This is a genomic window from Rathayibacter sp. AY1B6 (assembly GCF_002932755.1).
In the GTDB taxonomy this organism is placed as follows: Bacteria; Actinomycetota; Actinomycetes; order Actinomycetales; family Microbacteriaceae; genus Rathayibacter.
The window spans coordinates 12,436-68,618 of record NZ_PSWL01000016.1; the positions used below are offsets into that span (position 1 = coordinate 12,436).

The window sequence follows — 56,183 nt, forward strand, 5'->3', positions numbered from 1 at the left end:
GCGGCGGTGACCGGCGATCCGCGTGCGAGCGGATCGTCGTAGCGCGGACGGAGGACGCTCTGCGGAACGTGACCACCCGCTCGAGCCGACTGCGGGCGAGCGACGAGCGGAGCGAGGAGCGAGCCACAGCTGACACCGCTCGGCGGTGACCGGCGATCCGCGTGCGAGCGGATCGTCGTAGCGCGGACGCGGGATGCTCTGCGGAACGCGACCGCCCACTCGGGCCGACTGCGGGCGAGTGACGAGCGGAGCGAGGAGCGAGGAGCGAGCCACAGCTGACACCGCTCGGCGGTGACCGGCGATCCGCGTGCGAGCGGATCGTCGTAGCGCGGACGGAGGACGCTCTGCGGAACGTGACCACCCGCTCGAGCCGACTGCGGGCGAGCGGCGAGCGGAGCGAGGAGCGAGCCACAGTAAACTCGGCCTCATGGAGATCGAGATCGGGCGCGCCAAGCGCGCCCGCCGCGCGTACGCCTTCGACGACATCGCCGTCGTCCCGAGCCGCCGGACGCGCGACCCCGAGGTCGTGTCGGTGAAGTGGTCGATCGACGCGTACCAGTTCGCGACGCCGATCCTCGCCGCGCCGATGGACTCGGTGGTGTCGCCGGCGACGGCGATCCGGCTCGGGCATCTGGGGGCGCTGGGCGTGCTCGACCTCGAGGGCCTGTGGACGCGGTACGAGGACCCGGAGCCGCTGCTCGAGGAGATCCGCCGGCTTCCGGCCGAGACCGCGACGCAGCGGATGCAGGAGATCTACTCCGCTCCGATCCGCCCCGAGCTGGTGACCGCGCGCCTGGCCGAGATCCGCGCCGCGGGAGTGACCGTCGCCGGTGCACTGTCGCCCCAGCGGACCGCGGAGCTCTACCAGACCGTCGTCGACGCCGGGGTCGACGTGTTCGTCATCCGCGGCACGACCGTCTCGGCCGAGCACGTCTCGCGCGACACCGAGCCGCTGAACCTCAAGAAGTTCATCTACGAGCTCGACGTCCCCGTCATCGTCGGCGGCGCCTCCACGTACACCGCGGCGCTGCACCTCATGCGCACGGGCGCCGCGGGCGTCCTCGTCGGGTTCGGCGGCGGTGCCGCCTCCACCACCCGCACGACGCTCGGCATCCAGGCTCCGATGGCGACCGCGGTCGCCGATGTCGCCGGCGCTCGCCGCGACTACCTCGACGAGTCGGGCGGACGCTATGTGCACGTCATCGCGGACGGCGGCCTCGGCACCTCCGGCGACATCGTGAAGGCTGTCGCCGTGGGCGCGGACGCCGTGATGCTCGGCTCGGCGCTGGCCCGTGCGACCGACGCTCCGGGCGGCGGCTGGCACTGGGGCGCGGAGGCGCACCACCCGCAGCTGCCGCGCGGTCGGCGCGTCGAGGTCGGCACCGTCGGCACCCTCGAGCAGGTCCTCTACGGCCCGGCCACCGGCGCCGACGGCACGGCGAACCTCATCGGCGCCCTGCGCCGCTCGATGGCGACGACCGGCTACTCCGACCTCAAGGAGTTCCAGCGGGTCGAGGTCGTCGTCGCTCCGTACCAGCCGAGCTGACGCTCACCGACCGAGGGAACCCCGGACCGTCGAGGCCGCCGTGAACAGCCGGCTCCCTCGACGGTTGGGGGTTCCCTCGACGCGTCGGACGCCTGCGCGGGCCAGCCGGACGAGCAGGGGGCGGACCTCGTAGGCTTCGCGCCAGCCCCAGCGGACGACGCTGCGGACCCGGGCGCGGAGCCGGTCCTCGCGGCGCTTCTCGGCCAGCAGCATCTGCTCAGGCGAGCGCCCCCGGAGGAACGCCGGGTCGGTGTACTTGTGGTCGCCGTCCGCTTCGCCGATCACGCCCGCCTCCTCGAAGAAGAAGTCGACGATCCCGGCGAGCCCGTCCTGGTCGCGCACAGGATGCTGGAGTACCGGCGCGGGCAGCCCGCCGACGTGCACCGCTACTCGGCTGATCGACTCGAGCGGAGTCTCGGAGGCGGGATCGGCGAAGGCGATCACGGCGGCGCTCGTCGTGCGGCCCCGGGAGCCCGGGGGCAGCTCCGCGTGCCGGCGCAGGAGCTCCTCACGCGTGAGCAGGGGCGAGCCGCCCTCGTCGACGAGGCGGAGGGCGTGGTCGGCCGCGACGACGGCGCGCCGGAAGGAGGAGAACCGCGCCAGATCGAAGACGGTCTGCGCGAGGTCCGAGACGGCGAGACCGTCGATCAGCGCGAGCGAGGGCAGACGCGCGCCCCGGTGCTCGGCGACGCCGTTGCGCGTCCGGCTGCCCACGTCCGTCGCCCCCTCGACGTGGACGGTCTCCGCGAGCGGCTCGACCAGGGGGAGTCCCCAGACCGCAGCCGCCGACTCGCGGAGGAAGAAGGGCGCGGTCCAGGTCGCGGCCACTGCGTCGATCCGCGCCCGCTGCCTCTCGTCCACCGAGGCCTCCGCCCACTCGCCCGCCCGCACGTACACTCCGCGGCGCAGCCGCACGAACTCGTCCGACCGGCCGCACGCCTCGTCCCGGAAGATCCTCACCGCACTCATCCCCCCACTCTCGCCTCCTCGCCGCCCCTCCTCCCCTCCGCCTTCCCCGTCTGTGGAAACTCCCCTCCACCCCCTGTGGACAGCGAGGGAACCCCGGACCGTCGAGACCGCCAGGAACTGCGGGCTCCCTCGACGGGTCGGGGTTCCCTCGGCCGGAGGGTCCGCAGCGCGCCTAAGCTGGAAGTCCCGAGTGGGAGCGCCGCACGGCGCGGAGGGAGCACGCATGGTCGAGGTCCGCAGGGTCAAACTGCCCGGTGTCGGCGTTCTGCACACCTTCCTGACGGCCGACGGCGGCAAGGTCGGCGTCATCGCCCACCGCTCCGGCCACAGCGACCTGATCACGTTCGCCGAGGGCGACCAGGACGGCGCCAAGGTGTCCCTCCGCCTGAGCGACGACGAGGCGCACACGCTCGCCGAGCTGCTCGGCGGCACGCAGATCACGGAGTCGCTGACCGCGCTCGACCAGATCCCGGGCCTCTCGATCGACTGGTTCACCGTCGACTACGACGACCACATCGCCGGACAGCAGCTCGGCAAGCCGGCCGACCGCGGGATCGTCGGGCTGACCGTCGTCGCCGTGGTCCGGGGCGACGCCGCCAACCCGGCGCCGGCCCCCGACTTCCGCGTCTTCCCCGGCGACACCCTCGTGGTGGCCGGCAGCCCCGAGAAGGTCGCCAAGGCGTTCGCGTTCTTCCGCACCGGCAGCTTCGCCAAGACGGTCGACGCCCCGCCCGGAGCCTGAGGATGCACCACGGCGAAGACCTCATCGTCCTCGGCGTCCTGTTCGTCGTCGCCTACGTCCTCGGCCGGCTGGGGAGGACGATCGGGCTCCCGGCCATCCCGATCTACATGGTCGTCGGGCTCCTCGCGAGTCCGAACTTCCACCTCTTCCCGCTCGACTTCGAGTCGAGCTACATCGAGCTGACCGCGGTCTTCGGACTGATCCTGCTGCTGTTCAACCTCGGTCTGGAGTTCGACCAGGACGAGTTCTTCGGGAACGCCGGCCGCCTGATCCTCTCCGGAGGCTCCTACATCGCGGTCAACATGGCCGTCGGCCTGGGCTTCGGCTTCGCGCTGGGCTGGGGCAGCCGCGAGGCGCTGATCATCGCGGGCATCACGGCGACGAGCTCGAGCGCGATCGTCACCAAGCTGCTGATCGAGCTCAAGCGCCTGGCGAACCCCGAGACGCCGATGATCCTGGGCGTCACGGTCGTCGAGGACATCTTCATCGCGGTGTACCTGGCGATCGTGTCCGTCGTGCTCTCGGGGGAGACGGAGCCGTGGCCGGTGGTGCTCAAGCTCGTCATCGCGTTCGCGTTCCTCGTGGTGATGTTCGCGATCGCCCGCTGGGGCGGGAAGGTCGTCTCCCGCTTCTTCCGCACCCGCGACGACGAGCTGTTCACGATCCTGTTCTTCGGACTCGCCATCCTGTTCGGCGGCATCGGCGAGGTCCTCGGAGTGACGGACGCCATCGGCGCGTTCCTGATCGGACTGGTCATCGGTGCGACGCGGTTCCGGTCGAGGGTCGAGCACATCGCGATCCCGCTGCGCGACGTGTTCGGCGCCTTCTTCTTCGTCAACTTCGGTCTCGGGCTGGATCCCGGCGCGTTCCCGAGCGTCGTGGTGCCGGTGCTCATCGCCGCGGTGATGACCATCGTCCTCAACCTCGGCGCGGGGCAGTTCGTCGCCTGGCTCAACAAGCTCGGACCGCGCGCCGGCCTGAACGCGGCGTTCATCCTGCACAACCGGGGCGAGTTCGCGCTCATCCTGGCGACGCTCTCGCTCTCGGCGGGGCTCGACGAGCGGATCCAGCCCTTCGCCGGCCTCTACGTGCTGATCATGGCCATCGTCGGGCCGATCCTCGCCTCGCGCTCCGAGAGCATCGGCGCGTTCCTCTCGCGGCGGAGGCACCGCCCGGCGCCTGCAGCGGCCACGGCGATGGACGAGGAGGACTTCGCGCTCGTGGAGGCGGCGATGGCCGCGCCCGCCGTCGCCGCGGAGGAGGCCCCCGCTCCTCCAAGGCGCCCCGCGGAGCCGGACGAGCTCGACGACGAGTTCCCCGATCCGATGCGCCAGGCGCTCATCGACCAGGCGATGCAGCAGTCCGACGGCGCCGACGACGCCCGGCCCCGCCGCCCGAGGGAGCCCGACTACTGATCCCACGGAGCTCCCACACTCACGGGTTAGGCTCGATCCGGCTCGCGGGACACCGCGCGGATCGACGGCGGACGAGGGACGAATGACGCAGAGCACGGTCGGGCAGGTGGCCCGGCGCCCGCGCTGGATCGCCGCGCTGGCGCTCGCGCTCCTGATCGCCGGGCTCTTCGCCGCCCTCGGGCAGTGGCAGGTCGGCCGCGCGGTCGAGGCCGCGGCTCCCGACTCCGGAGTGTCGGAGACGACGCTCCCGCTCGGCGAGGTCGCGACCCCCTCCCGCTCGATCACGGCGACCGCCGACGGCCAGCGCGTGGACGGCTCGTCCGTCCTCGTGCCGGGCGGGGCCGAGATCCTCGGCGGCCGCCTGAACGGCGAGCAGCCGGGCTGGTGGGTCATCGCCCGCACGCGCACCGCCGACGCCGACCTCGTGCTCGCCTACGGCTGGACGCAGGACGAGGCGCAGGCGCAGTCCGTCGCGGACGCGCTGAACAGCGGGAGCGAGCAGGCGCCCTCCTCCTTCACCGGCCGCCTCGTGGCCAACGAGGCCGCGGAGGCGCCGGCGGAGGGCCTGGATCCCGCGACCCTCACCGCGCTCTCCGTCCCGGCGCTGATCAACCGCTGGCCGGACCCGCCGCAGGACGTCTACCAGGGCTACGTGGTCGTCGACGAGCCGGTCGCCGGCCTCGAGGCCATCGACTCCCCGGCGCGCGTGAGCGACGTCTCGCTGAACTGGCTCAACGTCTTCTACGCGATCGAGTGGGTCGTCTTCGCCGGCTTCGCCCTCTACCTCTGGTTCCGCCTCGTCAAGGACGCGTGGGAGCGCGAGGCGGAGGAGGCGCTCGACGCCGAGGAGCGCGCCCGGGCCGAGGCCCCCGCCCCCGCACCGTAAACTGGTCGCCATGCCCCTCGAGCCCAAGCCCGCGCAGTTCCCTGCGATCCGGAGCGCACTGCGCTTCTACCGGGTGACCTCGATCATCACCGGCGTGATGCTGCTCCTGCTCTGCGCGGAGATGCTGCTCAAGTACGTCTTCCACCTCGAGCTGTTCGCCTTCGGCCAGCAGGGCGTCCTGCACTTCGCTCCGATGTACGAGGTGCCCGGAGGCGAGTTCAAGTCCAGCGGCACCGGGGCGAACCTGTCCACCGGCATCCTGATCGCGCACGGCTGGTTCTACGTCGTCTACCTCTTCGCCGACTTCCGCCTGTGGAGCCTCATGCGCTGGCCGTTCACGCGCTTCGTGCTCATCGCGCTCGGCGGCGTGGTGCCCACCCTCTCCTTCTTCGTCGAGACCCGCATCGCCCGCGAGGTCGAGCAGTACCTCGAGCGCCGGACCGCCGGCACCGACCCGAAGACCCCGACCGACTCCGTGGAGGCCCCCCATTAGCGAGCAGCCCACCGCTCCCCAGCCGCACCTGGCCGCGCAGCCCGTCCTCGTCGTCGACTTCGGCGCGCAGTACGCGCAGCTGATCGCCCGCCGGGTCCGCGAGGCGAACGTCTACTCCGAGATCGTGCCCTCGAGCGCCACGGCCGCCGAGATCGCCGCGAAGTCGCCGGTCGGCATCATCCTCTCGGGCGGCCCCTCCAGCGTGTACGAGGAGGGCGCTCCGCAGCTCGATCCCGCGATCTTCGACCTCGGCGTCCCGGTCCTGGGCATCTGCTACGGCTTCCAGGTGATGGCGAAGACGCTCGGCGGCGAGGTCGCCAACACGGGGCTGCGCGAGTACGGAGCGACCGACGCCGCCCTCTCGACCGACGGCGGCGTGCTCCTCGGCGAGCAGCCCGCCGACCAGACGGTGTGGATGAGCCACGGCGACTCGGTCGCACAGGCGCCCGCGGGCTTCGAGGTCCTCGCCTCCACGAGCTCCACCCCGGTCGCCGCCTTCGGCAACGACGAGCGCCGCCTCTACGGCGTGCAGTGGCACCCCGAGGTCAAGCACTCCGCCTACGGCCAGGCCGTGATCGAGAACTTCCTCCACCGCGCCGCGGGCATCCCGGCCGACTGGAACTCCTCCAACGTGATCGACGACCAGGTCGCCGTGATCCGCGAGCAGGTCGGCACAGGCCGCGTCATCTGCGGCCTGTCCGGCGGAGTCGACTCCGCCGTCGCCGCCGCGATCGTGCACCGCGCCATCGGCGACCAGCTCACCTGCGTCTTCGTCGACCACGGACTCCTCCGCAAGGACGAGCGCCGCCAGGTCGAGGAGGACTACGTCGCCGCGACCGGCGTCCGCCTGGTCACCGTCGACGCGCGCGAGCAGTTCCTCGACGCGCTCGCCGGCGTCAGCGACCCGGAGCAGAAGCGCAAGATCATCGGCCGCGAGTTCATCCGCACCTTCGAGGCCGCCGCCGAAGCGCTCGTGCTCGAAGCGCAGGGCGAGGGCGAGACGATCGACTTCCTCGTCCAGGGCACGCTCTACCCCGACGTCGTCGAATCCGGCGGCGGCACCGGCACCGCCAACATCAAGTCCCACCACAACGTCGGCGGACTCCCCGAGGACCTGCAGTTCGCGCTCGTCGAGCCGCTCCGCACCCTCTTCAAGGACGAGGTCCGCGCGATCGGCCGCGAGCTCGGCCTCCCCGAGGCCATCGTCGGCCGCCAGCCCTTCCCCGGCCCCGGCCTGGGCATCCGCATCGTCGGCGAGGTCACCCAGGAGCGGCTCGATCTGCTGCAGGACGCCGACGCCATCGTCCGCGCCGAGCTCACCGCCGCCGGCCTCGACACCGAGATCTGGCAGTGCCCCGTCGTCCTCCTCGCCGACGTCCGCTCGGTCGGCGTCCAGGGCGACGGCCGCACCTACGGCCACCCGATCGTCCTGCGTCCCGTCTCCTCCGAGGACGCGATGACCGCCGACTGGACCCGCCTGCCCTACGACCTCCTCGCCCGCATCTCCAACCGCATCACCAATGAGGTGAGCGGCGTGAACCGGGTGGTGCTGGATGTGACCTCCAAGCCCCCCGGCACCATCGAGTGGGAGTGATTCCGCGGGTCTCCGCACGGTCATCTGCGGCGTTGTCGGCGGTTGCGATACCTCCGGTATCGCGCCCTTCTCCGCCTTGCAGCTGACCGCGCGGAGACCCGCGGAACGTCAGGAACGGCTCCCTTCGAGGGGGCCGTTCCTCGTTGTGGGGAGGGTGTGGGGGAGCGAGCCCCTGCGGGGCCGTTCCCGGGGTGCAGGCGGTGGGAACGAGCCCCTGCGGGGCCGTTCCCGGGGTGCGGGTGGTGGGGAACGAGCCCCTGCGGGGCCGTTCCCGGTGCAGGCGCAGGCGGCCGGCGCGCGAGCGCGAGTCAGGCGGGGGTGTCGAGGACGCCGATGAAGCGGGTGCCGATGCCGTCGTACTCGTCGCGGCGGTGGCCCTCGGGGTGGTGCGGCCAGGAGGCGGGGGAGTGATCCTCGCAGACGAGGAACGTGAACTCGGGCCACCACTTCTTCGGGCGGGCGGCCTCGGAGCGGCCGCAGACGGCGCAGTCGAGAGTCACCCACACGGGGCGCCTGCCCGTGCGGTTCGCCCGCGACTGAACGAGCCAGGCGGGCGGATCCTGCTCGAGGGCAGTGAGCTCCTCCTCCGACAAGCGGGTGGGGATGCCGTGCCGCGTCGCCATCTCGAGGGGGATGTCGAGGCGCTGAGCGGCCTCGCGACGCGTGATCATCCGGCCACCCTAACCCAGCGCCGCACGCGGACCCCGAGGCCGCAGCGACGCGCGCGCGAGCAGCCACTCCAGCGGGCCCTGCCCCACGAGCCGCCGCCAGAGGAGAGCGGCGACGATCGAGCCGACCACGAAGACGCCGAGCAGCGCCCAGCTGCGCCACGCCTCGAAGTCGAACGGCTCGAACGGGACGAGGTACACCGCCAGCGCCACGAGCTGCAGCGAGTAGATCGTCAACGGCATCGCACCGACGGCCGCGATCGGAGTCGCCGCACGCGCCAGGAGCGGCAGCCGCTGCAGCAGAGCCGTCAGCGCGCCGAGGACGACGCAGGCGACCCCGCCCGCCCCGAGCAGCTCGGCGGTGGTGCTGGCGTGCGCCTCCACCGCCTCCGGCCCCCCGAGCAGCAGCCCGCCGCCGTAGCCGAGCACGGCCGAGACGGCGCCGCCGACGACGACCCAGCGCTGGGTGGTCGCGGACCGGATGTCGCAGCGCGCGATCAGGAGGCCGAGGACCACGTACGCCAGCCACGACGGCACCGGGTAGTACTGGGTGAGCCAGGTGAGGGGCTGCGCGGCCAGGAGCGCCTCGTCGGGCGACAGGGTCGAGAGCCAGGAGCCGCCGGCGCTCGTCAGCGCGTCGACCGCGAGGGGCCCGGCGATCGCGGCGACCGCGACCAGCACGGCGAGGACCGCCCGCGGCAGGAAGAGCAGCAGCGCCGCGACGAGGAACATCACTCCGTAGTGCGGGAGGATCACCGCGATCGGCGTCCCGAGCAGCGTCAGGGCGACGCCGATGACGAGCAGGTACAGCCCGCGGAGCAGGATCGACCCCGTGTCGTGCCAGGGCCGCGAGGAGCGCTGCGCACCGCCCGTCATCAGCCCGATCGACACTCCCGCCAGCACGGCGAAGAGGACGGAGCTGCGGCCGTTCCAGAGCATCTCGCTCTCGACGGGGGCGAGGTGGGCGGCGAACATGCCCAGAACGGCCAGGCCGCGTGCGACGTCCAGGCCGACGATCCGGGAGTCTGCGGCGCTCATCGCTCCATCGTGCCAGGCGCTCCCGGCAGAGCACCGGGAACGGCGGGGGCCGTTAACGACGACGGGCGCCCGACCCGGAGGTCGAGCGCCCGTCGGACGTGGTGCGCCGTGCTACTCGCGGAAGATCGCGACGAGGCGCAGCAGCTCCAGGTACATCCAGACGACGGTGACCAGGATGCCGTAGGCGCCGGTCCAGCCGTAGATGCGGGGGAGGCGGTTGCGCACGCCCTGCTGGATGAACTCGAAGTCCATCACGAGCGAGTACGTGGCGAGCGCGACGGCGATGAGGCCGATCACGATGCCGATGAAGCCGGTGCGGAGACCGAAGCCGCCGCCGACGCCGAAGAGGCCGAGGCCCAGGTTCACCAGCGAGAACACCGCGTAGCTGATCATGCCGATGAAGAAGATCTTGTTGAGCTTCGGCGAGGTGCGGATCTTGCCGTTCATGAACAGCGCCAGGGTGACGCCGATCACGATGACGGTCGCCATGAGGGCCTGGACGACCGCTCCGGCGTACGCGCTCTCGAAGAATCTCGAGATCGCACCGACCGCGATGCCCTGGGTCGCGGCGTAGCCGAGGATCAGGGCGGGCGACGGCTGCTTCTTGAAGGCGTTGACGATGCCCAGCACCAGTGCGACGAGCACGGCGGGGAGCATCAGACCCGGGACGAACCAGCCGACGGCCGCACCCGCGAGGAGCACGACGAAGGCGAGGGCGGTCTTGGCGAGGGTGTCCTCGACGGTCATCCGGTCGGTCTCGACGGAGCCGGCGGCCGGACGGGAGTACATCTGGTCGAGCGTGCCGGGGGAGACGTCCGGGAGGTCCTGCACGCGGCCGGCGTAGCCGCGGTTGCTGAACTCCGGGCGTCCGAAGGCCGGATTGTTGCTTGCCATGGTTCCTCTTCTCTCAGGTGCGCTGGTCTCCGAGGGAACTCGCGGATCTGAGTCGCTGTGGGTGCGGGGTGCGCCGCGGATCCGAGAGGACTGCGACGATGGACACCACCATATCTGAGAGCACCTCTCAGAGTCTGGCTGTTCTCTTCGAGCGGACCTCGACTCCGCTGCGAGCCGCGCAGTGCCGCCCTTAGGATCGCGGCATGCCCGCGCGCCAGTCACCGCTCGTCATCGGCCACCGCGGAGCGAGCGGCTACCGGCCGGAGCACACCCGCTCCGCCTACGAGCTGGCGATCGCGCTGGGCGCCGATGCGCTGGAGCCCGATCTGGTGGCGACCCGCGACGGCGTGCTCGTCCTGCGCCACGAGAACGAGATCTCCGGCACGACGGACGTCGAGAAGCGCCCGGAGTTCGCCGCGCGCCGCACCACGAAGCGGATCGACGGCCGCGACATCACCGGCTGGTTCACCGAGGACTTCACCTGGGACGAGCTGTCGGAGCTGCGGGCCCGCGAGCGGCTGCCGGCCGTGCGCGGCTCCAGCGCCACCTTCGACGGGCAGTTCCCGCTGCTGCGCTTCAGCGAGCTGCTGGCGCTGCTGGACCGGGCGGCGGAGGACGATCCGCTCGCTCCGCCGGGGCTCGTCGCCGAGATCAAGCACGCGACGTACTTCGCCGGGATCGGGCTGCCGCTGGACGTGCTGCTGCGCGAGGAGCTCGCCGCCGCGGGCTGGGGTCCGCGTGATCCGCGGCTCACGATCGAGAGCTTCGAGAAGACCGTCCTGGAGCGGCTCGGGGTGAGCGGTGTCGGCACCCGCCGGATCTACCTGCTCGAGTCGCGCGGCGCCCCGCCCGACCTCGTGGCCGCCCACGGCTCCGACGCGGCCCCCTACTCCGCCTTCACCACGCCCGCGGGACTGCGGAACCTCGCCGGCGTCGTCGACGGCATCAGCGTCGACAAGAGCATGCTCTTCTCCCGGGACGCGGCCGGCCGGGCGACGGGGACCGGTCCGCTCGTCGAGCACGCCCACGCGGCCGGGCTCGAGGTCTACTGCTGGACGCTGCGCGCGGAGAACCGCTTCCTCGAGAAGGTGCACCGGCGCGGGAAGGACCCGGCGGAGTACGGCGGCTGGCAGGAGGAGTTCGCGATGATCCTCCGCTCGGGAGTCGACGGCGTCTTCGCCGACCAGCCCGATCTGGCGATCGAGGCGCGGGCTGCCGAGCAGGAGCGCCTGCTCCGCGGCTGACCGGTCCGGCGATCGGGCGCTCCTCCGGCGCGTGCCGAGCGGACGCGGAGGCTGCGCTGGCATCATCGGCTCACCACCGCCCGCCCGACCCTCGAGAGGAGGCCCCGTGTCCACCCGTGAGCGCATCACCCGCCGCTGGATCACCACCGCCGTCCTCGCCGTGATCGGCGTCGCCGCCGTGTACTGGCTCGCCGTGCTCACCCCACAGGGCCAGGGCGTCGAGAACTCGGGGCTCCGAGGCGCCGACCTCGTCTTCGGCCGGGCCACCGGCGCCGCCGCCGGGGCGCTCGCGGACGTCACCCCGCTCTCCATGGTCGTCGGCGCCCTGCTCGTCGCGGCGATCGCGCTGATCCGGCGGCGCCCGGCGCTGGCCGTCGCCTCCGTCGGCTCGATCGTCGTCACGGCCGGGCTCACCCAGCTGCTCAAGAACGTGGTCCTCGAGCGGCCCGAGCTGGTCGACACCGACTCCTGGTACACCGGCGGCAGCTTCCCGAGCGGGCACACCGCGGCGGCCGTCTCGGTCGTCTTCGCCCTGGCGATGGTCGTGCCCGGGCGGGCGCGGACCGTCGTGCTCGCGCTGGGCGGCGCGGTCGTGGTGCTGGTCGGCAACCTGACGATGGCCGCGTCCTGGCATCGGGCGAGCGACGTCCTGGGGGCCGACCTCGTCGCGCTGGCCTCCGCCTCCGTCGCCTGCGCGTGGCTGACCACCAGGGCCCAGGTGGGCCGAGCGCCGAAGAGGCCCGCGCGGCGCGGCGTGAACCGCCTGCTCCTCGTGTGCTCCGTGATCGTGGTGGTACTCCTCGCGGCGCTCGCCGTCCAGGGCATCCAGTACTACCCCGACGACACCAAGGACCTCACCGCGTTCGCCCTCCTGCAGCTCCTGGCGGTGTCGACGTCGGCGCTCGCCGTGCTCGGCTTCTCCCTCGCGTGGCGCGGACTGGACGTCGGCGGGGCGCTCACCTCGCCCGCGCCGCGTCAGCGGACCGCCTGACCGCTCCCGGTGTCGGAGGGGCGATCTACACTCGGAGGGACATGAGCTTCCTCTTCGATCCGAGCGACTCCCGCGCCACCCCGGTCATCGTCGGTCCCCCCGGCGGCCCCGGGGACGCGCCCCGCACCGACCCGGCGCACGAGCAGCTCGTCGCGGGTCTGAACCCCCAGCAGCGCGAGGCCGTCGAGTACCGCGGAGACGCGCTGCTCATCGTCGCGGGGGCCGGCTCGGGCAAGACCAGCGTCCTCACCCGGCGCATCGCGAGCCTCCTGGGCAACGGCGAGGCCTGGCCGAGCCAGATCCTCGCGATCACGTTCACCAACAAGGCCGCGGCCGAGATGCGCGAGCGCGTCGAGAAGCTGGTGGGGCAGAGCGCCGAGGGGATGTGGATCTCGACCTTCCACTCCGCGTGCGTGCGGATCCTGCGCCGAGAGGCCGAGAACTTCGGCATGACCAGGTCGTTCACGATCTACGACTCGGGCGATCAGCGCGCGCTGCTCAAGCGCATCGTGAAGGACCTCGAGGCCGACTCGCTCGGGATCACCGTCGCGAGCGCCTCCTCGAAGATCTCCAAGCTCAAGAACGAGCTCGCCGACGTCGACTCCTACGCCCGGACCGCGAACCTCAGCGATCCCAACGAGGAGATGTTCCTCCAGGTCTTCCGGGCCTACTCGCGGGCCCTCGAGGGGGCGAACGCGTTCGACTTCGACGACCTGATCGCGCAGACCGTCTACCTCTTCCGCGCCTTCCCGCACGTCGCCGCGAAGTACCAGCGGCGCTTCCGCCACGTGCTGGTCGACGAGTACCAGGACACGAACCACGCCCAGTACTCGCTGATCCACGAGCTGACCCGGCCCGTGCCGCCGGCGACGATGGCGGCGGCGCAGTTCGACCGTCCCTACCGCGGGCCGGTCACGGCCGACGGCTCGATCCCGGGTGCCTCGCTCACCGTCGTCGGCGACTCGGACCAGTCCATCTACGCGTTCCGCGGCGCCGACATCCGCAACATCGTCGAGTTCGAGCGCGACTTCCCGGGCTGCCGGGTGATCCTGCTCGAGCAGAACTACCGCTCGACGCAGAACATCCTCTCGGCGGCCAACGCCGTGATCTCGAACAACTTCGACCGCCGCGCGAAGAACCTCTGGTCCTCCAGCGGTGACGGGGAGAAGATCGTCGGCTACACCGGGTACTCGGGTCACGACGAGGCGCAGTTCGTGGTCGACGAGATCGCACGCCTGCACGCTGCGGGCACCGGCTACGACGAGATCGCGGTCTTCTACCGCACCAACGCCCAGACCCGGGCACTGGAGGAGATCTTCATCCGCTCCGCGCTGCCCTACCGGATCCTGGGCGGCACGAAGTTCTACGAGCGCGCCGAGATCAAGGACGCCCTGGCGTACCTGATCACGGTGGCGAACCCGGCCGACGTTCTCGCGCTGCGGCGCATCATGAACACCCCGAAGCGCGGCATCGGCCCCGCGACGGAGGCGCAGCTGCAGTCGTTCGCCGACACCAACGCGGTGACACTGCGCGAGGCGATGCGCAACGCCGGCTCGCTGGGGATGGGCCCGAAGGTGACGAAGGCGATCGTCGACCTCGCGACCCTCCTCGACGAGTGCGCCCTGATGCTCGACCCCGCGCGGGAGGGCGGCGAGGCGAAGGTGCACGAGGTGCTGACGGCGCTGCTCACCCGCAGCGGCTACCTCGACATGCTCCGTTCCAGTCGCGACCCGCAGGACGAGGCACGCGCCGAGAACGTCGACGAGCTCGTCGCCGTCACGAAGGAGTTCGCCCGCAACAACCCGGACGGCGGACTGGTCGACTTCCTCACCGAGGTCTCGCTGGTCGCCGCGGCCGACGACCTCGACGACGACTCCGGCACCGTCTCGCTGATGACCCTGCACACGGCGAAGGGCCTCGAGTACGACGCCGTGTTCCTCACCGGGATCGAGGAGGACCTGCTCCCGCACCGCATCTCGGCGAACGAGCCCGGCGGACCGGCCGAGGAGCGGCGGCTGTTCTACGTGGGGATCACCCGGGCCCGCAAGCGCCTCTACCTCTCGCTCGCGATGACCCGGGCGCAGTACGGCGAGACCTCGGTCGCGATGCCGAGCCGGTTCCTGCAGGAGATCCCGGGCGAGCTGATCCAGTGGCGCCAGTCGCCCGGTGCGGCGACCTCGCGCGGCGGCACGCAGCCCCGGGCCCTGAACGCGCAGCGGCCCGGCTTCGGCCGGTCGCGCTCGAACGCCGAGTTCCGGGAGGCGCTCGCCGCGGCGCCGAAGGCCAAGGGCGAGTTCCCGAACCGGATCACCGGCATGGTGCGCGACAACGGCGACCTGGAGCTGATCGCGGGCGACCGCATCCGGCACACCGACTTCGGCGAGGGGCGCGTGAACGCGGTGACGGGCGAGGGCTCGAAGCGCGTGGCGCACGTGCTCTTCGACCAGGTGGGTGCGAAGAAGCTGCTGATCAAGGTCGCGCCGATCGAGAAGATCTAGCCCGGTGGCGGGCGGCTCGGCGGCCGCACGGCTCGCGACGGAGGTGTTCTCCCCGGCGGTCCTCGCGGTGCTCGTGCCGGTCGTGGTCGGCGCGCGCGTCGCGGATCCGCCCCTGCTCGGCGTCGCCTGGGGAGCGCTCGCGGCGCTCTTCGTCGGCGTGGTGCCCTACCTGGTCATCCGCCTGCTGATGCGCACCGGCCGGATCCACGGCGACCACCACGTGCCGGACCGACGCGAGCGAGCTCTGCCGATCGCGCTGGCGCTGGTGTCGATCGCGGTCGGCCTGGTGCTGCTCGCCGTGCTCGGCGCTCCCGCCGCGGTGACCACGTTCGGCGTGGTGACGGTGGCCGTGGTGCTCGCCGTCGGCGTGGTCAACCTGGTCTGGAAGCTGTCCGGGCACGCGGCGGTGGTCGCCACGTGCGCGGTCGTCGTGCTGATCGCGTACGGACCGCTCTCGCTCCTCGTCAGCGTGCCGATCGTGCTGTGGGTGCTCTGGTCGAGGGTGCGCCTCGGCGCGCACACGCCCGCCCAGGTCGTCGCGGGGGCCGTGGTCGGCACGGTCCTCGCCTCCGCCGTATGGTCGCTGCTCGGCTGACGTCCGTCCCTTCCCGTGTGCCCCCCGGTCGCTCTCCGCGAGATGCCACTTCGGTACGCGACACGCCGTAGCGGGCGTACTCACGTGGCATCTCGCGGAAGGAGTCAGCCGGCGTACCGCGCGACGAGCTCCCGCTTCAGGACCTTGCCGCTGGGTCCCAGGGGCAGCGCGTCGACGAACTCGACGCGGCGGGGGAACTTGAACGCGGCCAGGTGCTCGTTCGCGTAGGCGATCAGCTCCTCGGCGGTGGCGGTCGCCGACGGGGCGAGGATCACCGCGGCCATCACCTCCTGGCCGTGGCGCTCGTCCGGGATCCCGAAGACCGCCGCGTTCTGCACGGCCGGGTGCCCGATCAGCACCTCCTCGACCTCGCGCGGGTACACGTTGTAGCCGTTGCGGATGATCATGTCCTTCGTGCGGTCGAGGATGCGGATGTAGTCCTCCTCGTCCTTCGTGCCCAGGTCTCCGGTGCGGAACCAGCCGTCGATCACCGCCTCCGCGGTCGCCGCCGGGTTGCCGAGGTAGCCCTTCATCAGGTTGTGCCCGCGCACCACGATCTCGCCGAGCTCGCCCCGGGGGACCAGCTCGACGCGGTCGGTCACGTCGGGGCGCGCGACCTCGACCTCGACGCCCCAGATCGGCGTGCCGACCGTGCCCGGCCGCGGCGGGACTCCGACGTGATTGAAGGTGGCGACAGGGGAGGTCTCGGTGAGTCCGTAGCCCTCGTAGATCTCGACCCCGAACACCTCCCGGAAGCGCTCGATCACGGCGACGGGCAGGGCGGCGCCTCCCGAGACCGCGTAGCGCAGCGGCGGCCGGTCCTCGCGCCGGGTCGCGGCGTCGAGCAGGGCGACGTACATCGTGGGCACGCCCTCGAACACCGTGCAGCCGTGGGCGATCATCGCCTCGAGGGCGGCGTCGCCGTCGAACTTCGGCACCAGGACGACCGTCGCGGCGGTGCGGAAGGCCGTGTTCATCGCGCAGACCTGCCCGAACGTGTGGAAGAGCGGCAGCGCCCCGAGCACCACGTCGCCGCGGTGCAGGTCGAACGTGTTCATCAGCAGCACGTCCGACTGCGAGACGATCGCGAAGTGCGTCCCCTCCGCCCCCTTCGGGCGGCCGGTGGTGCCGCTGGTGTAGAGGATCGTCGCCGTGTCGGAGGGGGAGCGGGGCACGTAGCCGTCGATCGGCGAGGCCTCCGCGGCGAGGTCCTCCAGGCGCGGAAGGGGCGAGGCCGTGCCGTCGGGCACCATCACGCTCAGCACGGGAACACCGGCGAGGTCCGCTCCTGCGGCCCCCTCGGCGAGCAGCGGGGCGGCGCACACGAGCGCGACGGCTCCGGAGTCGCGGAGGACGTAGGCGATCTCGTCGTGCTTGAGCAGGGCGTGCACCGGGACCACCACGGCGCCGAGCGCGAGGACAGCGAAGTAGCCGCGAGGGAAGTCGGGGACGTTCGGGACGAGAAGGGCCACGCGGTCGCCCGGGCCGATGCCCCGGGCGCGGAGGGCTCCTGCGTAGGCCCGGGTCTGCCGCCAGAGGGTCGCGTAGTCGACGGCCTGCTCGCCCACGCGGATCGCGATCGTGTCGGGAGTGCGCCGCGCCGCCTCCGCCAGGATGGCCGCGACGGAGAGGGTGCCGAAGCCGGCGGCGGACGGGGGAGCGGCGGGGGCCTCGGCCGTGCGGGGTTCGGTGATGCTCATCAAGGCTCCAGTCGTCGTTGACCGCCGCGGCGGATGCCGGGTGATCCACCGTAGATCCGGCGGGGGGCCGCGTCGAGCGATCCGCACCGGATGTTCAGCACGGGCGGGCGGGGAGTGCGCATCCCGGCGCCGAGCGGAAGGGGGTGCGGGAGGCGCGGGCGGCTGCCTACAGTCGGACTGCTGCGGCCCGGTTCCGCGGGTCGGACGACGGGAGGCGCGATGCGCGGTGAGGCGACGCTCTACACGGACGCGGTGGTGACGGCTCCGTTCGCCCTCGCGGTGATCGCGGAGGCGACCGGCTCGCGCGTGGTCGGTTCCCGGACCGCGGACGCGCACGTGCCGCTCTACAGCGGCCCGACGAGCGCGCGGGTCGAGATCGCGGGGTTCGGCGACAGCGTGCCGGTCACCGTCGACGTGCGCGACGAGCGCGGGATCGACGAGGCGCGGGCGGCCGCTCAGGCGCTCGGGCTGGAGCTCGCCGCCTACGCGGGCTGGGAGGTCGTCGCCGGCTTCTGAGCGTCGCGGCGGATCCGGGCGAGGGAGAAGCGGCTGGGCGCCGTCCTCACGCTCGCGGGAAGGAGGCGGTAGACGGCGAAGGTGCGCGAGAGCGCCCGCTCGAACCGCGCCTCCTGCCGCGGGGTCCAGCGGAAGCCGAACGGCTCGCGGAGCGCCGCCGGGAGCAGGCCGGCGGTCATCAGGCGGAGGTAGGGGCCGAGCGGGCGCAGGTACCAGGCGGCGATGCTCGGGCCCAGGAGGTCGTGGGCGACGCGGAAGGCGGCGGGCGTGACCTCGAGGCGCTCCAGCTCCCGCTCCCAGTAGGCGTCGAACGCGGTGCGGGAGTCGGGCCAGAGCTCCGCGGGCATCTGCAGAGCGGCGCCGACGACGACGGAGCGGCGCACGATGTCGTCCGCCTCCTCCTCGCTCAGCGCGCCGAAGGCGCCCTCGTAGAGCTGCAGCATCGACTGGGTGAGCGTCGCGGCGACCCAGCGCTGCAGCTCCGGGTCGAAGGCGGTGTACCCGGGGCCGCGGACGGGCACGTGCGCCCTGTTGACCCGGCGGCGGACGGCGCGGACGTCCTCCGGAGTGCCGTAGTGGAGGACGTAGAGGTAGGAGAGCGTCCCGTGCAGGCGGTTCACGGCCCGGTGCACGAAGTCGGAGTGGTCGGCGACGCCCTGCCCGACCGCCGGGTGCGCGATCTGGAGGAGGATCGCGCGCGCCCCCGCCAGCAGGAACACGCCCTCGCGGAAGACGTCCGGAGTGCGGGAGGCCGACGACATGGCTCCACGCTACGCGGGAGCGGAGGGCGGAGGAGGAGCCGGTGCCGCCCGGCGGGCGTCCGGCGGGCGCGGAGCGGGCGCACGGGAAGCCCCCGGCGGGTGCGGAGTAGACTCGGCGCGGCCCAGGGACAGTGCCGAGACTCCGGCGTCGTCCGGGCCACCTCGAACTCGAAACGCAAGCGCGCTCGGCGCGGAATGGGAATGCAGCGTGGATCTCTTCGAATACCAGGCCCGTGATCTGTTCGAGAAGTACGGCGTCCCCGTGCTCCCGGGCATCGTCGCCGACACGCCGGAGGAGGTGCGCGCCGCGGCGGAGAAGCTCGGCGGCGTCACCGTCGTCAAGGCGCAGGTCAAGATCGGCGGCCGCGGCAAGGCGGGCGGCGTGAAGGTCGCGAAGACCCCCGAGGACGCGTTCGCCGCGGCGCAGTCGATCCTCGGCCTCGACATCAAGGGCCACGTCGTCAAGCGCGTCATGGTCGCCGGTGGTGCGCGCATCGACCGCGAGTTCTACTTCTCGGTGCTGCTCGACCGGGCCAACCGCTCCTACCTCTCGCTCACCTCCTACGAGGGCGGCATGGAGATCGAGCAGCTCGCCGTCGAGCGCCCCGACGCCCTCGCGCGCGTCGAGGTCGTCCCCGGCCAGGGCATCGACCAGGCCAAGGCCGAGGAGATCGCCCGCGCGGCGAAGTTCCCGGAGGAGCTGATCGCCAAGGTCGCGCCCGTCCTGGTGAAGCTCTACGACGTCTACACCGGCGAGGACGCCACGCTCGTCGAGGTGAACCCGCTCGTGCTCACCGAGGAGGGCGACATCGTCGCGCTCGACGGCAAGGTCTCGCTCGACGAGAACGCCGGCTTCCGCCACGCGGACCACGCCGCGCTCGAGGACAAGGACGCCGCCGACCCGCTCGAGGCGAAGGCCAAGGAGAACGACCTCAACTACGTGAAGCTCGACGGCGAGGTCGGCATCATCGGCAACGGCGCCGGCCTGGTCATGTCGACCCTCGACGTCGTCGCCTACGCCGGAGAGAGGCACAACGGCGTGAAGCCGGCCAACTTCCTCGACATCGGCGGTGGAGCCTCCGCCCAGGTGATGGCGAACGGCCTCGACGTGATCCTCGGCGACGAGCAGGTCAAGAGCGTCTTCGTCAACGTCTTCGGCGGCATCACCGCGTGCGACGCGGTCGCCAACGGCATCCTCCAGGCGCTCGAGATCCTCGGCGACTCGGCCACCAAGCCGCTCGTCGTCCGCCTCGACGGCAACAAGGTCGAGGAGGGCCGCGCGATCCTCCAGGCCGCCGCCAACCCGCTCATCACGCTCGCCGCGACCATGGACGAGGGCGCCGACAAGGCCGCCGCCCTCGCCGCCGCGTAACGGACCCGACGACTCAAGGAATCAGAGAACAAGCATGTCGATCTTCCTCACCAAGGACTCCAAGGTCATCGTCCAGGGCATCACCGGCGGCGAGGGCACCAAGCACACCGCGCTGATGCTCAAGGCCGGCACGAACGTTGTCGGCGGCGTCAACGCCCGCAAGGCCGGCACGACCGTCACCCACGGCGACGTCGAGCTCCCCGTCTTCGGCACCGTGAAGGAGGCGATGGAGGCCACCGGCGCCGACGTCTCCATCGCGTTCGTGCCGCCCGCCTTCTCGAAGGACGCCGTCATCGAGGCGATCGACGCCGAGATCGGCCTCCTCGTCGTCATCACCGAGGGCATCCCGGTGCAGGACTCCGCGGAGTTCTGGGCGTACGCGCAGGAGAAGGGGAACAAGACCCGGATCATCGGCCCGAACTGCCCCGGCATCATCACGCCGGGCGAGTCGCTCGTGGGCATCACGCCCGCGACGATCACCGGCAAGGGCCCCATCGGTCTCGTCTCCAAGTCGGGCACCCTGACCTACCAGATGATGTACGAGCTCCGCGACCTCGGCTTCTCGACCGCCATCGGCATCGGCGGCGACCCGATCATCGGCACGACGCACATCGACGCGCTCGCCGCGTTCGAGGCCGACCCCGAGACGAAGGCGATCGTGATGATCGGCGAGATCGGCGGCGACGCCGAGGAGCGCGCCGCGGACTTCATCAAGGCGAACGTCACGAAGCCCGTCGTCGGCTACGTCGCGGGCTTCACCGCCCCCGAGGGCAAGACGATGGGCCACGCCGGAGCCATCGTCTCCGGCTCGGCCGGGACCGCGCAGGCCAAGAAGGAGGCCCTCGAGGCCGCGGGCGTGAAGGTCGGCAAGACGCCGTCCGAGACGGCCGCCCTGCTCCGCGAGGTCTACGCGGCGCTCTAGCGCCCGTCCTCCCCGCACCACCGTCGGAACGGACGGTGCCCCTGCTCCGGCGGGCGGCGCCGTCCGTTCCGTCGTCGGGGCGGGTCCGGCCGGAGTAGCGTCGCAGCGTGACCCGCCGCCTCGGACTGGACCTGCTGACCTTCGTGCCGTACCCGGAGGGCCCCGAGCAGCCGGGCGACGCCGCGCGGAGCCTCGAGGACGGGCTCGCCCTGCTCGAGCTCGCCGAGGAGCTCGGCTACGGCACCGGCTGGGTCCGCGTGCGGCACTTCGAGCGCTACCTGGCGTCTCCGCTGACCTTCTTCGCGGCCGCCTCCCAGCGGACTTGCCGCCTCCGCCTCGGGACCGCGGTCATCGGCGCCCGGTACGAGTCGCCCGTGCGCCTCGCCGAGGACGCCGCGACCGTGGACCTGCTCTCGGGCGGACGCCTCGACCTCGGTGTCAGCAGCGGCTTCGCGCACCTCGCCTCCGTGTTCGACGGGGTGTTCGGGCAGGCCGAGCGCGACTTCCGCGAGGAGGCGCAGGAGCGCATCGCACGGCTCCGCGAGGCGCTCTCGGGCGCCGTGCTCGGCGTCGCGGAGTCGGCGCTGATGTCGGTCCCGGTCGGCGCTCCGCTCATCCAGCAGCCGCATGCTCCAGGCCTGGCCGACCGGCTCTGGTACGGGGCGGGAACGGTGTCCTCCGCGGTCCGGGCGGGCGAGCAGGGCATGCACCTGCAGGTGTCCACGCTCAACACGGAGGAGACGGGCCTGCCGTTCGCCGAGCAGCAGGCCGTGCAGATCCGCGCCTACCGCGAGGCCTTCGCCGCCGCGCACCCGGGGCGCACATCGAGGGTGACGGCGGGCCGCATCGTGCTTCCGCTGCTGGACACCGCCGACGAGGAGGCGCACCGCCCCTTCATCGAGGGCTACCTCGCGCGGATGGACGACGAGGGCCGCCCCCGCACGGCCGACCGGTCGATCATCGCCGCCCCGATGCGCTTCAGCCCCCTCCACAGCGGGAGCCCGGAGCGGATCGTCGCGTCGCTCGCCGCGGATCCGGCGCTCGCCGAAGCGGACGCGCTCACGGTGACGCTCCCGGCGGTCGGCGGAGTGGAGTCGCACCGGCGCATCCTGCGCGCCGTCGCCGAGCGCATCGCCCCGCAGCTGGGCTGGACGCCCGGGGCCTGAGGATCAGCGCCGCGCGAGCAGCACCAGGACGGGCCGCTGCAGCAGGAGCAGGAGCAGCCACCAGAGCCCGACGGACGGGATCAGCAGCGCCAGCGCCAGCGCGACGAGGAGCAGCGCGAAGGGCAGCAGAGCGGGCGCGAGCGGCAGAGGTCCCGCGCCGGGCCGCCTCAGCTCCGGGTGCCGGGAGAGGCGCAGCTCGATCAGGACCAGCGCTCCGCTCATCGCCGCCATCGTGCCGATGTAGAGCCCGATCGTCGCCCGGGAGTCCGGGAAGAGCGCCAGCGCGCTCGTCGAGAACGGGAAGAACGCCAGCGCGGCCAGCCAGAGCAGGTCCAGCCACACCAGAGCGCCGTCGTAGTCCCCGGCGATCTCGAAGACGCGGTGATGGGGGATCCAGAAGACGGCGATGATCGCGAAGGAGAGCGCGAAGGCGAGGACCGAGTCCAGGTGCTCCGCGAGCAGCGCCGGGACTCCGCCGCCCTCCCGGGCGATCTCGGGAGCCAGCTGCACCAGCGGCAGGACGAGGACGGTGATGGCGATGGCGGCGGTCGCGTCCGAGAAGTTGACGAGCCGGTCGAGCCCGCGCTCCGTCCGGCGGTGGGCCGCTCGTGCCCCGGGGTGCCCGCGGTGCACCAGGCGCTCGATCGGACCCGAGAGCAGGAGCAGCAGGAGCGCGAACATGTTGACGGCCGGCACCGCGACGGCGAGCACGAGGGCCGCGAGGAGGACGCCGATCACGATCAGCGATCTCGAGAGGGAGCGCCGCGGCTCCGCCCCCGGGGCCAGGAGATCCGGATCGCGGCGCACGATGAGCTGCATCGCCAGGGTCGCCGCGCTCGCCGCGATCATCGTGCCGATGTAGAGCGCGATGACGCTGCCGTCGGTGTCGAGCACGTTCGAGATCAGGTTCGCCGCGAAGGGGAGCAGGACGACCGCGGCCAGCCAGACGAAGTTCGCGACGACGAGCGCGGGCGAGTAGCGGGCCACGCCCTCGAAGACGGAGTGGTGGACCGTCCAGAGCCGCCCGATCACGGCGAACGTGATGAAGAAGGCGGAGAGGGTGCCGTAGTGCCCGGTGAGCAGGGCGCCCAGATCCGCCGCGCGGCCCTCCTCGACCACGTCGACCAGGGGGAGGACGAGGAACGTGATGGCGATGGCGACGACCGCGTCTGAGAAGTTCACGAGGCGGTCCAGGCCGCGCTCCGTCCGTGCGTCCGAGGTCCGCGTCATGGCTCCGACACTAGAGGGCCGGGCGGCGCGCCCCTGACCCGCCTCCGAGCGCGCCGCCGCTAGGCTCGTCAGGCCCATGAACCGGATCACCGTCGCCCTCCTCGCCGCCTTCGACGCCGCGCTGTCGGCGCTGATCGGGATCGCGATCCCGCTCGTCCCGCTGACCGTCCTCTGGGCCGTGCAGTACGACACGACGGTCGACTTCGGCGTGTTCTGGCGGGTCGCCGCCGACGCCTGGCTGCTCGGCCACGGGGCCGACCTGCAGGCGGCGCTGGCCCCCGACTCCGCTCTCGCCGTCGCGCTGCCCGGAGGCGCCGACGCCTTCCCGGTGACGATCGCCCCGCTGGCGTTCGCGCTCCTCACCGTGCTGCTCGGTGCGCGCACCGGCCGCCGCGCCCAGGAGTCGCCGTTCCGGGCCATCGGCGTTCTCGTCGCGATCGCGACCTACCTGGCGATCGCCCTCCTGGTCTCCCTGGGGTCCGCGGACCCGGCCGCCGCCGTCGATCCTTTGCAGGGGACGCTGCTGCCGCCTCTCGTCTTCGCGCTGGGGGTGCTCGTCGGAGCAGCGCTCCACTCCGCCCGCAGCGACGAGGCCGACCCCCTCGGCGAGCTGGCCGCCTCCGCGCTCGACCGCGTCCCCGCGCCGGGGCCCGGGCTCGTCCTCGCGTCACTGCGCGGGGGAGCGCTCGCCGCGGCCGGAGTGGTCGGAGCGGCGGCGGTGCTCGTCGCCGTGGTGCTGGTCGTGCACTACACCTCGGTCGTCGCGCTCTACGAGAGCCTCGGCGCCGAAGCGCTCGGCGGGCTGGCCCTCACCCTCGGGCAGCTGGCGTTCCTCCCGAACCTGGTGATCTGGGCGGCGAGCTGGCTGATCGGCCCGGGCTTCGCCCTCGGCACCGGCTCGTCCGTGAGCGCGGCAGGGACCCTGCTCGGACCGATCCCGTCGATCCCGGTCCTCGCCGCACTGCCCGCAGGGGACTCGGCCTTCGGGTTCCTCGGACTGCTCGTGCCGCTGCTCGCCGGGTTCGCCGCGGGATGGCGGCTGCGCCGCAGCGTGATCGAGGTGCTCGACGGCCGCCCGCTGCTGCGCTGGGGCGCCGCCGCAGCCGGCGGGATCGGCGTGGTCGGCGGCCTGCTGCTCGGGCTCCTCGCCTGGTTCTCGGCGGGCGCCGCAGGTCCGGGCCGACTCGCGCAGGTGGGCCCGGACCCGCTGGTGGTCGGGGCGGTCGCCGCGCTCGAGCTCGCTCTGGCCGCGGGCCTGGGCCTCGCCGCGGGCCGCAGCCGACGCGGCTGACGCCGGCGGAGGCGTCCCCCTAGACTTGCGCAGTGCTGAAGTTGGTCGTGCTCCTCTCCGGCGGCGGATCGAACCTCCGCGCCCTGCTGGACGCCACCGGCGACGAGGGCTTCCCCGCCCGCATCGTCGCGGTCGGCAGCGACACGGCCGCCGAGGGTTTCCGCCACGCCGAGGAGCGCGGGGTGCCCGCCTTCACGGTCGCGCCGCGCGACTTCGCCTCCCGCGACGAGTGGGGCGCCGCCCTGCTCGACCGCATCCAGGAGTGGGAGCCCGACCTCGTCGTCTGCGCGGGCTTCATGCGCATCCTGCCGCCCGTCGTCGTCGACGCGCTCAGCCCGCGGATGATCAACACCCACCCCGCCCTGCTGCCCCTCTTCCCCGGCGCCCACGCCGTCCGCGACGCCCTCGCCGCCGGCGCGACCGAGACCGGCGTCACCGTGCACGTGATCGACACCGGCGTCGACACGGGCCCGGTCATCGCCCAGGAGAGCCTCGCCGTGCTCCCCGGCGAGAGCGAGGACGCGCTGCACGAGCGCATCAAGACCATCGAGCGTCGCCTGCTGGTGCAGACGGTGCTCGACATCGCCCACGGAACCGTCGACCTCGAGGAGCTCGCCCGCGCATGAGCATCACCGCCCACGACCCCAGCAGCTACGACGACCGCGACCGGGTCCCCGTCCGCCGGGCGCTCATCTCGGTCAGCGACAAGACCGGCCTGCTCGAGCTCGGAGCGGCGCTCGCCGCGGCCGGCGTCGAGCTCGTCTCCACCGGCTCGACCGCCGCCACCCTCCGCGGCGCCGGCCACGAGGTCACCGACGTCTCGGCCGTCACCGGGTTCCCCGAGTCGCTCGACGGCCGCGTGAAGACGCTGCACCCGGCCGTGCACGCGGGCATCCTCGCCGACCTGCGGCTCGCCTCGCACCGCGAGCAGCTGGAGGAGCTCGACATCGCCGCGTTCGAGCTGGTCGTGGTGAACCTGTACCCGTTCCGCGAGACCGTCGCAGGCGGCGCCGACGCGGCGACCGTGGTCGAGAACATCGACATCGGGGGCCCGGCCCTCGTCCGCGCCTCCGCGAAGAACCACGCGAACGTCGCAATCGTCGTCGACCCGGCCGACTACTCCGGGATCGCGACCGCCCTCGCCGACGGTGGCACGACGCTGGCCGCGCGACGCACCCTGGCGGCCCGCGCCTTCGCGCACACCGCCTCCTACGACTCCGCCGTCGCCGCCTGGTTCGCCGGGCAGGAGGCGGCCGAGGGCGTCGAGGGCTCCGTCGAGATCCGCGGGACCCTGCAGCAGGTCCTCCGCTACGGCGAGAACTCGCACCAGAAGGCGGCCCTCTACGTCTCGCCCGACGGCACCGGCATCGCGCAGGCGACACAGCTGCACGGCAAGGAGATGTCCTACAACAACTACGTCGACGCCGACGCGGCCGTCCGCGCGGCCTACGACTTCGTGCTGCCCGCCGTCGCGATCATCAAGCACGCGAACCCCTGCGGCATCGCGATCGCGAGCTCGAAGGCGATCGACCCCATCGCCTCCGCCCACCGCCGCGCCCACGAGTGCGACCCGGTGTCCGCGTTCGGAGGCGTGATCGCCGCGAACCGGCCCGTCACCCTCGCCATGGCGGAGACGGTGAAGGAGATCTTCACCGAGGTGCTCGTCGCCCCCGGCTTCGAGCCCGAGGCGCTCGAGGTGCTGAAGACGAAGAAGAACCTGCGCCTGCTGCAGCTCCCCGACTTCTACGCCCCCGTCGAGCGCGAGTTCAAGCAGATCTCCGGCGGCCTGCTGCTGCAGGATCCGGACCGCTTCGTCGGCGGACCCGGCGAGGTCAGCTCCGGCTGGCAGCTCGTCGCCGGCGAGCCCGCCGACGCCGACACGATGCTCGACCTCGAGTTCGCGTGGAAGGCGTGCCGCGCCGTCAAGTCGAACGCGATCCTCCTCGCCAAGGGCGGCGCCTCCGTCGGCGTCGGCATGGGCCAGGTCAACCGCGTCGACTCCTGCCACCTCGCCGTCACCCGGGCCGGCGACCGCGCCCCCGGCTCCGTCGCCGCCTCCGACGCGTTCTTCCCCTTCGCCGACGGCCTCGAGGTGCTCCTCGCCGCCGGCGTGAAGGCCGTCGTCCAGCCCGGCGGCTCCGTCCGCGACGCCGAGGTCATCGACGCGGCCGCCCGCGCCGGCGTCACGATGTACACGACGGGGGAGCGGCACTTCTTCCACTGAGTTCCGGGCGCGAGGCGCCCGGAACTCAGTGGGTGTTTGTCTTCCCCGCCGCTCCCCGCGCGGCCGGGCGCGGTCGGCTTCGCGACGGGGTGCGTTCCATGGAGCGGGTCGCGTCGCGGGTCGCGGGAATCGCTGGGCACGCGATTCCCGCTGAACCCGCTCTGCCGTGCGGTGGGCGTCCTCTGTGGCGCTCCCCGCGCGGCGGGGCGCAGTGGGCTTCGCGACGGGGCGCGTTTCGTAGAGCGGGGTGCGTCGCGGGTCGCGGGAATCGCTGGGCACGCGATTCCCGCTGAACCGGCTCTGCCGCGCGGTGGGCGTCTTCCCGGCCGCTCCCCGCGCGGCCGGGCGCGGTCGGCTTCGCGACACGGTGCGTTCCATAGAGCGGGGTGCGTCGCGGGTCGCGGGAATCGCTGGGCACGCGATCCACGCTGAGCCCTCTGCCTCGTGGGGGCGGCTCTTAGGGGGCTGCTAGGGGATCGACAGGCGGGGCGCGGGCGGGGGCGCGTAGGGTCACCGGGTGCCTTCCGACTCGATGCCCGCGTCCACTCCCGACACCCCGACCGCTGCGACCGCGATCGGCCCGAACCGGGGCCGCGCGCCCGGGACGGGCCGCCGGATCCTCGTCGCGCTGCTCGCCGCCGCGGCGACCGCGCTCGTGGCGCACCTCGCCAACCTGCTGGCCTTCTTCATCGGCAACCAGCTGCAGCCCGGCTCCATCCCGCAGGTCAACGCCTACTTCCTGCTCTCGAGCGTGCTCGGCTTCGTGGTCGTCCTCGCCCTCGCCGTCGCGGGGACGCTCGGCCGCACCTGGACCGCCGCCCTCGCCGGACTCGTCGCGGGCGTGGTCGGAGCCGTGTTCGGCACGCTCGTCCAGGCGAGCGCCACCGGAGAGGCCGTCACGGGCGCCGTCTGGGCCTCCATCTTCCAGACCTTCGCCGGGCTCAACCTCGTCTTCCTGCTCGCGTTCACCGTCTCGGCGGCGAGCGTCGGCCGCGCGCTCTGGAACCGCCTCCGCACCACGGGCGCGCCGGCCGCCGTCGTCACCGACCGCCGCATCGCGATCGTCCGGGCCCCGGCCGCCGACCTCTCGTCGGGCGAGCTCACCCACCTCGAGCGCGTCCCCGTCGACCAGCAGCGCGCGCAGCAGCAGTGGGAGGCGTACGTCGACCTGCTCGAGCGGGCCGGCTGGGAGACGGTCGAGGCCGCGCCGGCGCCCGGCCTCGCCGACTCCGTCTTCCTCGAGGACGCGGTCGTCGTGTTCGGCGACCACGCCGTGATCACCCGCTCCGGAGCGGAGTCCCGCCGCGACGAGACCGAGGGTGCGGAGGAGGCCGTCCGCGCCCTCGGCCTCACGGTCGACCGCATCCAGGAGCCGGCCACCCTCGACGGCGGCGACGTGCTGAAGGTCGGATCGACGGTCTACGTCGGCCGGGGAGGCCGCACCGACGCAGCGGGGGTCGCCCAGCTGCGGACGATCCTCCGCCCCCGCGGGTACGACGTCGTCGCGGTGCCGCTGACGAAGGTGCTGCACCTCAAGAGCGCCGTGACCGCTCTGCCCGACGGCACGGTCATCGGCTGGGAGCCGGTCGTCGACGAGCCGCGCCTGTTCCCCTCCTTCCTGCCGATGCCGGAGGAGCCGGGCGCCCACGTGGTCGTCCTCGACGACGACACCCTCCTGATGGCGGCCTCCGCTCCCCGGAGCGCCGAGCTGCTGCGGAGCCTGGGCTACCGCGTCCTCACCGTGGACATCTCGGAGTTCGAGAAGCTCGAGGGCTGCGTCACCTGCCTCTCGGTCCGCGTCCGCTGACGGCCGAGGCGGGGGAGCCGCCGGATCGCGGCGGCCGCTGGACGGAGCGCTGAGCCGGGGTATAGCCTTCAAGGCTGCCCGGAGCTCTCCGGCCCGGTGGCACCTCCCGCCTCCCCGCTCACCCGGCAGGAGAGGCTCCGCCCTCGTCGCGAAAGCCCTCCGCCGTGTCCGCTCCCGCCCTCCCGTCTCCCGGCGCTCCCGCGCAGAAGCGCCCGAGCACGCTGCAGACCCTGCTGCGCCTCGTCCCCTTCGTCGGCGACTCCCTGCCCCGGCTGGTCGGCGGCATCGCGGTCGCGCTCGTGGCGAGCCTGGTGTCGCTGGTCATCCCGATCGTCCTGCAGCAGCTCGTCGACGGGCCGCTGGGGGACGGAGCGGCGTCCGCCGGCCCCGGCGACCTCGGACCGCTGATCGGGCCGGTCGCCGTCATCCTCGTGCTCGGCGTCGTCGAGGCCGGTGCCATCGCGCTGCGGCGCCGGATGGTCCTCACCCCCAGCACGCGGATCGAGGCGCGCATGCGCTCGTCGCTCTACAGCCGGCTGCAGGACCTCCCCGTCTCGTTCCACGACCGCTGGCAGAGCGGGCAGCTCCTGTCGCGGGCGATGAGCGACCTCAGCCTCATCCGCCGCTGGATCGCCTTCGGCTTCGTCCTGCTCGTGGTCAATGCGCTGACGATCGTCGTCGGCTTCGGGGTCCTCGTCTACTGGAACCCGATCCTCGGCGTGCTCTTCGTCGTGTGCTCGATCCCGGTCTGGATCTACGGGTTCGCGTTCGAGAAGCGCTACTCGAGCATCGCGCGCCGCAGCCAGGACCAGGCCGGCGACCTCGCCACGACCGTCGAGCAGTCGGTGCACGGCATCCGCGTCCTCAAGGCCTTCGGCCGCCACCAGCACGCGCTGGAGAACTTCGCCGGCCAGGCCGAGAAGCTCCGCGGCACCGAGATCGACAAGGCCCGCGCCATCGCTGGGATCTGGCTCGTCCTGCTGCTGGTGCCGGACATCGCGTTCGCGCTCTGCCTGCTCGGCGGGGTCTGGCTCGCCGCGGCCGGCCAGCTGAGCGTCGGCGAGCTGTTCGCCTTCTTCGCCACCGCGACCGTGCTGCGCTGGCCGGTCGAGTCGATCGGCTTCCTCCTCTCGATGACCTTCGACACCCGCACCGCGGTCGACCGCTACTTCGAGGTGATGGACAGCCGGAACACCATCACCGACCCGGAGGACCCCGAGACGATCGCCGAGCCGCGCGGTCGGGTGCGCTTCCGCGACGTCCACTTCCGCTACCAGGACGCCCCCGAGCGCTACCGCGATCTCCTCGACGGCGTCGACCTCGAGGTCGAGCCGGGCGAGACGATGGCGCTGGTCGGCATCACCGGCTCCGGGAAGACGACGCTCACCGCTCTGCTCCCGCGCCTGTACGACGTGACCGGCGGAGCCATCGAGCTCGACGGCGTCGACATCCGCCGCCTGCGCCGCGACGAGCTGCGCACGCACATCGGCATGGCGTTCGAGGACGCGACGCTCTTCTCCACCAGCGTGCGCGAGAACGTCCTCCTCGGCCGACCCGATGCGACCGAGGAGGAGCTGCTCGAGGCCCTCGAGATCGCGCAGGCCGACTTCGTCCACCGCCTCCCCGAGGGCCTGGACACGAAGGTGGGCGAGGAGGGGATGAGCCTCTCCGGCGGCCAGCGCCAGCGCCTCGCCCTCGCCCGCGCGGTGGCCGCGCGTCCGGCGGTGCTCGTCCTCGACGACCCGCTCTCGGCGCTCGACGTCGACACGGAGGCGCGCGTCGAGGCCGGGCTGCGCCGCGTGCTCGGCGACACCACGGCGATCATCGTCGCCCACCGCCCCTCGACGGTGGCGCTCGCCGATCGCGTGGCCCTGATGGAGGAGGGCCGCATCACCGCGGTCGGCACCCACAGCGAGCTGCTCGCGAGCAGCCCGCACTACCGCTTCGTCATCTCGAGCCTCGAGGAGGACGAGCTGACCCGGCCCGCCGGGACCGAGCGCATCGGCTCCCGCCCCACGACGACCCACCAGGAGACGCGATCATGAGCACGCTCGGTTCCTCCGAGGAGCGCGACGACCTCAGCAGAGCGGAGTCGGCGGCCCTGCGCCGGCGCTCGCTGCGGCTGCTCGGCTCCCTGCTGCGGCCGCTCCGGCTGCGGCTGGTGCTCACCGCGGTCGTGGTCGTCGTCGCGACCGCTGCCCAGGTCGCCGGACCGGCGCTGATCGCGGCGGGCATCGACAACGGCCTGCCCGCGGTCCTCGCGGGGAACGCGGTCCCGCTGGCGGTCACGGTCGGCGCGTACATCCTCACCGGGCTCGTCGGCGCGCTCCTGGTCGCCTGGTACACCGTGCTCTCCGCGCGGGTGAGCCAGGCGATCCTGATCGACCTGCGCAAGCGGGTCTTCCTGCACACCCAGAAGCTGAGCCTGGAGTTCCACGAGAACTACACCTCCGGCCGGATCATCTCGCGTCAGACCAGCGACCTCGACTCCATCCGCGAGCTGCTCGACTCCGGCATCAACCAGCTGGTGCAGGGCGGGCTCTACATGGGCTTCGTCGCGATCGCCCTCGTCTCCCTGGACGGCGTGAGCGGCATCGTGCTCGCCTGCGCGCTGGTGCCGCTCGCGCTGCTCACCCGCTGGTTCCAGAAGCGCTCGCAGGCGCTGTTCCGCGGCACCCGCGTCGCCTCGTCGCGGCTGATCGTGCAGTTCGTGGAGTCGATGACCGGCATCCGCGCCGTGCAGACCTTCCGCACGCAGAAGCGCAACGAGTCCGTGTTCGGCGGGGTCGTCGAGCAGTACCGGCTCGCCTACAAGCGCGTCTTCGGGGTGTTCGGCACCTTCGACCCCGGGCTCGTGCTGATCGGCAACGTCACGGTCGCCGTGGTGCTGTTCATCGGCGGCGTCCGCGTGCTCGACGGCGGGCTCGAGATCGGCGCGCTGCTGGCGGTCCTGCTCTACACCCGGCGCTTCTTCGACCCGGTGCAGGAGATGGCGATGTTCTACAACTCCTACCAGTCGGCGGCCGCCGCGCTCGAGAAGATCTCGGGCGTGCTGGCCGAGGAGCCGAGCGTCCCGGATCCGGCGCGCCCGGTCGACCTGCGCCAGGCGCGGGGCCGCCTCGGCTTCGAGGGCGTCCGCTTCGCCTACACCGCCGACCGCGAGGTGCTGCCCCGCTTCGACCTCGACATCCCCGCGGGGCAGACCATCGCCCTCGTCGGGTCCACGGGCGCCGGCAAGACGACGCTCGCCAAGCTGATCTCGCGCTTCTACGACCCGAGCGACGGCGTGGTGACCCTCGACGGCGTGGACCTGCGGCAGCTGCACCCGAAGGACCTGCGGCGCGCGATCGTGATGGTCACCCAGGAGGCGTACCTCTTCTCCGGATCCGTCGCCGACAACATCGCGATCGGGCGGCCGACCGCGTCCTACGACGAGATCGTCCGGGCGGCGCAGGCGGTCGGCGCGCACGAGTTCATCCAGGCGCTGCCGGACGGCTACGACACCGACGTGAACAAGCGCGGCGGCCGCGTCTCGGCCGGTCAGCGCCAGCTGATCTCGTTCGCCCGCGCGTTCCTGGCCGACCCGGCGGTGCTGATCCTGGACGAGGCGACCTCCTCCCTCGACATCCCGAGCGAGCGCCTGGTGCAGCAGGGCCTGCAGACGCTCCTGGCCGACCGCACGGCGGTCATCATCGCGCACCGCCTCTCGACGGTCGCGATCGCCGACCGGGTGCTGGTGATGGAGCACGGCCGCATCGTCGAGGACGGGACCCCGGAGGCGCTCATCGCCGGCGAGGGCCGCTTCGCGACCCTGCACGCCGCCTGGCGGGACTCGCTGGTCTAGTCGGACGGCGCGGGGCGGGTGCGGTCTGCAGGCGTTCGTGCCGTCTGTAGGCACCCGTGCGATCTGCAGGCACCCGTGCCGTCTGCAGGGCTGGGTGCGATCTGCAGGGGATTTCGGCAAGAAGGCCGATTCCGCCGCGGAAGTCGGCCGGAAAGTCGAGCATCTCCTGCAGACGGCACGGCGATCCCCTGCAGACGGCCCCGGAGCCTGCACATCGCACGGGAGCCTGCAGACGGCACGGCGAACTCCTGCAGATCGCCCCGGAGCCTGCAGACGGCACGGCGAACTCCTGCACATCGCACCGGAGCCTGCAGACGGCACGGCGAACTCCTGCAGATCGCACCGGAGCCTGCAGATCGCACGAGACGGCGGCGGGAGTCGCGGGGAAGCGCTGAGGATCAGGGGCGCCAGCGGGCGGTGCGCACGTCTACTCGGTAGCCGGTCGGAGTGACGACGAGGGGCGTGCCCTCGCGCTCGTACTCGCGGCGGGCGCGCTCCTCGTGGCCGAGCGGAGGCGCGCCACCGGAGCGCACGACGCGCCACCAGGCCGTGTCCGAGCCGTAGCGGGCCATCACCGTGCCGACCGCGCGCGACGCACGCGAGCCGAGGAGCGCGGCGATCTCGCCGTAGGCCATCACCTGCCCGGGCGGGATGGAGGCGACCACGTCGAGGACCGCGGAGACGAAGTCGGCCGGCTCCGGCGCGTCCGGCACCGCCGTGGTCGGCCCCGGTGCGCCGGAGTCCCCCCGAGCACGCGCGCCCCGCGCACCCTCCGCGCTCAGAGCGTCAGCGCCCCGATGTTCTCGCCGTACTGCGTCTCGCCGACGACGTCGAAGCCGATCCAGCGGAAGAACTGCTCGGGGCCGTCCTCGCCGGACTCCCAGATCACCGTGAGGGTGTCGAAGCCGCGGGCGCGGGCCTCGTCCGCGGTGGCGCGGACCGCGAAGGTTCCGACGCCGCGGCCCTGCTTCGCCGCGTCGATGTTGATGCGCCAGATGCAGCTGCGGAACTCCTCCGCCGCCTCGGGGTCGAAGTGCGCGTGGATGAAGCCGACGAGCTCGTCGCCGTCCATCACGGCCCGCTGCCAGGAGGCGCCCGGGTCGATCACGGCGGCGGCGGCGGAGTAGGAGACCGGGGCGATGAACTGCTCCTGGCCGGGTTTGAGGCTCAGCCCGTTGACGGCGGAGATGTTCGAGGCGGACAGCTCTTCCAGGCGGAGGTCACTCATGCCGTCACTGTACCGGCGGCGTGCGGCGGCGGGCATCCTCCTGTCGGGCGACGCGGACGGGCCGTCGGGCCGACGGCCGAGAAGTGTCTCGACATCGAGACAGTTCGGGCCTCGGGTAGGCTGGCGGAGGCCATCCGGAGCGGTGCAGAGCCGCCCGTCCCGCACAGGTGCGGGGTCATCGACACCATGGGAGAGCAATGTCCAAGATCAAGGTTGAGGGAACGGTCGTCGAGCTCGACGGCGACGAGATGACGCGCATCATCTGGCAGAAGATCAAGGACACCCTCATCCACCCGTACCTCGACGTGAACCTCGAGTACTACGACCTCGGCATCGAGTACCGCGACGAGACGGACGACCAGGTCACGATCGACGCGGCGCACGCCATCCAGAAGCATGGCGTCGGCGTGAAGTGCGCGACCATCACCCCCGACGAGGCCCGCGTCGAGGAGTTCGGCCTGAAGAAGATGTGGAAGTCGCCCAACGGCACGATCCGCAACATCCTCGGCGGCGTGATCTTCCGCGAGCCCATCATCATCTCGAACATCCCGCGCCTGGTCCCCGGCTGGAACAAGCCGATCATCATCGGCCGCCACGCGTTCGGCGACCAGTACCGCGCCACCGACTTCGTCTTCAAGGGCAAGGGCACGCTGACCGTCGAGTTCACGCCCGAGGACGGCTCCGAGCCGATGAGGTTCGAGGTCTACAAGGCCCCGGACGACGGCATCGCGCAGGTCCAGTACAACCAGGACGCGTCGATCCGCGACTTCGCCCGCTCGTCGCTCAACTACGGCCTCTCGCGCAACTACCCGGTCTACCTCTCCACCAAGAACACGATCCTCAAGGCCTACGACGGCCGCTTCAAGGACATCTTCGAGGAGATCTTCGAGACCGAGTTCAAGGAGCGCTTCGACGCCGCGGGACTCACCTACGAGCACCGCCTCATCGACGACATGGTCGCCTCGGCCATGAAGTGGGAGGGCGGCTACGTCTGGGCCTGCAAGAACTACGACGGCGACGTCCAGTCCGACACCGTCGCGCAGGGCTTCGGCTCGCTGGGCCTGATGACCTCCGTGCTCTCCACGCCCGACGGCAGCGTCGTCGAGGCGGAGGCGGCGCACGGCACCGTCACGCGCCACTACCGCCAGCACCAGGCCGGCAAGCCCACCTCGACCAACCCGATCGCCTCGATCTACGCCTGGACGCGCGGCCTCGCGCACCGCGGCAAGCTCGACGGCAACCAGGAGCTCATCGACTTCTCGCTCACCCTGGAGGACGTCGTCATCAAGACCGTCGAGTCCGGGAAGATGACGAAGGACCTCGCTCTGCTCGTCGGCCCCGAGCAGGGCTGGCAGACGACCGAGGAGTTCCTCGCCACCCTCGACGAGAACCTGAAGGCCCGCATGTCGGCCTGACCTCCGGCTCCAGCAGACCGTCCGGCCCGCACGATCCTCGGATCCTGCGGGCCGGACGCGTCTCCGGGCCCGGTGGGCGGCACCGGGCCGGGGCCGAGCACGTCAGAGCGCCCGGGCGAGCTCCTCCATCGCGTGGAGCGGATCGGGCCCCGACGGCATCAGCACGACGCTCGAGGCGCCGGCCTCGTGCAGCAGCCCGATGCGGCGACGAGCGTCCTCGGGAGTGCCCACGACGGCCAGCTGGTCGACCCAGGCGTCGGGCAGGTCGCGGACGAACGCGGCGCGGTCGGCGCTCGCAGCCCGCAGGCGGGCGAAGTCCTCGGCGAAGGGGAGCGGCTCGATGTGCGGGGCCCAGTCCGGCTCGCCGATCCACTCGAGTCCGGGCCGGACCGCGTCGCGCGCGGCGGCCGCGTCGTCGTCCACGGCGGCCACGTTGTAGGCGACGATCCGCCCGGTGCCGCCGAGGCGGCCGCGGGCCGCCGCGAGGTACTCCGGAGTGACGGGCTCGGCCAGGACGGCCCCGTCGGCGATCCGGCCGGCGAGCGCCAGCGACTTCGGTCCGCGGACGCCGGCCAGCAGCGGCGGCACGACGGCGGGCGGCGACTCCAGGACGAGGGCGTCCACGTGCACGTAGCGGCCGGAGCGGTCGGTGCGCTCGCCGGAGAGCAGCGAGCGGATCGCGTCGAACTGCTCCTCGAGCAGGGAGAGCGGGCTGCGCGGCCAGACTCCGAGGCCGCGCATCCAGTGCGGCATCCCGTGCCCGATGCCGGCGTGGACGCGGCCGGGGAACAGCTCGGCGAGGGTGCCCAGCTCCATCGCGGTGAAGGCCGCCGTGCGGACGGCGGCGGGCAGGATGCCGATGCCGACGACGATCCGCTCGGTGGCGGCGAGCACCGCGCCGGCCTGGGCGATGCCGCCGCGGAAGCCGAGGTCCTCGACCACCCAGAGCTCGTCGAAGCCGAGCTCCTCGGCGCGGCGGGCGTAGCCGAGCACCTCGGAGGCGGGGAGATCGCGGGGGAGCAGGACGCCGACGGCTGTGTCGGAGGAGGAGGCGCGCATCCGGCCAGCGTAGGGCGTGCGGGCAGGCGGAGGGCCCGCCCGCACGACCGCGGACGGGCCCTCCGTCGTCGTCCTACTCGGCCGCCGCCTCGCCGATCCGCACCTGCTCGGGGCGGGCGGTCGAGACGACCTCGATGCGGCGGGGGCGCGCCTTCTCGCTGACCGGGATGGTCACCGAGAGCACGCCGTTGTCGCAGGACGCGGCGATGCGCTCGGTGTCGACGCCCTGGCCGGGGCTCAGCTGGCGGACGAAGGTCGCCGACTGGCGCTCTCGGGTGATCCAGGTGACGTCGTCGCCGCTCGCGACGGTGCGCTGGGCGCGGATGGTGAGGAGCTGACCGTCGACGTCGACGGATCCCGGGTCGATGCCGGGGAGGTCGGCGGTGAGGACGTCGTGGTCGCCGTCCCGGTACAGGTCGATCGGCATCCAGCGGGGCCCTGGCCGGAGCCGAGGAGGGCGGTGGCGAGGCGGTCCAGCTCGCGGACGGGGTCGTAGGTGACAACCATGAGATCACTCCGTTCAGTCGTGCAACGAAGAGTTCCAGGAGTCGAGCCGACCCGGCTCAACGCCAGCAGATCAGCACTCGGGGGGCGGGAGTGCCACTGCCGCGGGCCGCCTCGGCGTCAACTTCGTTACCTGTTCGTAACAAAGCTGGGCAATCGAGTTCGTAGGGTCGTTTCTGTGTGGAAACCGATCCGGTTCCCAGCGAATGTGAGTAAGGACATCGATTGCCGATCCACCTGTCCCACCGACCACCCGTCCGCCGCGCTGAGAGGCGCATCCTCGCGGGCCTCGCCGTCCTCGGAGTGGCCGCGACCGCGGCCTTCGCCACCACCGGCGCCAGTGCCGCCCCTCTCGCCGGCAGCGCCTCGCTCGTCGGCGGGCTCTCCGTCGGCCAGAGCTTCGACGACGGCGATTACGTCGTCACCCTCGTCGAGCCCTCCGCGGCCACTTACCAGGGCAGCGACGCCCGCTTCGCGCGCACCGCGCCCGTCGACGGTGCGCAGCTGCAGGCCGCCTCGGCTCCGGTGGAGGACTACTCCGCCCACCTGGAGCAGCGCCAGGAGGACGTCGCCTCCGCGGTCGATGCCGCCATCGGCTACCACTACACCGTCGCCCTCAACGGCTTCTCCGCGACCCTCTCGGGCGAGCAGGCGGGCGAGCTCGCGAGCCGCCGCGACGTCGCCCAGGTGCGCAAGGTCGAGAACCTGAAGGTCGACCGCGCCGAGCAGGCCTCGCCGCTCGCCGCGGCCGCCGCCGGCATCCCGGTGCCCGACACCGGACAGCAGCGCTCCACCGACTTCCTCGGCCTCGAGGGCGAGAACGGCGTCTGGCAGAAGCTGGGCGGCATCGACAAGGCGGGCGAAGGCGTCGTCGTCGGCGTCATCGACTCCGGCATCGCGCCCGAGAACCCCTCCTTCGCGGGCGCGCCCCTGGCGACCTCGCCCGGAGCGGCCCCCTACACGGACGGCACCACCACCTCCTTCGTGAAGTCGGACGGCGGAACCTTCGTCGGCTCCTGCTCGCCGGGGCTCCCCGCCTCCGAGCAGTGGGACGGCGACGAGTGCAACCAGAAGCTCATCGGCGCACGCTGGTTCCTCGCGGACGAGGAGGTCGGCTCGACGGACAACCCCGAGTACCGCTCCCCGCGCGACGCCGACGGACACGGCTCGCACACCGCGAGCACGGCAGCCGGCAACAACGGCGTCGAGGCGAGCGTCGACGGCTACGACTACGGGAAGATCTCCGGAGTCGCCCCGGCCGCCAAGGTCGCCGCGTACAAGGTCTGCTGGAACGGACCCGACGAGGGCACCGACGACGACGACTTCTGCTCCGGAGCGGGCATCCTCGCGGCCATCGACGCCGCGACCAAGGACGGCGTCGACGTCATCAACTTCTCCATCGGCGGCGGCTCGGCCACCTCGACCCTGACCGCGATCGACGAGGCGTTCCTCAACGCCGCCGCCGCCGGCGTCTTCGTCGCGGCCTCGGCCGGCAACTCCGGTGCGGGCGCCTCCACGCTCGACCACGCGTCGCCCTGGTACACCACGGTCGCCGCGTCCTCGATCCCGACCTACACGGCGACCGCCACCCTCGGTGACGGCCAGAAGTTCGTCGGAGGATCCATCTCGGTCCACGAGGACGTCACCGGACCGCTGGTGAACAGCGCCGACGTCGTCCGCTCGGGCACCGAGAACCCCGCCATCTGCGAGACCGGCACCCTCGACCCCGACAAGGTGAAGGGCAAGGTCGTCGCCTGCACCGCGGGCGTCACCGCGCGCGTCTCCAAGTCGGCCGAGGTCGAGCGGGCCGGCGGCATCGGCATGCTGCTGCTCAACCCGACCCCGAACGCGCTGCACGTCGACGACCACTCGGTCCCCAGCATCCAGATCGACTCGCAGGCCTACCAGGCGATCACGACCTACGCCGGCACCGCCGGTGCGACCGTGAACCTCTCCGAGGGCAACTCGTCCGGTGCCTCCATCCCCGTCCCGCAGGTCGCCGGCTTCTCGTCGCGCGGACCCGCTGAGGCGGACGGCGCCGACGTGCTGAAGCCCGACCTCACGGCGCCCGGCGTCGCGATCCTGGCCGACAGCTTCAACGCCGAGGGCGACGACCCCGCCTTCGCGTTCGAGTCCGGCACCTCGATGTCGTCGCCGCACGTGGCGGGCCTCGGCGCGCTGATCCTCGGCGCGACCCCGAAGGCCACGCCGTCCGCGGTGAAGTCGGCCATGATGACCTCCGCCTACGACAGCGTCGACCAGTCGGGCGCCGCGTCCGAGGACGTCTTCGCCCAGGGTGCCGGACACGTCGACCCGGCCGCGTTCCTCGACCCCGGACTGCTCTACCAGAGCGGCACCGAGGACTGGATCGCCTTCCTCAAGGGCGCCGGCTACGTCTTCACCTCGAACCCGGTGATCGACCCGATCGCCGCGATCGACCCGTCCGACCTCAACCAGGCCTCGATCGCGATCGGCGCCCTCGCGGGCACGCAGACCGTGACCCGCACGGTCACCTCGACCGGCGCAGGCACCTACACCGCGTCGGTCGACGGCCTCGCCGGCATCGACACCGTCGTCTCGCCCTCGACCCTCTCCTTCACGGGTGCGGGCCAGACGGCGGAGTACACGGTCTCCTTCACCACCGGCTCGGCGGCGCTCAACCAGTTCGCCACCGGCAACCTGACCTGGGCGAGCGCGGAGCACGACGTCCGCAGCCCGATCGCGGTGCGCCCCGTCCTCCTGGACGCGCCCTACGAGGTCTCCGGCACCGGCTCGACCGGCACCGGCACGGTGACGGTCACGCCCGGCATCACCGGCGCGCTGCCGCTCACCGCGAGCGGTCTCGCCGAGGGAGTCCTCGCCGAGGACGCTACCGCCGCCGACGGACACTCGGCGACGCTCCCCACGGGGAAGTCGCTGACGACCACCGTCGTCGTGCCGGAGGGCGCCGAGTTCGCCCGCTTCGACCTCGACTCGCTCGACGACGCGGCCGACCTCGACCTCACCGTCACCAGTGGGAGCACCGACACGGTCTTCACCTCGGCGACCGGCTCGGCCGACGAGCGCGTCGACATCGCCGACCCCGCCCCGGGCGAGTACACGGTCCAGGCCGATGTCTACTCGACCGCTCCGGGATCCCCGACCGTCACGTTCGACTTCCGCAGCTTCGTCATCACTCCGGAGAACGGTCTCGGCTCGCTGAGCGCCGACCCCGGCGTGGTCGACGCGGTGCAGGGCGAGCCGATCGCGTACGCGGTCTCCTGGTCGAACCTGGCGGGCCCGGCCCGCTACCTCGGCCGTGTCGCCTACACCGACTCGGGACTCGCGACGCTCGTGAGCGTCGACGTCACCGAGGCGGTCACCCCCACCCCGACGCCGACCGCGACTCCGGAGCCCACGGGCACCCCGGAGCCGACCGCGACGCCGACGGCCGGCCCCACCGCCGGACCGGGGGAGCCCACCTCCACGCCGACCGCCGGACCGGGCGCGCCCGGCCACGGCGCCGGCGGCCTCCCGTCGACGGGCTTCGACGGTGGTCTCCTCGGAGCCGCCGCCCTCGCCCTCCTCGGTGCGGGTGCTGTGATCACCGGCCTCCGACGCCGCGCCCTGGCGCAGCGTGAGGCGGGCGCCGCGGAGTAGTCCTCCGCGACCGCCGCGCACGGCCGTCCCCCTGCTCCTCCTGGAGCGGCGGGGGCGGCCGTTCGCCGTTCCCGGGCAGGGGAGGCGGAGACGGGTCGGCTCGCGATGCGGTCGGGATCAGGAGCGCGCGAGCCACGCCTGGGCGGCCGACGTCCGGCTCAGAGGGAGCGGCGTCCCGCGATGACGCCGGAGACGACGGCGAGGACGCCGAAGACGATCGCGACGACCGGCTGGCCGAGGTCCAGCCACGCCAGCGCGGCGGCGCCCATCACGAGCAGCTCGATCAGCGAACGGCCGTAGACGTCGATCGCGAGGACAGCGCGCGGCGAGAGGAAGAGCGCCCAGATCAGCGCGGCGACCACCGGAGCGCCGATGCCGAGGACGATGTTCCACGGGAGGTCCCACGACGCGAAGCCCCAGAGGGCGAAGGTCGCCAGCGCGACGAGCTCCAGGAGGAAGCGGAGGATCGCGTTCGGGCCGATCCTGATGTCGGTGCCCGCGGTGTCCGCTCCTGCTCGATTCACGCCGACCACACTAGCCGCCGGAGGTCAGCGGAAGATGATGGTGCGGGCCCCGTCGAGGAGCACCCGGTCCTCCGCGAACCACTTGACCGCCTGCGTGAGCGTGCGGCTCTCCTCGTCCTGCCCGATCGCCACGAGCTGGGCGACCGAGTGCGAGTGGTCCACGCGCACCACGTTCTGCTCGATGATCGGCCCCTCGTCGAGGTCGCTGGTGACGAAGTGCGCGGTCGCGCCGATCAGCTTGACGCCGCGGGCGTGCGCCTGCTTGTAGGGGTTCGCGCCCTTGAAGCCCGGCAGGAACGAGTGGTGGATGTTGATGGCGCGGCCGGCCAGGCGCGCGCAGAGCTCGGGGGAGAGGATCTGCATGTAGCGCGCCAGGACCACGAGCTCGACGTCGTGCTCCTCGACGACCTCCAGCACGCGCTCCTCGAACCCGCGCTTCGACTCCGGCGAGACCACGGGTCGCGACTCGAAGGGCACGCCGTAGAACTCGGCGAGGTCGCGGAGGCTGCCGTGGTTGGACAGGATCATCGGGATGTCCACCGCGAGCTGCCCGGCGCGCTGGCGGAAGAGCAGGTCGTTGACGCAGTGCGCGGCGGTGGAGGCGAGGACGAGGGTGCGCAGCGGTCGGCCGACGACATCGAGGCGCCAGGTCATCCCGTAGTGCTCGGTGATCGGCAGCAGCGCGGCCGCGAACTCCTCGCGGCTGATCGGCGACTCCACCTGCAGGCGCATGAAGAAGCGGCCGGTGTCGGCGCTCGAGAACTGCTGGCTCTCGGTGATGTTGCCGCGGGCCTGGACGACGGCGCCGGACACGGCGTGCACGATGCCGGGCTGGTCGGGGCAGGCGAACGTGAGGGTCCAGTGGTTGCCCGTGGGCCGGGTGCCGGACCACGCGGCGTCGCTGCCCGTCGGACGGGTGCTCGCGGAGGCGGGCCGGGGAGTCGCGGACGCGGCGGGTTCGGGCTGCATCCGCCCAGGATAACGGTGGGGCACGGGGCGGTCCGCGCGCCTCAGCCCGCGTCGACCGACACGGCGGCGACGGGTCCCGTCCGCCCGGCCGGGGAGGAGTAGCGGACCCCGATCGCGTGCCTCCCGGGGCCGACCTGCAGGGTCGCAGCGAGGACGGGGGCACCGGGAGCGAGGGATCGCACCTGCTCGCCGTCGACCAGGAGGTCGAGGCCGTCCGCGTCGGGGTCGGCGAGCACGAGCACGCCGACCGCGCCCCCGCTCGATGCGGCCCGGGCGAGGAGCACCGGAGCGCGCAGGTCGACCGTCTCGGGGGCGCTGACTCCTGCGGCGGTGCGCGCCAGCACCGCGGTCGTGCCGGCGGGGAGGGGGAGCGCCGGCACTGTCCAGGAGCCGGCGGCGTCGGCGGTGGCGGATCCCCAGCGGCGTCCGTCGGAGGCGTCCTCGAGGATCACCTCGGCGCCGGGCGCGGCGGTGCCGCGGGCATCGGGCAGCAGCCGGCCGTCGGTGTCGAGTGCGAGGGTCGGCGCGGCCGCGGCGGGTGGTGCAGGTGTCGCGGTCGGTGCGGGCGCCGGAGTTCCGACGGGAGCCGCGGGGGTCCGCGGAGTCGTCGGCGCCGGTGTCGGGGTGCTCGGTGCGGGAGTGGTGACCGGAGCCGGAGTGCCCGGAGCCGGAGTCGCGACCGGTGTCGGAGCGCTCGGCGCAGGAGTCGCGACCGGACCGGATGTGCTCGGCGCCCGGGTCGCGACCGGAGTCGGAGTGCCCGGTGCCGGAGCCGGAGTGCCCGGTGCGGGAGTCGTGTTCGGGACGGAGGGCCGGACCGGACCGGAGGGCAGGCTCGGGCCGGTGCCGACCGGGCTCGGCGCGGAGCTCCCGGTCGCGACCCCCGGCGACCCGGAGGGTGTCGGAGCCGCGGTGACGGCGGGGGAGGGCGCCGGTGCCGCGCTGCCGGTCGCGGCAGGGCGATCCGGGTCCGCGGCAGGAGCCGGTGAGGCGTCCGCCTCGATCCCACTCGACGCCGGTGCGCCGACAGGATCGGGGGACGACTCCCACTGCGGCGGGCGTCCCGTCCTCCCGAGGGTCGCGCGCGTCGCTCCGGCATCGTGCCCTCCGTCCCCGGCCGGCACCGTGCTCCTCGGAGCGGAGCCGGAGTCGCTGAACCGCCCCGCCGGAACGCCGTCCCCTCCTGCACTCGCGCGGTCCGCGGCCGACGGGTCGGTCTCCGACCCGTCGGCGCTCGCCGTCGCTCCTCCGCTCGCCGTCGCTCCTCCGCTCGCCGTCGGCGCAGGTGTCTCGGCCGTTCCGCCCTCGTCCTCCCGGGTGGCGGCGTCCATCGCCGCCACGACCGCCCCGTTCCCGCTCCCCGACAGCAGCAGTGCCGTCCCGACGACTCCCGCGACCGCGAGTGCCGCCGCAGCGGACGCGGCGACGACCACGCCCGTTCCGCTGCCCGCTCCCGACGCCCGGACAGCTCTCGACGCCCGGACCGCGCTCGGCAGCGGACCGGCGGCCGCGCCGGAGCCTCCGCCCGCCGCCCAGGCGGCCGCACCGCTCACTCCGGCGGTCAGCGGCAGCAGCACCGAGGCGAGGCGGCGCGCGGTGCTCTCGGCCTCCGACAGCGCCTCGCGGCAGGAGAGACACCCCTCCAGGTGCCGGTCGATGCGGCGCCTGTCGCGGGCCGGCGCACGTCCTCGCGCGTGCGTCCCCGCCCGCTCGAGCACCCACTCGCACTCGCCCGTCGCCGAGGCGTCCGCCACGTGCTCCCGGATCCACGCGGAGCGCAGCCCCTCCCGCGCCCGGACCCCGAGCGCTGCGACCGCGTTGGGCCGCAGCCCCATCAGCGGCGCGGCGGCGGCGGGGGACAGGCCCTCCACCTCCGTGTACCAGAGCACCTCCTGCCAGCGCGGCGGCAGCGTCCGGAACGCGCGCGCGCCCAGGTCCCGCTCGAGGGCGGCGAGGGCGTGCGCCTCGGGATCGGGGCCCGCGGAGGGGAGGGCGCGGTCGGCCTCGTCGAACGGCCGCTCGTGCCGGCCCCGCCGGGCCCAGGACCCCGCGACGTTGCGGACGGCGGTGAAGAAGTAGGGGCGGAAGGCGCCCTCGGGTCCGCCGCCGCTCTCGACGGCCCGGAGGACGCGGAGGAACGCCTCCGACACCAGGTCGTCGGGATCGGAGCTGCTCGCCCACGCCCGGGCCACGGTGCGGCCGGCCGCGGAGTGCCGGCGCCAGAGCTCGGACACGGCGTCCGTGCGGCCCTTCCGGACCAGCGCGAGGAGCTCGCTGTCGCTCCGATCATCGATGCGCTCGGAGCCGCGTCGAGATGCCACTGCGGCGCCCTCCTCACCGGCCCCGCACCGGCGCCGACCGAGGGATCGTCGCACGGACCCGAGCGGCCCTCGTCAGAGTGGCGCGTCTCCCGCGCCACTCTGCCCCCTTGCTAGAGTGAGGCCGCCGCGACTGGCGTTCGGATGGGTGACCATCAGGGAGCGGCACCTCCTCCGGGGCAGCGCCCCGGACACTTTTCCCGCCGCACGCCTGGGCTGGAACGGATACCGTAGATCGGGTCGCCCGAACGAGCCGTGTCGCGCCGCCGCGACCTGCCGGGCCCCTTCCGTTTCCCAGCCAAGGAGCGTCCGTGTCCTCTTCCCCCGCCAGCCCCGGCGTCGCCGCCTCGTTCGACCAGCCCGTGTCGGTGGTCGACCCCGAGATCGCCGCCGTGCTCCAGCAGGAGCTCGACCGCCAGCGCGGCTACCTCGAGATGATCGCGAGCGAGAACTTCGTGCCGCGCGCGATCCTCGAGTCGCAGGGCTCCGTCCTGACCAACAAGTACGCCGAGGGCTACCCCGGACGCCGCTACTACGGCGGCTGCGAGTACGTCGACATCGCCGAGCAGCTCGCGATCGACCGGGCCAAGGCCCTCTTCGGTGCCGAGTTCGCCAACGTCCAGCCGCACTCCGGAGCCTCCGCCAACGCCGCGGCGCTCGCCGCCCTCGTGCAGCCCGGAGACACCATCCTCGGCCTCGAGCTCGCGCACGGCGGCCACCTGACCCACGGCATGAAGCTGAACTTCTCGGGCAAGCTCTACAACGCGACCGCGTACGGCGTCGACCCGCAGACCTTCCGGATCGACATGGACGCGGTCCGCGAGAAGGCCCTCGAGGTCCGCCCGCAGGTGCTCATCGCCGGCTGGTCCGCCTACCCCCGTCAGCTCGACTTCGAGGCGTTCCGCGCCATCGCCGACGAGGTCGGCGCGAAGCTCTGGGTCGACATGGCCCACTTCGCCGGCCTCGTGGCGGCCGGGCTGCACCCGTCGCCGGTGCCCTACGCCGACGTCGTGACCACCACCGTCCACAAGACGCTGGCCGGCCCGCGCTCGGGGCTCATCCTCGCGAAGCAGGAGTACGCCAAGAAGCTGAACTCGGCCGTCTTCCCCGGCCAGCAGGGCGGCCCGCTGATGCACGTGATCGCCGCGAAGGCGACCGCGTTCAAGCTCGCCGGCGAGCCCGAGTTCGCCGACCGCCAGGCACGCACCATCCGCGGCGCGCAAATCCTCGCCGAGCGCCTCACGGCGGCCGACTCGAAAGCCGAGGGCATCGACGTCCTGACCGGCGGCACGGACGTCCACCTCGTCCTCGCCGACCTGCGCGACTCGCCTCTGGACGGCAAGCAGGCCGAGGACCGCCTCCACGAGGTCGGCATCACGGTCAACCGCAACGCCGTGCCGTTCGACCCCCGCCCGCCGATGGTCACCTCGGGCCTGCGCATCGGCACGCCGGCGCTCGCGACCCGCGGCTTCGGCGACACGGAGTTCACCGAGGTCGCCGACGTCATCGCCGAGGCGCTCAAGCCCTCGGCCGACCTCGAGGCGCTGCGCGGCCGGGTCGCCCGCCTCACCGACGACTTCCCGCTCTACCCCGGGCTGTAGTCGATCCGCTGCACCACCCGCGCGGCGGAGGCCGGGGCACCGCCCCCCCTCCGCCGCGCCACGACCGAGGAGACCGCGATGACGGCACAGGTACTCGACGGCGTCGCGACGGCGACCGCTGTCAAGACGGAGATCGCGGAGCGGGTCGCCGCTCTGCGCGAACGGGGCGTCGTGCCCGGGCTCGGCACGCTGCTGGTGGGGGACGACCCCGCCTCCCGCTCGTACGTCGCGGGCAAGCACCGCGACTGCGCGGAGGTCGGGATCGAGTCGATCCGCGTGGACCTCCCGGCGACCGCGTCGGCGGACGACATCCGCGCCGCCATCCGGCAGCTCAACGACTCGGAGGCCGTGACCGGGTACATCATCCAGCTCCCGCTGCCGAAGGGCATCGACGAGAACGCGATGCTCGAGCTGATGGATCCGGACAAGGACGCCGACGGCCTGCACCCCACCAACCTGGGCCGCCTGGTGCTCGGCGTCGAGGGCGAGCTGGACAGTCCGCTGCCCTGCACGCCGAACGGCATCGTCGAGATGCTGCAGCGCCACGGGATCCCGACCTCGGGCAGGCACGTCGTCGTCATCGGCCGCGGGCTCACCGTCGGCCGTCCGCTCGGGCTCCTGCTCACGCGGAAGGGCCTCGACGCCACCGTGACTCTCACCCACTCCCGCACGGCCGATCTCGCCGCGGAGGTGCGCCGCGCCGACATCGTGGTGGCGGCCGTGGGCGTGCCCGGGCTCATCCGCGCCGACTGGGTGAAGCCCGGCGCCGCCGTGCTCGACGTGGGCATCACGAGGGTCGAGAACCCCGAGACGGGCCGGGCGAAGCTGACCGGCGACGTCGCTCCGGAGGTCTCGGAGGTCGCGGGCTGGCTCTCGCCGGTCCCCGGAGGCGTCGGCCCGATGACGCGGGCGATGCTCATCCACAACGTGGTGACGGCGGCCGAGCGCGCCCTGCGCTGACCGGTTCCTCGCCACGGGACCCTCGCCGGACCGCGCTCGGGGGCGACGTCCAGTCGCCTGCCGGTAGCGTGGCCGGGCGCTCTCGCGTCCCCCACCCCGTCGGACACGTCCTCGGAGCGCGCCCCGCCCCACGAGGAGAACCCATGCTCACCGTCACCGCCTACGCCGCTCCCTCCGCGACCGAGCCGCTCGTCCCCACCACCATCGAGCGCCGCGACGTCGGACCGCACGACGTGCTCATCGAGATCGCCTACTCCGGCATCTGCCACTCGGACATCCACACCGTCCGCGGCGACTGGGGTCCGGTGGCGTACCCGCTGACCGTCGGCCACGAGATCGTCGGCGTCGTCGCCGAGGTCGGCTCCGAGGTCACCAAGCACTCCGTCGGCGACCGCGTCGGCGTCGGCTGCATGGTGAACTCCTGCCGCGAGTGCGAGAACTGCCTCGCGGGCGAGGAGCAGTACTGCCTGAAGGGCAACACCGGCACCTACGCCTCCGTCGACCGCGACGGCACCATCACCCAGGGCGGCTACTCCACGCACGTCGTCGTCGTCGAGGACTTCGTGCTCCGCGTCCCGGAGTCGATCCCCTACGAGGCCGCCGCTCCGCTGCTGTGCGCGGGCATCACCACCTACTCGCCGCTCTCGCACTGGGAGGCGGGCCCCGGCAAGCGCGTGGCCGTCGTCGGCCTCGGCGGGCTCGGGCACATGGCCGTCAAGTTCGCGCACGCGATGGGCGCCGAGGTCACCGTGCTCTCGCAGACCCTGAGCAAGAAGGAGGACGGCCTCCGCCTGGGCGCCGACCACTACTACGCGACGCGCGACGAGGCGACCTTCACCGATCTCGCGAACACCTTCGACCTGATCGTCAACACGGTCAGCGCGCCCCTCGACCTCGACGCCTACCTGGGACTCCTGCGCCGCAACGGCACGATGGTGAACGTGGGCGCTCCGGCCGAGGCGCTGCCGCTGCACGTGTTCACGCTCTTCGGCGCCCGCCGGTCCTTCGCGGGCTCGGGCATCGGCGGCATCCGCGAGACCCAGGAGATGCTCGACTTCTGCGCCGAGAAGGGCATCGCGAGCGAGGTCGAGGTCGTCTCGGCCTCGCAGATCAACGAGGCCTACGAGCGCGTCCTCGCCTCGGACGTCCGCTACCGCTTCGTGATCGACGCGTCCACGTTCGAGAAGTGAGCCCGGCCGGGGCGCTAGCCTCGGCGGTATGAGCGAACGGAGCCACCCGGCCGTCGACCGCGTCCTCGCCGACCTCGACCGGCACGGTGTGCATCCGGTCGTGCGCTGGCTCGACTCGGCCGCGTCGACGGCCGCGCTGGCGGCAGAGGCGCTGGGCGTCGACGTCGGCCAGATCGCCAACTCGCTGGTGTTCCTGCTCGACGGTGCGCCGCTGCTGGTCCTGACCAGCGGCGGCCACCGCGTCGACACCGCCTGGCTGGGCGTGCAGCTGGGCGGATCGGTCACCCGGGCGCCGGCCGCCGACGTGAAGTCCGCGACGGGCCAGACGATCGGCGGGATCGCGCCGGTCGGTCATCCCGCGCCGCTGCGCACCGTGGTCGACACGGCCCTCGCCGCCTACGAAGTCGTCTGGGCGGCGGCCGGGCACGCGCACACCGTCTACCCGACCGGCTTCGACGAGCTGGTGCGGGTCACCGGGGGAGAGGCGCGGGCCGTCGTCCCGCCGGATCCGGCGCCGTAGCGCCGACTCGACGACGAACGCCCCCTGCGATCCGAGATCGCAGGGGGCGTCGACGAGAGCAGGGTCAGAGCACGCGGCCCGCGCCGTCCGCGGCCGTGACCAGGAAGAGCTCCGGAGTCGTGAAGCCCTTCTCGGCGAAGGCGGCGAGGACCGCGGCGCGGACCTCCTCCTCCTTCTCCACCGGAGTGAGGGCGATCGCGGAGCCGCCGAAGCCGCCACCGGTCATCCGGGCGCCGATCGCTCCGGCGCCGCGCGCCGCTTCGACGGCGGTGTCGAGCTCGGGCACCGAGATCTCGAAGTCGTCGCGGAGGGAGACGTGGCCGGCGTCGAGCAGATCGCCGATCGCCCGCGGGCCGTGCTCGCGCAGGGTGCGGACGGTCTCGAGCACGCGGGCGTCCTCCGTCACGACGTGCTTCACCCGCCGGTAGGTGACGTCGTCGAGGAGCTCCTCGGCGCGCGGCAGGTCGTCGACCGTCAGCTCGCGGAGCGACGGCACGCCGAGGGTCGCGGCGCCGAGCTCGCAGGAGGCGCGCCGCTCGGCGTAGCCGCCGGTGGCGTGAGCGTGCTCGACGCGGGTGTCGACGACGAGCAGGACGAGCCCGGCCTCCTCGAAGCCGAGGGGGATGACCTCGGTGTCGAGGCTGCGGCAGTCCAGGAACACCGCGGCGTCGCGCTCCCCGAAGAGGGAGGCGGACTCGTCCATGATCCCGGTGGGGGCGCCGACCGCGACGTTCTCGGCGCGGCGGCCGACGCGGGCCATCGTCGCGCGGTCGAAGCCGAGGTCCCAGAGCTCGTCGAGGGCGACGGCCATCGCGCACATCAGCGCCGCCGAGCTCGAGAGCCCCGCGCCGACCGGCACGTCGGAGTCGACGTACGCGTCGAAGCCCGAGCGGGAGCCCAGGTCGACGCCGTACTCCGTGAGCGCCCAGACCACGCCGAGCGGGTAGGCCGACCAGCCGGTCACGGCGCCGGGGCCGAGCTCGTCGAGGGCGACCTCGATCACCTCGGGCGAGAAGGCGCTGCTGATCCTGATCAGGCGGTCCTCCCGCGGAGCGACGGCCATCGCGGTGGCGCGGTCGATGGCGAAGGGGAAGACGAAGCCGTCGTTGTAGTCGGTGTGCTCGCCGATCAGGTTCACACGACCGGGGCCGGCCCAGACGCCCGCTGCGGGCCGGTCGAAGGTGCGCTCGAAGGCGGCGGCCGCGCTCTCGGCGACGGCGGTCAGGGAGGCGGGAGCGGCGGTCATCGGTTCTCCTCGGCGATGTCGGCGGCGGTCGTTGCGGGAGTGGCGGCGCCGTCGGGCAGCGAGTCGTCGCTGTGCGCGGCGACCGGCAGGGCCGCGTCGGGGCGCTGGGCGATCCCGGCCTCGAGCACGGCCGCGTCGGCCCGTTCGATGGCGGCGCGCAGGGCCGCGGCGCTCGTCTCCGGGGCGATGTCGCCGATCCAGGCCCCCATCGCGGCCTCGCTCCCCGCGAGGTACTTGAGCTTCGTCTCGGCGCGGCGGGGCGAGGTGATCTGGAGCATCAGGCGCACCTCGTCGCGGCGCTCGTGCACCGGGGCCTGGTGCCAGGCGGCGATGTAGGGCGTCGGGGTGTCGTAGAGGGCGTCGATGCCGCGGAGCAGGCGCTGGTAGATCGTCGCGAGCTCGTCGCGCTCCTCCGGGGTGGTCGCCGCCAGGTCCGGGACGTGGCGGTGCGGCAGGAGGTGCACCTCGACGGGCCAGCGTGCGGCGAACGGCACGAACGCGGTGAAGTGCTCGCCGCGGAGGAGGACGCGCTCGCCGGCCTGCTCGAAGGCGAGGACGTCGGCGAACATCGAGGGCCCGTAGCTGTCGAGCGAGGCGAGCAGACGGGTCGTGCGCGGCGTGACGTAGGGGTAGGAGTAGATCTGCCCGTGGGGGTGGTGCAGCGTGACGCCGATCGCCTCGCCGCGGTTCTCGAACGGGAAGACCTGCTGCACGCCGGGAAGGGCCGAGAGGGCGCCCACGCGGTCGGCCCAGGCCTCGACCACGGTCCGGGCGCGGGAGGCGCTGAGCGTGGCGAACGAGCCCTCGTGCTCGGGGCTGAAGCAGACGACCTCGCAGCGGCCGACGCTGGTCAGCGTCCGGCCGAGCCCGAGGGTGCGCAGGTCCTCCAGCGAGGCGGGCGCGTCCGCGTCCTCGAGGAGCGGGCCGAAGGAGGGGGAGCGGTTCTCGAAGACGGCGACGTCGTAGCGGCTGGGCACCTCCGACGGGTTCGTCGGCGACGCCGGAGCGAGCGGATCGAGCTCGGCCGGCGGCAGGAACACGCGGTTCTGGCGCGACGCGGCGATGGAGACCCACTCGCCGGTCAGCACGTCCTGGCGCATCCGCGCGGTGGCGGGGCGGGGGTCGAGGTGGCGGGCGTCGGCGGCGCGCTCCGGGGGGAGCGTCGTGTCGGCGTCGTCGAAGTAGAGGAGCTCGCGGCCGTCGGCCAGCGTGTGCGGGCGCTTGACGACGCCGGCGGAGAGGGTGATCGCTTCGTTCATGACAGGAGTCAGACTAGGGCCGCACCTTCGAAAAGGAAAGCTGGTTTTCTCTTTGACAAGTCCGCTCGACCGCGGGCACGATGGGCGGATGAGGACGGACGGCGAGCAGGAGTCCACGTCGGCGATCGAGCGCCGGCTGAGGCTGCGCCTGGCCGCCGAGAGCTCGGGCTTCGTCGGGGTCGCCCCGATGGCCGACATGCTCGGGGTCTCGGTCGTCACCGTCCGCTCCGATCTCGCACTGCTGGCGAGCGAGGGCGTCCTCCAGCGGGTGCGCGGAGGGGCGATCCCCGCGCCGAGGCCCACCGGCGAGCGCTCGCTCGAGGAGGGCCTGAGCGCCGCCTCCGACGAGAAGGCCGCGATCGGCCGCGAGGCCGCCGCCTCCGTCTCCTCCGGGCAGAGCATCGTGCTCGACGTGGGCACCACACCGCTCGCCATCGCGCACGCGCTCGTGGCTCGCGAGGAGCTTCGCGACGTCACGGTGATCACGAACGGCCTCTCCACGGCTCTGGCGCTCGAGCCGGCCATCCCGCGCTTCACCGTCGTCGTCACCGGGGGCACTCTGCGGCCGCTGCAGCACTCGCTGGTCGAGCCGCTCGCGTCCGAGATGCTCGAGCGGATCCGCGCCGACATCGCCTTCATCGGCTGCACCGGCGTGCACCCCGAAGCCGGCGTCACCAACGTCAACCTCCCCGAGGCGACCCTGAAGCGCCGGATGCTGCAGGCGGCGACCCGCAGGGTCGTGGTCGCCGACTCCTCGAAGCTCGGAGTGGTCGACCTCGGCCGGGTCGCCGCTCCCGACGAGTTCGACCGTCTGCTCACGGGTGCGGGAGCCGCCGACGGACTGGTCGCCGCTCTGGAGGAGGCGGGGCTCGCGGTCACCCGTTGCCGGGCGCTCGGCGAGCGCGTCAGTCCGTAGGATCGAGGAATGGCCGACTTCACCCCCGCTCCCGCCACCGGGCGCCAGTTCTCCCTCGACCTCACCGCCGAGGGACGCACCCTGCACGCCGTCGTGACGGAGGTGGCCGCAGCGCTGCGCCACCTCTCGGTCGACGGAGTGGAGATCACCGCCTCCTACCCGGAGAGCACCGTCCCGCCGTTCGGCTCGGGCATCGTCCTGATGCCGTGGCCCAACCGCGTGAAGGACGGGCGCTGGCACCACCGCGGCGAGACGCTCCAGCTCGCGATCACCGAGCCGAAGTACCACAACGCCATCCACGGCCTCCTGGTGAGCACCCCGTACCGCCTCGTCGACCAGGGCCCCTCCTTCGTCGAGCTGGCCGCGCCGGTCGTTCCGCAGGCGGGCTACCCGTTCCACCTCGAGACCTCGGTCCGCTACGAGCTGCAGGCCGACGGGCTGAAGGTCGTCCACCGCGTCGTCAACGTCGGAGCCGACGAGGCACCCGTCGCCATCGGCACGCACCCCTTCCTCGCCATCGGCGACGTGCCGACCGACGAGCTCGAGATCACCGTCGACGCGGCGGTGCACATCGAGGTCGACGAGCGCCTCAACCCCACCGTGCAGAAGCCGGTCGAGGGCACCGAGTGGGACCTCCGCTCCGGCCGCCGCATCGGCGACCTCGAGCTCGACGACGCCTGGGCCGACGTCCGGATGGTCGACGGTGAGAGCGTGCACGGCCTCCGCGCCGCCGACGGGCGCCGCGTGCTCCTCTGGGCCGACGCCTCGCACAACTTCATCCAGGTCTTCATCACCCGGATCTTCCCCGACGGCGACGACGTGAAGACCGCGATCGCCGTGGAGCCGATGACCGCTCCGGCCGAGGCGTTCAACAGCGGGCAGGGCCTGCGCTGGCTCGAGCCGGGCGAGGAGTGGACCGTCGCGTGGGGCATCCGCCACGAGGGGTTCCCCACCGCGTCATGACCTCCCTCGCGGCGGTGGGGCGCGACGACGAGGCCAAGCGCGTCGCCCTCGTCCGGATGAAGCGGCTCGCCACGGGCCTGCTCGTGGTGATGGCCGTCGTCTTCGCCGTGTCGTTCGCCCTGCAGGAGCGCTACCCGTGGCTGCAGTGGGTCCGGGCCGCGAGCGAGGGCGGGATGGTCGGCGCGCTCGCCGACTGGTTCGCCGTGACCGCGCTGTTCCGGCGGCCGCTGGGCCTGCCGATCCCGCACACCGCGATCATCCCGACCAAGAAGGACGAGATCGGCGCGAGCCTTGCGCAGTTCGTCGAGGAGAACTTCCTCCGCGGCGCCATCGTGCGCGAGAAGCTCGACTCCTTCGGGATCGCCCGGCGGGCGGGGCTCTGGCTCGCCGAGCCGGAGAACGCGCACCGTGTCGGCGGCGAGAGCGCGGCGGCCGTCCGCTCGGCGATCGCCCTGCTGGACGACTCCGATGTGCAGCGCGTGATCGAGGCGCTGGCGCGGCGCCACCTCCTCGACCCGCAGTGGGGCCCGCCGCTGGGCTCGCTGGTGGGCAGCGTGGTCGAGGCCGGCCACCACCGGCGCCTCGTGGACACGCTGGTCGAGCAGGCGGAGGAGTGGCTGACCGCGAACCCGCAGAGCTTCACCCGCATGGTCAGCGGCCGCCTGCCGAGCTGGCTGCCCTCCGCGGTCAGCCGGGCGGTGGACGAGCGGCTGTACCGCGAGGCTCTCGTCTTCGTCGCGGCGGTGCGCGAGGACCAGGTGCACCCGTTCCGGATCGCGATCGACGGCTACCTCGCCACGCTGGCGCAGGATCTGGGCACCGATCCCGACCTGATCGCCCGCGTCGAGGAGATCAAGAACCGCGCCTTCGACAGCCCGCGCGTCCGCGAGCTCGCGGGGGACGCCTGGGAGGCGACGAAGGCCTCGCTCCTCGGCGCGATGGACGACCCGGCGAGCCCGCTGCGCGGCAGTATCGAGTCGATCGTCGTCGATCTGGGCCGCCGGCTCTCGACCGACGCCGGCCTCGCGGCGACCGTCGACTCCTGGATCGGCTCGGTGGCGGCGAACCTGGTCGACCGCTACCGCACCGACATCGCCAGCATCATCGGCGACACGATCCACCGCTGGGACCCGCGCGAGACGTCCGAGAAGCTCGAGCTCCAGGTCGGGAAGGACCTCCAGTTCATCCGGATCAACGGCACCGTCGTCGGCTCCCTGGCCGGCCTGGTCATCTTCACGGTCGCGCACGCGCTGCTCGGCTCGTGAAGCGGGGCGCACGGCGCCGCTCCGCAAGCCCTCGTCGGCGTCGGTGGTCGGGCGTACGGTCGCACCATGAGCGATGACAACACCACCGATCCCGATGTCAAGACCGAGGGCGACGTCCTCGGCGCCCGTGCCGACGACGGCAGCGACACCAGCGCCAGCAAGGACCCGTCCGACTGGGTCACCGGCGACGAGCCGATGACCGGCCCGCAGCGCAGCTACCTCGACACCCTCGCGCGCGAAGCGGGCGAGACCCTCCCCGCCGACCTCACCAAGGCCCAGGCCTCCGAGCACATCGACCGCCTGCAGTCCTCCACGGGCCGCGGCGACGGCAGCAACGGGCACGACTGATCCCGCCGGGGCGCCGCGGGGCTGAGCATCAGTCCCCGTCGGCGCCCCCGTCCGGGGCGCGCACACCGGAGCCCGGCGTCCCTAGGGTTCGGTCATGGCGATCTCCCGCACCACGCGCACCGCCCTCGACCTCATCGACGCGATCCGGATCCCCGGCCGCATCGATCCCCGTCTGGCCCGGCAGGTGACCCTCTCGCTCCGCCAGCTCCTCGAATCCGGTGCCTTCGGCCCGAGCGAGCGGCTCCTCCGCCGCCGAGCGAGGAGACTGCGTTCCCGCACCCGCGAGGCGGCGGCGTTCCGGCAGGCGCGCTCGGCCGGCTGCACCGTTCAGCTCTGAGCATGCTGAACGGGGCCGCTCCGCTGTGACCGGCGCCGGGACAGACACCGCCAGCGCGGTCGTCTAGAGTTCCTGGCATCCGGTGCGCCGGACGCCCGCCGCAGTCTCCCGGCCGGTCGACAAGGGAGTCGTCTCGGCGCGGGTCACCCCTCGTTCGCCCGTCGAACGCTCCGCTGATCCCAGCACCCCGCTCCCTCGTCGAGAAGGGACTCCCGCGATGACGTCTCGCGTCTCGCACACCGCGACGACCGTCCGCCTCGTCCGCTGGTACCGGATCGACTCCGACTGGCTCTCGGAGGTCGTCACCGGACGCCTGCTCGAGCACCAGGACGGCCGCTGGCGCCTCCTCGTCGGCGAAAAGGTGCGCGACTACCCGGACGAGGTGTGGTCGCTCTGCCACGAGTGACGCCGTCGCGGATTGCCGGGGCCCGGACGGGGCGTCAGAGGTAGAGGTAGTACGTCTTCGCGCAGTCCGTCGAGCAGAACGGATCGCGGCGGCGGGCCGGCCGGACGCGGCACGCCTCGCACAGCCGCGGCCGCCGCAGAAGAGCGCGGAGGAAGGTCAGCACTCCTGCACGGTAGTGGTGCGACCTGTCCGCGCCCTGGCACTGTCCGGAAAGCGCGACCAGGCGAGCGGGTGGTGGGCCCCGTCGGGCTCGAACCGACGACCCGCGGATTAAAAGTCCGCTGCTCTGCCAACTGAGCTAGAGGCCCGCGCGCTCCAGGGTAGCGGGCCGTCGGCGCCCCCGGAGCAGGTGCGGCGCCGAGCAGCCGGACTATTCCGGAGCGGTCCGCGTCCTCCGCGCGGGCATACCCGCCCAGCCGCGGGCGTTACCCTCCTCGAACCCCCTACGGAGCGCGAGCGCGAGAGCGTCCGCGCGCACGACCGCGGAAGGCGGCCCCATGACAGACGGCTTCCACAAGCCGACCAAGTTCCCCTCCCACGTCTTCGAGGCGTTCCAGGGAGGAGAGGACCCGGCGCAGATCAGCCGCGTCGCCCACGAGACCGCGATCGCGCTGCTGAGCCGCGTCCGGAACGACCCGGACCCGGTGGTCATCGACCGCCTCGTCGAGTACACCGACCACAACGGCATCGACGCCCTCGCCGAGCTCTGGGCGCGCTCCAGCGCGGCGAGCCTGCCGGGTGCGCTGTGGCGGATCTACCTGCTGCGGCTGGTCATCCGGCAGGACCCGGAGAGCACGAGCTTCCTCTACCAGCGCGGAGTCGAGCTCTCCGCCACGATCGACCCGGTGGTCGCCGGAGCGAGCACGCCCACGGGGCCGGCCGAGATCACCGAGCTGGCCGACCGGATCCTCCGCGGCGTCTTCGACGGCGACTTCGCGGTGGCACTGGACCGCGCCGCGGCGTTCTGCCGCGTGAGCGCCTCCGGAGCCGTCTCGGTCGCCGACGACGTGGAGCCGGTGAACCCCGCCCGGGCGAGCGAGCTGACCACCCGCGCGCTGCGCCTCTCGACCACCGCCGCCGAGCTCGTGAGCTGCGCCCGGCTGTGGAGGA

General features: G+C 72.8%; 49 protein-coding genes, 1 tRNA gene and 1 pseudogene (1 of these 51 running past the window's edge). 33 read left to right on the plus strand and 18 right to left on the minus strand.

Features of this window, described 5'->3' with window-relative positions; genetic code table 11:
* Window positions 1–427 precede the first annotated feature (427 nt).
* Window positions 428–1,546: a GuaB3 family IMP dehydrogenase-related protein gene (locus tag C5D08_RS09990; RefSeq protein WP_104224734.1), complete on the plus strand. Its 1,119-nt coding sequence runs from the start codon at window positions 428–430 to the stop codon at window positions 1,544–1,546.
* A 3-nt stretch (window positions 1,547–1,549) separates the two neighbouring features.
* Here C5D08_RS09990 and C5D08_RS09995 read toward each other — a convergent pair whose 3' ends face one another.
* Complete coding sequence (locus tag C5D08_RS09995) at window positions 1,550–2,515, minus strand: hypothetical protein (protein WP_104276918.1); 966 nt, start codon at window positions 2,513–2,515, stop codon at window positions 1,550–1,552.
* Between the two features lie 223 nt (window positions 2,516–2,738).
* Between C5D08_RS09995 and C5D08_RS10000 the strand changes: the two genes are divergently transcribed.
* The 5 genes from C5D08_RS10000 to guaA all read left to right on the plus strand — a co-directional run bounded on the left by C5D08_RS10000 (window position 2,739) and on the right by guaA (window position 7,645).
* The gene (locus C5D08_RS10000; protein WP_068256939.1) at window positions 2,739–3,257 is read left to right on the plus strand and encodes a cation:proton antiporter regulatory subunit; all 519 of its coding nucleotides are present in this window, start codon (window positions 2,739–2,741) and stop codon (window positions 3,255–3,257) included.
* Between the two features lie 2 nt (window positions 3,258–3,259).
* Complete coding sequence (locus C5D08_RS10005) at window positions 3,260–4,672, plus strand: cation:proton antiporter (RefSeq protein ID WP_104276919.1); 1,413 nt, start codon at window positions 3,260–3,262, stop codon at window positions 4,670–4,672.
* 82 nt (window positions 4,673–4,754) lie between these two features.
* Window positions 4,755–5,558 carry an SURF1 family cytochrome oxidase biogenesis protein gene (locus tag C5D08_RS10010; RefSeq protein WP_104276920.1) on the plus strand — a complete coding sequence of 268 codons (804 nt, stop codon included), beginning with the start codon at window positions 4,755–4,757 and terminating at the stop codon, window positions 5,556–5,558.
* Window positions 5,559–5,568: 10 nt separating this feature from the next.
* Window positions 5,569–6,051, plus strand: a complete 483-nt coding sequence (locus C5D08_RS10015; RefSeq protein ID WP_104274234.1) for a DUF3817 domain-containing protein — start codon at window positions 5,569–5,571, stop codon at window positions 6,049–6,051.
* A 28-nt stretch (window positions 6,052–6,079) separates the two neighbouring features.
* Window positions 6,080–7,645, plus strand: a complete 1,566-nt coding sequence (gene guaA / locus C5D08_RS10020) for a glutamine-hydrolyzing GMP synthase (protein WP_104276921.1) — start codon at window positions 6,080–6,082, stop codon at window positions 7,643–7,645.
* A 308-nt stretch (window positions 7,646–7,953) separates the two neighbouring features.
* Here guaA and C5D08_RS10025 read toward each other — a convergent pair whose 3' ends face one another.
* From C5D08_RS10025 to C5D08_RS10035, 3 genes are all read right to left on the minus strand, one after another.
* The gene (locus C5D08_RS10025; RefSeq protein WP_104276922.1) at window positions 7,954–8,316 is read right to left on the minus strand and encodes a DUF5997 family protein; all 363 of its coding nucleotides are present in this window, start codon (window positions 8,314–8,316) and stop codon (window positions 7,954–7,956) included.
* A gap of 9 nt (window positions 8,317–8,325) precedes the next feature.
* Window positions 8,326–9,351: a DUF418 domain-containing protein gene (locus tag C5D08_RS10030; RefSeq protein WP_104276923.1), complete on the minus strand. Its 1,026-nt coding sequence runs from the start codon at window positions 9,349–9,351 to the stop codon at window positions 8,326–8,328.
* Between the two features lie 111 nt (window positions 9,352–9,462).
* Window positions 9,463–10,245, minus strand: a complete 783-nt coding sequence (locus C5D08_RS10035; protein WP_104276924.1) for a Bax inhibitor-1/YccA family protein — start codon at window positions 10,243–10,245, stop codon at window positions 9,463–9,465.
* A gap of 203 nt (window positions 10,246–10,448) precedes the next feature.
* Between C5D08_RS10035 and C5D08_RS10040 the strand changes: the two genes are divergently transcribed.
* The 4 genes from C5D08_RS10040 (at window position 10,449) to C5D08_RS10055 (ending at window position 15,573) form a co-directional block, all read left to right on the plus strand.
* On the plus strand, window positions 10,449–11,489 hold the full coding sequence (locus C5D08_RS10040) for a glycerophosphodiester phosphodiesterase family protein (RefSeq protein ID WP_104276925.1): 1,041 nt from the start codon (window positions 10,449–10,451) through the stop codon (window positions 11,487–11,489).
* A 106-nt stretch (window positions 11,490–11,595) separates the two neighbouring features.
* Window positions 11,596–12,480: a phosphatase PAP2 family protein gene (locus C5D08_RS10045; protein ID WP_104276926.1), complete on the plus strand. Its 885-nt coding sequence runs from the start codon at window positions 11,596–11,598 to the stop codon at window positions 12,478–12,480.
* Window positions 12,481–12,521: 41 nt separating this feature from the next.
* Window positions 12,522–14,978 (plus strand): ATP-dependent helicase, encoded by a 2,457-nt coding sequence (locus tag C5D08_RS10050; RefSeq protein WP_104276927.1) that lies wholly within the window; start codon window positions 12,522–12,524, stop codon window positions 14,976–14,978.
* 4 nt (window positions 14,979–14,982) lie between these two features.
* Window positions 14,983–15,573, plus strand: a complete 591-nt coding sequence (locus tag C5D08_RS10055; protein ID WP_104276928.1) for a phosphatase PAP2 family protein — start codon at window positions 14,983–14,985, stop codon at window positions 15,571–15,573.
* 104 nt (window positions 15,574–15,677) lie between these two features.
* Here the strand turns inward: C5D08_RS10055 and C5D08_RS10060 are convergent, their stop codons facing one another.
* Window positions 15,678–17,273 carry a long-chain fatty acid--CoA ligase gene (locus C5D08_RS10060; protein WP_104276929.1) on the minus strand — a complete coding sequence of 532 codons (1,596 nt, stop codon included), beginning with the start codon at window positions 17,271–17,273 and terminating at the stop codon, window positions 15,678–15,680.
* Between the two features lie 219 nt (window positions 17,274–17,492).
* Here C5D08_RS10060 and C5D08_RS10065 point away from each other — a divergent pair, with 219 nt between their 5' ends.
* The gene (locus tag C5D08_RS10065; RefSeq protein ID WP_104276930.1) at window positions 17,493–17,789 is read left to right on the plus strand and encodes a hypothetical protein; all 297 of its coding nucleotides are present in this window, start codon (window positions 17,493–17,495) and stop codon (window positions 17,787–17,789) included.
* On the opposite strand, the gene C5D08_RS10070 is transcribed toward C5D08_RS10065, so the two are convergent.
* On the minus strand, window positions 17,756–18,550 hold the full coding sequence (locus C5D08_RS10070) for an oxygenase MpaB family protein (protein ID WP_104276931.1): 795 nt from the start codon (window positions 18,548–18,550) through the stop codon (window positions 17,756–17,758). The two genes, C5D08_RS10065 and C5D08_RS10070, sit on opposite strands and share 34 nt — an antisense overlap.
* Before the next feature lie 208 nt (window positions 18,551–18,758).
* Between C5D08_RS10070 and sucC the strand changes: the two genes are divergently transcribed.
* The 3 genes from sucC (at window position 18,759) to C5D08_RS10085 (ending at window position 22,010) form a co-directional block, all read left to right on the plus strand.
* A complete protein-coding gene (sucC, locus tag C5D08_RS10075) occupies window positions 18,759–19,922 on the plus strand; it encodes an ADP-forming succinate--CoA ligase subunit beta (RefSeq protein WP_104276932.1) in 1,164 nt (387 codons plus the stop codon).
* 34 nt (window positions 19,923–19,956) lie between these two features.
* Window positions 19,957–20,844, plus strand: coding sequence for a succinate--CoA ligase subunit alpha (gene sucD / locus C5D08_RS10080; protein ID WP_104224929.1), 888 nt, complete (start codon window positions 19,957–19,959; stop codon window positions 20,842–20,844).
* 107 nt (window positions 20,845–20,951) lie between these two features.
* Window positions 20,952–22,010 (plus strand): LLM class flavin-dependent oxidoreductase, encoded by a 1,059-nt coding sequence (locus tag C5D08_RS10085; protein ID WP_104276933.1) that lies wholly within the window; start codon window positions 20,952–20,954, stop codon window positions 22,008–22,010.
* Between the two features lie 3 nt (window positions 22,011–22,013).
* Here the strand turns inward: C5D08_RS10085 and C5D08_RS10090 are convergent, their stop codons facing one another.
* Window positions 22,014–23,240 carry a TMEM175 family protein gene (locus C5D08_RS10090; protein ID WP_181110119.1) on the minus strand — a complete coding sequence of 409 codons (1,227 nt, stop codon included), beginning with the start codon at window positions 23,238–23,240 and terminating at the stop codon, window positions 22,014–22,016.
* Window positions 23,241–23,316: 76 nt separating this feature from the next.
* On the opposite strand from C5D08_RS10090, the gene C5D08_RS10095 reads away from it, so the two are divergent.
* The 6 genes from C5D08_RS10095 to C5D08_RS10120 all read left to right on the plus strand — a co-directional run bounded on the left by C5D08_RS10095 (window position 23,317) and on the right by C5D08_RS10120 (window position 32,406).
* The gene (locus C5D08_RS10095; protein ID WP_104276935.1) at window positions 23,317–24,531 is read left to right on the plus strand and encodes a DUF6350 family protein; all 1,215 of its coding nucleotides are present in this window, start codon (window positions 23,317–23,319) and stop codon (window positions 24,529–24,531) included.
* 32 nt (window positions 24,532–24,563) lie between these two features.
* Complete coding sequence (gene purN / locus C5D08_RS10100) at window positions 24,564–25,157, plus strand: phosphoribosylglycinamide formyltransferase (protein WP_104276936.1); 594 nt, start codon at window positions 24,564–24,566, stop codon at window positions 25,155–25,157.
* Window positions 25,154–26,755, plus strand: a complete 1,602-nt coding sequence (gene purH, locus C5D08_RS10105) for a bifunctional phosphoribosylaminoimidazolecarboxamide formyltransferase/IMP cyclohydrolase (protein WP_104276937.1) — start codon at window positions 25,154–25,156, stop codon at window positions 26,753–26,755. Before purN ends, purH begins: the two co-directional genes overlap by 4 nt.
* 517 nt (window positions 26,756–27,272) lie before the next feature.
* Window positions 27,273–28,562, plus strand: a complete 1,290-nt coding sequence (gene ddaH / locus C5D08_RS17495; protein WP_308471632.1) for a dimethylargininase — start codon at window positions 27,273–27,275, stop codon at window positions 28,560–28,562.
* Between the two features lie 164 nt (window positions 28,563–28,726).
* Complete coding sequence (locus C5D08_RS10115; protein ID WP_104276939.1) at window positions 28,727–30,607, plus strand: ABC transporter ATP-binding protein; 1,881 nt, start codon at window positions 28,727–28,729, stop codon at window positions 30,605–30,607.
* Entirely contained in the window at window positions 30,604–32,406 is a 1,803-nt protein-coding gene (locus tag C5D08_RS10120; RefSeq protein ID WP_104276940.1) for an ABC transporter ATP-binding protein, read from the plus strand. The genes C5D08_RS10115 and C5D08_RS10120 overlap by 4 nt, the downstream gene beginning before the upstream one ends.
* Window positions 32,407–32,804: 398 nt before the next feature.
* On the opposite strand, the gene C5D08_RS10125 is transcribed toward C5D08_RS10120, so the two are convergent.
* A complete protein-coding gene (locus C5D08_RS10125) occupies window positions 32,805–33,119 on the minus strand; it encodes an MGMT family protein (protein WP_104276941.1) in 315 nt (104 codons plus the stop codon).
* A 65-nt stretch (window positions 33,120–33,184) separates the two neighbouring features.
* On the minus strand, window positions 33,185–33,634 hold the full coding sequence (locus C5D08_RS10130; RefSeq protein WP_104276942.1) for a GNAT family N-acetyltransferase: 450 nt from the start codon (window positions 33,632–33,634) through the stop codon (window positions 33,185–33,187).
* Window positions 33,635–33,831: 197 nt separating this feature from the next.
* On the opposite strand from C5D08_RS10130, the gene C5D08_RS10135 reads away from it, so the two are divergent.
* On the plus strand, window positions 33,832–35,049 hold the full coding sequence (locus tag C5D08_RS10135; RefSeq protein WP_104224939.1) for an NADP-dependent isocitrate dehydrogenase: 1,218 nt from the start codon (window positions 33,832–33,834) through the stop codon (window positions 35,047–35,049).
* Between the two features lie 102 nt (window positions 35,050–35,151).
* Here C5D08_RS10135 and C5D08_RS10140 read toward each other — a convergent pair whose 3' ends face one another.
* Both C5D08_RS10140 and C5D08_RS10145 read right to left on the minus strand, forming a co-directional pair.
* Window positions 35,152–36,108 carry an LLM class flavin-dependent oxidoreductase gene (locus C5D08_RS10140; protein ID WP_104276943.1) on the minus strand — a complete coding sequence of 319 codons (957 nt, stop codon included), beginning with the start codon at window positions 36,106–36,108 and terminating at the stop codon, window positions 35,152–35,154.
* A 73-nt stretch (window positions 36,109–36,181) separates the two neighbouring features.
* Window positions 36,182–36,615, minus strand: a pseudogene (locus C5D08_RS10145) (Hsp20/alpha crystallin family protein).
* A 222-nt stretch (window positions 36,616–36,837) separates the two neighbouring features.
* Between C5D08_RS10145 and C5D08_RS10150 the strand changes: the two are divergent.
* Complete coding sequence (locus C5D08_RS10150) at window positions 36,838–40,251, plus strand: S8 family serine peptidase (RefSeq protein WP_104276944.1); 3,414 nt, start codon at window positions 36,838–36,840, stop codon at window positions 40,249–40,251.
* Window positions 40,252–40,409: 158 nt separating this feature from the next.
* Here C5D08_RS10150 and C5D08_RS10155 read toward each other — a convergent pair whose 3' ends face one another.
* The 3 genes from C5D08_RS10155 to C5D08_RS10165 are packed head-to-tail and all read right to left on the minus strand — an operon-like array spanning window position 40,410 to window position 44,065.
* A complete protein-coding gene (locus C5D08_RS10155; RefSeq protein WP_104276971.1) occupies window positions 40,410–40,775 on the minus strand; it encodes a YrdB family protein in 366 nt (121 codons plus the stop codon).
* Between the two features lie 24 nt (window positions 40,776–40,799).
* Entirely contained in the window at window positions 40,800–41,744 is a 945-nt protein-coding gene (gene purU / locus C5D08_RS10160) for a formyltetrahydrofolate deformylase (protein ID WP_104276945.1), read from the minus strand.
* 41 nt (window positions 41,745–41,785) lie between these two features.
* Window positions 41,786–44,065, minus strand: a complete 2,280-nt coding sequence (locus C5D08_RS10165; RefSeq protein WP_181110121.1) for a sigma-70 family RNA polymerase sigma factor — start codon at window positions 44,063–44,065, stop codon at window positions 41,786–41,788.
* 308 nt (window positions 44,066–44,373) lie between these two features.
* Here C5D08_RS10165 and glyA point away from each other — a divergent pair, with 308 nt between their 5' ends.
* From glyA to C5D08_RS10185, 4 genes are all read left to right on the plus strand, one after another.
* Window positions 44,374–45,663 carry a serine hydroxymethyltransferase gene (gene glyA, locus C5D08_RS10170; RefSeq protein ID WP_104224723.1) on the plus strand — a complete coding sequence of 430 codons (1,290 nt, stop codon included), beginning with the start codon at window positions 44,374–44,376 and terminating at the stop codon, window positions 45,661–45,663.
* Window positions 45,664–45,741: 78 nt separating this feature from the next.
* Window positions 45,742–46,623, plus strand: coding sequence for a bifunctional methylenetetrahydrofolate dehydrogenase/methenyltetrahydrofolate cyclohydrolase (locus C5D08_RS10175; protein ID WP_104276947.1), 882 nt, complete (start codon window positions 45,742–45,744; stop codon window positions 46,621–46,623).
* A 143-nt stretch (window positions 46,624–46,766) separates the two neighbouring features.
* Window positions 46,767–47,813: an NAD(P)-dependent alcohol dehydrogenase gene (locus C5D08_RS10180; RefSeq protein WP_104233905.1), complete on the plus strand. Its 1,047-nt coding sequence runs from the start codon at window positions 46,767–46,769 to the stop codon at window positions 47,811–47,813.
* A gap of 28 nt (window positions 47,814–47,841) precedes the next feature.
* Window positions 47,842–48,333, plus strand: coding sequence for a YbaK/EbsC family protein (locus C5D08_RS10185; protein WP_104276948.1), 492 nt, complete (start codon window positions 47,842–47,844; stop codon window positions 48,331–48,333).
* Between the two features lie 64 nt (window positions 48,334–48,397).
* On the opposite strand, the gene galK is transcribed toward C5D08_RS10185, so the two are convergent.
* Both galK and galT read right to left on the minus strand, forming a co-directional pair.
* Window positions 48,398–49,579: a galactokinase gene (galK, locus tag C5D08_RS10190; protein ID WP_104276949.1), complete on the minus strand. Its 1,182-nt coding sequence runs from the start codon at window positions 49,577–49,579 to the stop codon at window positions 48,398–48,400.
* On the minus strand, window positions 49,576–50,838 hold the full coding sequence (gene galT / locus C5D08_RS10195) for a galactose-1-phosphate uridylyltransferase (RefSeq protein ID WP_104276950.1): 1,263 nt from the start codon (window positions 50,836–50,838) through the stop codon (window positions 49,576–49,578). The genes galK and galT overlap by 4 nt, the downstream gene beginning before the upstream one ends.
* 88 nt (window positions 50,839–50,926) lie before the next feature.
* Here galT and C5D08_RS10200 point away from each other — a divergent pair, with 88 nt between their 5' ends.
* The 6 genes from C5D08_RS10200 (at window position 50,927) to C5D08_RS10225 (ending at window position 55,073) form a co-directional block, all read left to right on the plus strand.
* Window positions 50,927–51,754, plus strand: a complete 828-nt coding sequence (locus C5D08_RS10200; RefSeq protein WP_104276951.1) for a DeoR/GlpR family DNA-binding transcription regulator — start codon at window positions 50,927–50,929, stop codon at window positions 51,752–51,754.
* A 9-nt stretch (window positions 51,755–51,763) separates the two neighbouring features.
* Window positions 51,764–52,717, plus strand: a complete 954-nt coding sequence (locus tag C5D08_RS10205) for an aldose 1-epimerase family protein (RefSeq protein WP_104276952.1) — start codon at window positions 51,764–51,766, stop codon at window positions 52,715–52,717.
* Complete coding sequence (locus C5D08_RS10210) at window positions 52,714–53,982, plus strand: DUF445 domain-containing protein (protein ID WP_104276953.1); 1,269 nt, start codon at window positions 52,714–52,716, stop codon at window positions 53,980–53,982. The genes C5D08_RS10205 and C5D08_RS10210 overlap by 4 nt, the downstream gene beginning before the upstream one ends.
* Window positions 53,983–54,048: 66 nt before the next feature.
* On the plus strand, window positions 54,049–54,330 hold the full coding sequence (locus C5D08_RS10215) for a DUF3072 domain-containing protein (protein ID WP_104224714.1): 282 nt from the start codon (window positions 54,049–54,051) through the stop codon (window positions 54,328–54,330).
* Between the two features lie 94 nt (window positions 54,331–54,424).
* Entirely contained in the window at window positions 54,425–54,667 is a 243-nt protein-coding gene (locus C5D08_RS10220) for a hypothetical protein (RefSeq protein WP_104276954.1), read from the plus strand.
* A 217-nt stretch (window positions 54,668–54,884) separates the two neighbouring features.
* A complete protein-coding gene (locus C5D08_RS10225) occupies window positions 54,885–55,073 on the plus strand; it encodes a hypothetical protein (protein WP_104276955.1) in 189 nt (62 codons plus the stop codon).
* Window positions 55,074–55,107: 34 nt separating this feature from the next.
* Here the strand turns inward: C5D08_RS10225 and C5D08_RS17350 are convergent, their stop codons facing one another.
* Both C5D08_RS17350 and C5D08_RS10230 read right to left on the minus strand, forming a co-directional pair.
* Entirely contained in the window at window positions 55,108–55,236 is a 129-nt protein-coding gene (locus C5D08_RS17350) for a hypothetical protein (RefSeq protein WP_258062912.1), read from the minus strand.
* Between the two features lie 69 nt (window positions 55,237–55,305).
* Window positions 55,306–55,381: transfer RNA gene (locus tag C5D08_RS10230), tRNA-Lys, on the minus strand.
* A 189-nt stretch (window positions 55,382–55,570) separates the two neighbouring features.
* Here C5D08_RS10230 and C5D08_RS10235 point away from each other — a divergent pair.
* Window positions 55,571–56,183: the 5' portion of a DNA-directed RNA polymerase subunit beta gene (locus C5D08_RS10235; protein WP_104227273.1), read on the plus strand. The gene runs 17 nt beyond the window's last position; the window shows 613 of its 630 coding nt (coding positions 1–613); the start codon lies at window positions 55,571–55,573; the stop codon falls past the right edge of the window.

Coding starts and splice junctions, on each gene's coding strand:
- C5D08_RS10095 (WP_104276935.1), top strand. CDS start 23,317: ATGAACCGGATCACCGTCGCCCTCCTCGCCGCCTTCGACGCCGCGCTG.
- C5D08_RS10005 (WP_104276919.1), top strand. CDS start 3,260: ATGCACCACGGCGAAGACCTCATCGTCCTCGGCGTCCTGTTCGTCGTC.
- C5D08_RS10130 (WP_104276942.1), bottom strand. CDS start 33,634: ATGAGTGACCTCCGCCTGGAAGAGCTGTCCGCCTCGAACATCTCCGCC.
- C5D08_RS10140 (WP_104276943.1), bottom strand. CDS start 36,108: ATGCGCGCCTCCTCCTCCGACACAGCCGTCGGCGTCCTGCTCCCCCGC.
- C5D08_RS10000 (WP_068256939.1), top strand. CDS start 2,739: ATGGTCGAGGTCCGCAGGGTCAAACTGCCCGGTGTCGGCGTTCTGCAC.
- purU (WP_104276945.1), bottom strand. CDS start 41,744: ATGCAGCCCGAACCCGCCGCGTCCGCGACTCCCCGGCCCGCCTCCGCG.
- C5D08_RS10065 (WP_104276930.1), top strand. CDS start 17,493: ATGCGCGGTGAGGCGACGCTCTACACGGACGCGGTGGTGACGGCTCCG.
- galT (WP_104276950.1), bottom strand. CDS start 50,838: ATGAACGAAGCGATCACCCTCTCCGCCGGCGTCGTCAAGCGCCCGCAC.
- C5D08_RS10030 (WP_104276923.1), bottom strand. CDS start 9,351: ATGAGCGCCGCAGACTCCCGGATCGTCGGCCTGGACGTCGCACGCGGC.
- C5D08_RS10205 (WP_104276952.1), top strand. CDS start 51,764: ATGGCCGACTTCACCCCCGCTCCCGCCACCGGGCGCCAGTTCTCCCTC.
- C5D08_RS10200 (WP_104276951.1), top strand. CDS start 50,927: ATGAGGACGGACGGCGAGCAGGAGTCCACGTCGGCGATCGAGCGCCGG.
- C5D08_RS10050 (WP_104276927.1), top strand. CDS start 12,522: ATGAGCTTCCTCTTCGATCCGAGCGACTCCCGCGCCACCCCGGTCATC.
- sucD (WP_104224929.1), top strand. CDS start 19,957: ATGTCGATCTTCCTCACCAAGGACTCCAAGGTCATCGTCCAGGGCATC.
- galK (WP_104276949.1), bottom strand. CDS start 49,579: ATGACCGCCGCTCCCGCCTCCCTGACCGCCGTCGCCGAGAGCGCGGCC.
- C5D08_RS10215 (WP_104224714.1), top strand. CDS start 54,049: ATGAGCGATGACAACACCACCGATCCCGATGTCAAGACCGAGGGCGAC.
- C5D08_RS10035 (WP_104276924.1), bottom strand. CDS start 10,245: ATGGCAAGCAACAATCCGGCCTTCGGACGCCCGGAGTTCAGCAACCGC.
- C5D08_RS10090 (WP_181110119.1), bottom strand. CDS start 23,240: ATGACGCGGACCTCGGACGCACGGACGGAGCGCGGCCTGGACCGCCTC.
- C5D08_RS10015 (WP_104274234.1), top strand. CDS start 5,569: ATGCCCCTCGAGCCCAAGCCCGCGCAGTTCCCTGCGATCCGGAGCGCA.
- C5D08_RS10025 (WP_104276922.1), bottom strand. CDS start 8,316: ATGATCACGCGTCGCGAGGCCGCTCAGCGCCTCGACATCCCCCTCGAG.
- C5D08_RS10220 (WP_104276954.1), top strand. CDS start 54,425: ATGGCGATCTCCCGCACCACGCGCACCGCCCTCGACCTCATCGACGCG.
- C5D08_RS09995 (WP_104276918.1), bottom strand. CDS start 2,515: ATGAGTGCGGTGAGGATCTTCCGGGACGAGGCGTGCGGCCGGTCGGAC.
- C5D08_RS09990 (WP_104224734.1), top strand. CDS start 428: ATGGAGATCGAGATCGGGCGCGCCAAGCGCGCCCGCCGCGCGTACGCC.
- C5D08_RS10040 (WP_104276925.1), top strand. CDS start 10,449: ATGCCCGCGCGCCAGTCACCGCTCGTCATCGGCCACCGCGGAGCGAGC.
- C5D08_RS10225 (WP_104276955.1), top strand. CDS start 54,885: ATGACGTCTCGCGTCTCGCACACCGCGACGACCGTCCGCCTCGTCCGC.
- C5D08_RS10120 (WP_104276940.1), top strand. CDS start 30,604: ATGAGCACGCTCGGTTCCTCCGAGGAGCGCGACGACCTCAGCAGAGCG.
- C5D08_RS10010 (WP_104276920.1), top strand. CDS start 4,755: ATGACGCAGAGCACGGTCGGGCAGGTGGCCCGGCGCCCGCGCTGGATC.
- C5D08_RS10135 (WP_104224939.1), top strand. CDS start 33,832: ATGTCCAAGATCAAGGTTGAGGGAACGGTCGTCGAGCTCGACGGCGAC.
- purH (WP_104276937.1), top strand. CDS start 25,154: ATGAGCATCACCGCCCACGACCCCAGCAGCTACGACGACCGCGACCGG.
- C5D08_RS10180 (WP_104233905.1), top strand. CDS start 46,767: ATGCTCACCGTCACCGCCTACGCCGCTCCCTCCGCGACCGAGCCGCTC.
- C5D08_RS10175 (WP_104276947.1), top strand. CDS start 45,742: ATGACGGCACAGGTACTCGACGGCGTCGCGACGGCGACCGCTGTCAAG.
- C5D08_RS10185 (WP_104276948.1), top strand. CDS start 47,842: ATGAGCGAACGGAGCCACCCGGCCGTCGACCGCGTCCTCGCCGACCTC.
- C5D08_RS10070 (WP_104276931.1), bottom strand. CDS start 18,550: ATGTCGTCGGCCTCCCGCACTCCGGACGTCTTCCGCGAGGGCGTGTTC.
- C5D08_RS10210 (WP_104276953.1), top strand. CDS start 52,714: ATGACCTCCCTCGCGGCGGTGGGGCGCGACGACGAGGCCAAGCGCGTC.
- C5D08_RS10060 (WP_104276929.1), bottom strand. CDS start 17,273: ATGAGCATCACCGAACCCCGCACGGCCGAGGCCCCCGCCGCTCCCCCG.